Origin of the sequence: Pseudomonas sp. ICMP22404, from assembly GCF_006227205.1 — a bacterium.
Lineage (GTDB): Bacteria > Pseudomonadota > Gammaproteobacteria > Pseudomonadales > Pseudomonadaceae > Aquipseudomonas.
In genome coordinates this window covers 57,672-99,296 of record NZ_VCNG01000022.1, presented here as the reverse complement: position 1 = coordinate 99,296, position 41,625 = coordinate 57,672, and the positions used below count along the sequence as shown (strand labels likewise).

The window sequence follows — 41,625 nt, the reverse complement described above, 5'->3', positions numbered from 1 at the left end:
CAGCTTTGAGCTTGAACTCACTGGAATAAGATTTACGCATAGCCAAACACCTCAGATTTGGGCGCCATCATAGCGCCCGATTGAAGTGTCCAAAATCATTAGGCCAGTTCAAGCCCGCTCCCACAGGGTTTTGTGGCGTATGCAATGGCTGCGTACACTCAGGTCCGATGTGGGAGCGAGCCTGCTCGCGATAGCGGTGGGTCAGGTTGCCGGGATGTTGGCTGTGCTGATGCCATCGCGAGCAGGGCTCGCTCCCACAGGGGGTTGTGGCGTATGCAGTTCCCCCCATCCGGAAATCGCTACTGCAACGGCACATAAATATCCGTCTCCCACTGATCCTTCGGTGTCTCTGGATACACGCTCAGGTAGTGGAAGAACAGCGGCTGGTCGCGAAGCTCTTCTCCGCTGTTCGGAAGCCAGTCGCGGTAGATCGGGTAGATGCTTTCGCTGATCAGGTCCGTCGAGCCCAGGTGTCGCACCACGGCGTAACGGCCTCCGGGGATGAGGGTTTCGCGTATGCCGAAGGTGTTCGGCGCGACGGCCTGGTGTATCTCACCGCAAATGGCAAAGCGAAATGCTTCCGGCGGCGTGGTATCGGGGTTGGTGAAGGGAATACCGAAGGTACGACTCGATGCCACTGGCGATTGTCCGCTCTGCATGCGCCACTGGATGAAGTGGCGCACGCTTTCATCGAGAAGCTGTGTCGGACCGCGATGCTCGAGTGCGGCGACCCTGACTTCGGAAAAGTCCACGATGTGTAATTGCATGATGACGCTCCTGGAAAAGTGGGGGACTTCAAACGCCGCATTCCAGACTTGCCAGCTCGGTTGCCGCCTGAATGTACTCGGCGCTACACCGAACGCCCGCCTGAAGGCTCTGCTGAATGCCTCGGGGCTTTCGAAACCGGCATCGAAGGCTGCCTCCAGCACCGCATAATCTGCACGCGATGCCAGGCGATTGGCCGCCCGCCGCAGACGCATCAGTTGCACGTACCGTGCGACAGGCAAACCCATGTAGGCGGTGAACTGTCGATGGAAGTGAAACGCCGAGAAGTTTGCCACTTGGCTCAGCGTATTCACCGACAGCTCACCCTCGAGGTTGGCGTCGATGTAGGCGAGTACTGTGTTGAATCGCTTTAGGTAGGTAGCGTTGGTCGATTTGGCGTGCACCGGGCAAAGGCTCCTGGAAGGACGTTGGGCACAGGATCGGTCATGCCGACAGGTGTTCGCCTAGCCGCATTTGCTCAGGTAGCGAGCACGGGTGGTGATTACCCATGATATTTTCGGATGGTCAGTTTCGCCACTAACCCAGGATTTCCGTGGGAGCGAGCCTGCTCGCGATGACGGCGGCATATTCAACCTCAATGCAGGCTGTCCCACCGCAATCGCGAGCAGGCTCGCTCCCACAAGGCTTTAGCGTTCTTCGCGCATGATCCGCGCCACTTCACCTGACGCCTCGAGCTGCTCGAAAGCGCGCTGCGCTCGGGCGACGATCTCATCCGGCGTGCTCAGGCTGAAGGCCATGTAGACGCGGGCGGGACGCTCATCGAAAGAGTAGACCTCTTCCAGGTCGGCGAAGGCTACATGCTCTTCGTCGCAGATGATCCGTGCCGCGTTTTCCGGCATCGGCAAGAGCTGGACCTGACGGTTGAGCAGTTTCTGGAAGTTATCACGACGATCCGCTGATACCACCAACCGGGTAAACCCCTGCTGTTGCAAGAGCAACTGCTTGGAGTCGTTACGCACCACGCCCGTGGTATAGAGCTTGGCATCCTCGAGGTTGGCCAGGGTAATGTCGTGGCGTTCGCGCAGCTTGTAGAGCTTGATGGTCACCCGTTCCAGCTCACCCACCCATTTGAACAGCGGCTCGCGCAGCACCGTGCGATCCATGGGATAGATGAGTACATTGGGCTCGTGCAGGGCCTTGTCGTAAGCCCGGGCCCAGGGGTACAGCAGGATATGGTGGTCGGTCAGCCCGGCTTTAGTCAGTGTCTCTTCTACGACGCGGGTGCCCGGCCCGACGAGCTTGCCATCACGCAGGTAGGCGTACAGCGAGTCTTCGGTGACGACTTCGATCCCCTCGGCGTGACTGTGCAGGCTGGTCAAGGCCGCGAACAAACATAAGCAGAGCGTCAGGCGATAGTGCATACAGGCCTCACTGGTTTAGAAGGCAACGCAATTACGTCCTTGATGTTTGGCCCGATACAACGCCTGGTCGGCACGTTGTAGTAACAGGTCGAAATGATCCATGGTCTGCGGGTCCAGCTCGGCGACGCCGATGCTGAGGGTGACAAAGGGTGAAACCGACGAGCCGCTATGGGGCAGTTCGCGCTTGGCCAGGCTGGCACGAACCCGTTGGGCGGCGTCATAGGCCTGCTTTGCGTCGACATTAGGCAGCATCACGACGAACTCCTCGCCACCCACCCGGGCGGTCAGCTCACCGGAGCGCTCGAAGACGCCGCGAAGGGTTTCGGCGATTTGCTGCAGGCATTGGTCGCCCTGGATATGGCCGTAGGTGTCGTTGTAGAGCTTGAAAAAGTCGACGTCGCACATGAGCACCGACAATGGGGTCTTATAGCGAAGCGCACGACGAAACTCGACTTCCTTGAGCTCGTCGAAATAGCGACGGTTGGGCAGCCCGGTCAGCGCATCGTGCCGCGACAGGGCTTCGAGGGCCTGGTTGGCTGCCTTGAGTTCCGCGGTACGTGCCTCGACCAACTCGGCCAACTGATCGCGGCTGGCCTCCATGGCCAGTTCATCCAGGCGCTGGCGCTCCAGGTGAGTGTGGAGGTTGTCCTGGAGTTCGTTGAGCTGCGATTCAAGCAGGCTCAGTTCGTCCTGGCGACGCACCGAACGCTGCAGCTTGAAGTGCTGCCTGAGGGTCTGTGGCGTGAGTTGACCCAGGTGCCGGGCGATGTGGATGACGTGTACGGTCACCAGGCGATTGAACACGGTCATGACCAACCCGGCCAGTAACAGCGACTGGATCACCTGGGTGATGACGATGCTGCGCGCCTCGCTCCAGAGGCGTTCCCACAGCAGATTGTTATCGCCTTCGATGGTCAGCTCACCAACCTTTTCGTTGGCGCCTTCGTAGGGTTGCGCGACGAGTTCACGCTGCAGCGTGGGCGCCGGGCCGGACATGACGACGGCGTATCGATTGAGTTCGATGATCTCGGGCGATTGTCCGGGTCGCAGGATCTTGAGCACCACGCGGCCCACCGGCGCCGCCTTGGCGACGCTGGAGAGTTGTTTGCCCAGGGATTCACGGTCCAGTTCCCAGATGGCGTGGGACAAGGTGTTCTGGAACACCTGGTCGATCAGGACCAGTTCCGAATTCATTTCCGCCAGATTGTTTTCCCAGGCGAGCCAGGTACGCAGCGTGACCATGGCCAGGGTAAAAAGCAGGCAGAACAACAGTGTCGCGAGTACCAGGCGACGCCCTAGCGAGCTGAACGCCTTGACCTGTGGTTGGATTGAAGGAGTCTCGGAGTGACGCGCCATCTCACAGCCATTTGTGCAGGATGGCATCGTAGACGCCATTGCGACGGATGGTCTCCAGGCCGGCGCGGAATTTCTCCACGGTCTCGACCGGCGTCTTGCGGCTGAACGCCATGCTCAGGCCTTCCTCGCGGCTCAAGGCGGGAATCGGCAATGTGCGGATCAACACCTTGGCTGGGTCTTCGCCGTTCTGGCGAACCAGGTATTGGGCGTTGAGTTCGTTGGAAATCCACATCTCCACATGGTCGACCTTGAGCTTGCGGTAGTTGTGCTCGTACTTGGTGCTCGACTGCAATTCCTCGCCGATACGGAAACCCTTCGAGACCAGGTATTGCTCGCCCACGTCCTGGTTGACGGTGGCGATCTGGTGACCACGGGCCTCGTCTAGCGAGTTGAGTTTCACGGGCCGGTCAGCCAGCGAATACAGGTACCAGCGGGTCGGTGCGATGGCGCCGACCCATTGGAAAAGCGATTCGCGTTCAGGAGTGCGGGCGATGGAGTAGATCAGCACGTTGCTGTCATCGAGCGCTAACTGATAGGCGCGCGCCCAAGGCATGGACTGGATCGGGGCCTGCATGCCGATTTCCTTGAGCACGGCCTGGACCACCTCGGTGCTCATGCCGGTCATCCGCCCGTCCTGCGTCATGTTATAGGGTGGCAGTTCCTCCGTAACGATGCGCAGCGCAGGCTCTGCCGTGGCATTCGGCGAGAATCCGCTTGCAGCCATGAGCATCAGCACACCAAGCACCAGCAAACGGTCAAGCGACAGGACCATCGAAAATTACCCTAAGAAACCGGCAGGACACGGTGGGGCCAAAGAGCCCTCTCCTCGATAGTTATCGGCTGGGTTGACTCAGGCTTGAGTCGCACCTGTCGTCGTTCGTCACCTGGGGAAGATGGACGGCTCGTCCGGCGGATTGGCGTGTAATTCGCCCTGGAAACTTCAGCCTTGGGCGGTCGGGCCGATATTGCTCATATGCGCGTTGGCGTTGGCGTTGGCGTTGGCGAGATGTTGGATCGGAGAGCAAGAGATGTCGCAAGAAGACCCAGGGCTGAGCTCCGGCAAACACTCACTCACAACCCGTGCGCTGCGTCTGGCGGTCCTGCGGATCGGCCTGGTTTCGTTGTGTGCCGGTGCGATTTCCTATTATGTGAACCTGTCCTCGCTGGAAAAAGCGATTACCACGCAATTGTTGCTCTCCACCGAGCAGACTTTGCAGCGCGAATCCCTGCCGTTCAACGAAATAAAGGACCTGCAGCGCAATTTCCTGAACGAGTTCAGGAGCCGCCTCGACAACCCGGGAAGCCGAGTTGCACTGGTGCAGGACTTCGACCGGATCTTCTACCGGCACGAGGATGGCTCCTACACCCAGCGACCGATGCTGTTCGAAGGTGAACCGCTGCCGGACGGCCGTCGCTTCGCCGGAATGTCAGCCACCTACGCGCCCGATATTCCACCCAACGATGACATCAAGGCCCGGTTTGCCTTGTCGTATATCCTCTCGTACAAATATGGCTCCAGCGTCCAGGGGCGCCTGTTCAATTTTTATGGCGTAGTGCCTGAGAAAGGCTTTCCCATCTACCAGCAGGCCGATATCGCCAAGGTCTTTACCTATTCCGGGCCGGATGCGCTGAAGTTGGAAACCTATGAGTTCTATGCGCGCGGCTTTGCGAGCCCAGCTAGCGAAACGTTGTTCACCCGGATGTATTGGGATGCCTCCAACAACGCCTGGATGACCACCGTGGCCACGCCCGACGTGGCCGACGCCTCCGGCAAGCACCAGATCCTGGCCTGTGTCGATGTACTGCTCGATGAACTCATGAAACGCACGGCCAGACCCTTCGTGGATGGCGCGTACAGCACTATGTTCATCGCCGATGGCGACGGCACGCTGATCTACTATCCAGGCAAGATGGACCAGGTCAAGACCAGCGAAGGCAAGGCCTCCATCCGTTCGCTCGGGCTGGACGGCGACTATCCGCTTCTAGAGACCGTGCCCAAGCTGGCGCCCGGTCAGGCCATCGTGGTGCAGACACGCGACGACATTGTCGCGATGGGCCTCGTTCCGGGTACGCCCTGGGCACTCGCGGTGCACTTTCCCCGGGCGCAGATGGTGCCGGCGATTCTCAACAACCTGCTGATCGTGGTTGCCCTTGGACTGCTGACACTGCTGGTGGAGATCTTCATCCTGCGCTCCATTCTGCAGAAGCAGGTAGCCATCCCGCTGTTTCGCCTGATGCAGGCAACACGCTCGCTGGGTTTGTCCCGGGAACGCCTGAACCGCGACAGACTACCGATCCGCTCCGCCGATGAAATTGGCGAACTGGCACGGGACTTTGCGTCGATGGCGGATCGAATCCAGGATGCCCATGAACAATTGGAGCTCAAGGTCAAGGACCGGACCGCGGCGCTTGAGGAAGCCAATCGGCAGCTCGTTGTGCTGAGCACCACTGACGGCTTGACGGGAATCGCCAACCGTCGGCACTTCGATGAAACCCTGGTCAACGAATGGCGGCGTTCGGTGCGCGCGGGAACACTGTTGTCGCTGATGCTGATCGATGTCGACCTGTTCAAGAGCTATAACGACCATTACGGACACCAGGCTGGCGATGATTGTCTGCGAAGCATCGCCAATGCGCTGAAAGCCCATACCCAAAGGGCCGGTGACCTGGTGGCGCGCTATGGGGGCGAGGAGTTTGTATTCATCTCCACGACACCCAACGTCGACAGTGCGCTGCAGCATGCCAAGGCCCTGGGCGAAGCCGTGGAGGCCCTGGCGCTGCCCCATGCCAGGTCGCCGTTCGGCTTCGTGACGGTGAGCATTGGCCTGGCAGTCATGGTGCTCATGGAGGAGGTGACGGCACAAGACCTGCTCAAGCAAGCCGACCAGGCGCTCTATATGGCCAAGGCACGGGGCCGCAATCAGACCAGGCTGGCGAATGCTTCGTGATCCTGGGCCTGACGTCACCGGACAAAGGCCAAACTCCATCGATCCGGCGATTTAAATGAACCCAGTGTCACTCCCTCATGTCACTCGTTTGTCCAGGAACGACAACAGGGAGTCCACTGATGCGACCTTTGCATTTCACCAGCCTGTCCTTCGCCGTCGTGCTTTGCGCGGCCTGTTCCAGTCAACCGCCGGCAACATGGAGCTACGCCGATGCCCAGGGACGGGCCAACTCGCCACCTGACCAGGCCTACCCGGAGCTGTTTGAAGCGGTGCAACGCGGCCAGGTGTTTACCGACCAGAAACACTTCGTGGACGCACTGCCGAACCGCGACCCGGCGCAGATCCGTGCCGATTACCTGGCCCGCCGTGAAAGCCCCGGCTTCGATCTCAAGGCTTTCGTGAAGGCCAATTTCACCGAGTCCGGTCAAGCCGAAAGCCCGGCACCCAAGCCCGGCGCGCCGATTCGGGAGCACATCGACAATCTCTGGCCGGTGCTGAGCCGAACCTACAGGGAAGTGCCTCAGTACAGCAGCCTGTCGCCCTTGCCCCAACCCTATGTGGTTCCGGGCGGGCGTTTTCGCGAGATGTATTACTGGGATTCCTACTTCACCATGCTCGGTCTGGAGCAAAGTGGCGACAAGGCCCGGGTGCGGCAGATGGTCGACAACTTCGCCTACATGATCGATACCTACGGCCATATCCCCAATGGCAATCGCACGTACTACCTGAGCCGCTCCCAGCCGCCGTTCTTTGCCTACATGGTGGAGTTGCAGGCGCACATCGAGGGGGACCAGGCCTACAGTCGATACCTGCCACAACTGCAAAAGGAGTATGCCTACTGGATGGCTGGCGCGCAGACGCTCAAGCCCGGCGCGGCAGCCCAACACGTGGTCAAACTGGCTGATGGCAGCGTGCTCAATCGCTACTGGGATGCCAGCCCGACGCCACGGCAGGAGTCGTGGTTGCAGGACGTCAAGACCGCCGAACAGACGCCGGACAGGCCGAAACAGGAGGTCTGGCGAGACCTGCGTGCCGGCGCCGAAAGTGGCTGGGACTTCAGCTCCCGCTGGCTGGGCGACGGCAAGAACCTGACGACGATACGGACCACCGCCATCGTGCCGGTGGACCTGAATAGCCTGATGTATCACCTGGAGCGCACCATCGCCAAGGCCTGCGGGACTGTCCAGAACGTGCCCTGCGTCCAGACCTATGGCCAGCGCGCCGACCTGCGCCAACGGGCCATCGAGCAGCATCTGTGGAAGGCCGATGGCGGCTATTACGTGGACTACGATTGGCAACTGAAGCAGCAACGCCCCAACTTGACCGCTGCGACGCTGTTTCCGCTATACACCGGTCTGGCCTCGGCCGAGCGCGCAGGTCGTACTGCCGATGCGGTACGTTCAGGCTTGCTGCGTCCGGGTGGCATCGCGACCACCCAGGTCAGCAACGGCCAGCAGTGGGACGAGCCCAATGGCTGGGCACCGCTGCAATGGGTGGCGGTGGATGGTTTGAATCGTTACCAGCAGACCGCGCTGGCGGAGCAGATTGGTACGCGCTTCCTGGCACAGGTGCAGAATCTCTATCGCGACGAAGACAAGCTGGTGGAGAAATACGACGTATCCGGCGCGGGGCAGGGCGGTGGCGGGGGCGAATATGAGTTGCAGGATGGCTTCGGCTGGACCAATGGTGTCACGCTGAAGTTGTTGGAGAAATATGGCGTAAGCGCCGACTCCGGCAGCCATTGACCGTGCTGTTTCGAGGGTCTTCGTCATGAACAATGTTTACACGATAGGTCATTCGACCAGGACCCTCGAACAGTTCGTGGAAACCATCGGGAGCTTTGGGATCGACACCGTGGTCGATGTGCGAACGGTTCCGCGATCCCGGACGAATCCCCAATACAACTTGGATACCTTGCCTGGGCAGTTGGCCCGGCTTGGAATCAACCATGAGCAGATCGTGGAGCTGGGAGGGCTGCGAAAGAAGTCAAGCACCGTCCCTGAAGAGACCAACGCGTTCTGGACCAATCGAAGTTTTCACAATTACGCCGACTATGCGCTCTCGGAGGCGTTCGAGGGCGGTCTGAACCGGCTGCTGGCGCTCGGTGAAACCCACCGGTGCGTCATCATGTGCGCGGAAGCGGTCTGGTGGCGCTGCCATCGAAGGATCGTCGCCGACTATCTGTTGCTTCGCGACGTCGAGGTCATCCACATCATGGACAAGGATAAATCGAGCAGGGCGATATTGAATCCTGCCGCAAAGGCGCACGGGCTCAAGCTGACGTACCCCGCATCGGCGTAGCGGGGTGGTGGACAACGCTCCACCACCCTTTGGTTTCAGCGAGTCGACAACGGCGGCGTGCGCGGCGGTACCCGCCGTTTCGAGCCGGTTGACTCGAATGCCGAGGCCAGGCGCAGCAGGTTCGAGTCGTCATAGGCACGACCGGCAAACGTCAAGCCGACAGGCATGCCGATGTCTGCCATGACGCCCATCGGCACGGTGACGGTAGGTACGCCCAGATGGCGGATGGCGAGGTTGCCGTTGGCGACCCAGACGCCGTTGCTCCAGGCGATATCCGCAGAGACCGGGTTGACGTCGGCGTCTGCCGGCCCGACATCGGCGACGGTGGGGAAAATCACCGCATCGAGTCCAAGCTGCTGCATCCAATCTTCCAGGTCGATCTGCCGGGTCTTTTCCAGCCCCCTCAGACCGTCCGGCAGCGTGGGAATCTGGTCCCAGGGCGTGATGCCGCGTTCGGCCATTTTCACGTATTCGTCCATGCCGGCGGCCAGATCGTCCTCGCGGTTGGGCAGGGTGCCCGGGTCGTGGGGGAAGATCAGCGGGCCGTTCACGTCGGCCAGGCGATTGAGTTTCGGATCACCGTTGGCCCGCAGGAAATCATCGAACGCCCAGGCCGACAGGTCCCACAGTTCGTGGTGGAGGAACGCCTTGGAAACAAGGCCACGGGTAAACACCGTCGGTGCGCCGGGGCGGTCACCCTCGCAATTGGATACCAGCGGGAAATCCACTTCGATCACCTCGGCGCCGCAGGCTTCCAGGGCCTTGCGTGCTTCTTCCCAGAGGGCGATCACTGAAGCCCGGGTGATGATGCGTTGCCCGGTCGGACCGCCGATGCCCGGGGCTTCGGCCGTGCCGGCGTCGGGATCGGCATTAATGTACATGCGGGGAACGCCGAAGCGGATACCTGCCAGCGCCTCGGGAGCGGCGGCGAGCGCGGGGTAGGACGCGGGCCGCACGGCATCGACGCTCGGAATGGGCACCCAGGGTTGCAGGCGCCATAGGTCGCCCCGGGTATCCGGGTCCTGTGCGACCACCACATCCAGCACTTCCAGCAGATCGGCCATGGTCCGTGCGTAAGGCACGACCACGTCCATCGTTGGCGTCAGCGGCCAGTTGCCGCGCACCGAGATCACACCACGCGAAGGCGTGTAGGCACACAAGCCATTGTTCGAGGCCGGGCCGCGTCCGCTGGACCAGGTTTCTTCGGCCAGGCCGAATGCGGCGAAACTGGCCGCCGTTGCCGTTCCGGCGCCGTTGGATGAACCTGATGCAAAGGGTGCGGTGAGGTAGTCGCCGTTGTACGGGCTCTCGGCGCGGCCGTAGACGCCACGCTGCATGCCGCCGTTGGCCATGGGCGGCATATTGGTCTTGCCCAGACATATCGCCCCTGCACCACGCAACCGCTCGATGGTGAAGGCATCGCGATAGGCAATCAGGTCCTTGAAGGCGGGGCTTCCGGAGGCGGCTGTGAGGCCTTTCACCAGGTAGCTGTCCTTGGCGGTGTAGGGAATGCCATCGAGCGGTCCCAGCGTCTTGCCCTGGGCCCGACGGACATCGGATGCCTGTGCCTCGTTCAACGCCTCGGGGTTTCGCACCACGACCGCGTTCAGGGCGGTTGGCGTGTCCGGCCCGTCGTAGGCCTCGATCCTGGCGAGGTAGGCTTGGACCAGCTCTACCGCTGTCGTCTGTCCAGATTCGAGCGCGGCGCGCAACTGGGCAATGGAAACTTCAGTGATTTCGATCATGCTGTTATCGCTGCGGATGACGAGAGATGGGGGTTGTACACCCTGGGTCTCTCAAAGTGGATTCTCATTCGATTGCCGTGCACTTTACCACCGTCATCGCGAGCAGGCTCGCTCCCACATTGGAGCTGCGGTGCATTCATTGCTTATGTACGACACAGGCCCCTGTGGGAGCCGGGCTTGCCCGCGAAGGCGGTGGTACATTCGACATGGATGCAAGCCGAGCCACCGTCATCGCGAGCAGGCTCGCTCCCACATTGGAGCTGCGGTGCATGCATTGCTTATGTACGACACAGGCCCCTGTGGGAGCCGGGCTTGCCCGCGAAGGCGGCGGCACATCCAACATTGAACGACCTGATCCACCGCTCTTCCAATTTGCCCCCGTAATACCGGTACGGGGGGCTTCCCATTACATACGGGAAAACATATATTCGATTTTTCGCATATGGATTCGAACAACATGACGATCAAAGTGGGAATCAATGGTTTTGGCCGGATTGGTCGTCTCGCACTGCGGGCCGCCTGGCATTGGCCCGAGTTCGATTTTGTGCAGGTCAACGACCCGGCCGGTGACGCGGCCACCCATGCGCACCTGTTGAACTTCGACTCCGTGCACGGCCGCTGGAACCACCAGGCCGATGCAGACGGCGATGACATCGTCATCGAGGGCAAGCGGATCAAGGTGACGGCCCACAAGACCATTGCCGACACCGACTGGTCAGGCTGCGATCTGGTGATCGAGGCCAGTGGCAAGATGAAGACCGTCGCGGTGCTTCAGGCCTACCTCGATCAAGGCGTGAAGCGGGTGGTGGTCAGCGCGCCGGTGAAGGAAAAGGGCGCGCTGAACATCGTCATGGGGGTCAATCACCACCTGTTCAAACCCGCTGAACATCCCATCGTCACCGCCGCCTCCTGCACCACCAACTGCCTGGCCCCGGTGGTCAAGGTCATCCATGAAAAGCTCGGCATCCGCCACGGCTCGATCACCACCATCCATGACCTGACGAACACCCAGAGCCTGCTCGATCAACCCCACAAGGACCTGCGCCGTGCCCGTGCCTCGGGCCTTAGCCTGATCCCGACCAGCACTGGCTCGGCCACCGCCATCGCGGAAATCTTCCCCGAGTTGCGCGGGCGCCTGAACGGTCACGCCGTGCGGGTGCCACTGGCAAATGCTTCGCTGACCGATTGCGTCTTCGAGGTCGAGCGAGCCACTACGGTCGAAGAGGTGAATCAATGGCTCAAGGACGCCGCCGAGAACGAGTTGAAAGGCATCCTCGGTTTCGAAGAGCGGCCGCTGGTGTCCATCGACTACCGGACCGACCCGCGCTCATCCATCATCGATGCGCTGTCGACCCTGGTCATCAACGGTACCCAGGTCAAACTCTACGCCTGGTACGACAATGAGTGGGGCTATGCCAACCGCACCGTCGAGCTGGCGCGGATGGCTGGTCTGGCCGGGCATTCATGAAGTCACTGGCGACCCTCGCTCCGGAAGTGCGGCAATACCTGCTCGTCACGGGTAACTACTGGGCGTTCACCCTCACTGACGGTGCCTTGCGCATGTTGGTGGTGCTGCACTTTCACGCGTTGGGCTACAGCCCGCTGCAAATCGCTGCGTTGTTCCTGTTCTATGAACTCTTCGGCGTCATCACCAACCTGGTGGGCGGCTATCTCGGTGCCCGGCTGGGTTTGAACCGCACCATGAACATCGGCCTGGGCATGCAGGTCTTGGCATTGCTCATGTTGACGGTGCCGGCAGTGTGGCTGACCGTTCCCTGGGTCATGGCAGCCCAGGCTTTGTCCGGGATCGCCAAGGACCTGAACAAGATGAGTGCCAAAAGCACCCTCAAGCTTCTGGTCCCCAACGAGCAACAGGGCACGCTCTACCGGTGGGTGGCGATGCTCACCGGTTCGAAAAATGCCCTCAAGGGCGTTGGTTTTTTCCTCGGCGGGGCCTTGCTGGCGTCGATGGGGTTCAGGGGCGCGCTGCTGGCGATGGCCAGTGCATTGGCGCTGATCTGGATCGGTAGCCTGATTCTGCTGAAAAGGGACCTGGGCAAGGCAAAAGCCAAGCCCAAGTTCCGCGACCTGCTGTCCAAGAGCCGCGCGATCAATATCCTGTCGGCGGCGCGGCTGTTCTTGTTCGGTGCCCGCGACGTCTGGTTCGTGGTGGCCTTGCCGGTCTACCTGAGCAGCGTCTTTGCCTGGGACTTCTGGAAGGTCGGCGGTTTCCTCGCCGCCTGGGTGATCGGCTACGGCCTCGTGCAATCGTTGGCGCCCTACATCACTGGCAAAAAACGGGGGCATGTACCGGACGGCCGTGGCGCGTTCCTCTGGGCGCTGGCACTGGCTGGCCTGCCGATGACTATTGCGCTGGGCCTGGGCACCGGGCTGTCGCAACCGATGGTGCTGCTCGGCGGACTGGCAGTGTTTGGTGCATTGTTCGCGGTGAATTCCTCCCTGCACAGCTATCTGATCGTGTCCTATGCCAAGGAGGACGGCGTATCACTGGACGTGGGCTTTTATTACATGTCCAACGCCATGGGCCGATTGATCGGCACGCTGCTTTCCGGTTGGGTCTATCAAATCCACGGACTGGAAGCATGTCTGTGGATTTCCAGCGGCTTTGTCCTCCTCGCCGCCCTCATTTCCATGGCATTGCCTCGTCACGCGGGATATTGATCAAGGACGCAGTCGGCCTTCCAGCACAGAAAACACGGCCACGCCCGGCAGCATGGCCAAGGTGTGAAGTTCAGTCAGTCGCCGCTCATCAAGCTTCTCCGATCAGTATCCGGGCCACTCGAAGCACGCCATTCGTCAGCCATATACCAAGGCCATTCTTGACAACCTCGCTGCCTGGGCAAATACTCGGCGCATATTCATATATATGACTAGATAACAAGGTGAATAAAGTCGATGAAAGCCCTCTCCAGTGATGTCCGCCTGCCGCTTTATCAACGCCTGCGAGACCAGTTGGCTGAACAGATTGCCAATAATCGCTGGCGTCCGGGAGAAGCGATTCCCACCGAGGCAGCCCTTTCGGCGGAGTATCAGTTGTCTACCGGTACCGTGCGCAAGGCGATCGATGCGTTGGTCAGCGAGGGCGTTCTGGAGCGTCAGCAGGGGCGCGGTACCTTTATTCGCCGTCCTCAGTTCCAGTCTTCGTTGTTCCGCTTCTTCCGGTTTCAAAGCGCGTCGGGCGAACGTCGGGTCCCGGAGAGCCGCATCTTGTCCATCGAGCCGGTGGCTGCGCCGTCGGCGGTGGCGCAGGCGTTGGGATTGCCCGTCGACGCACCGGTGATCCGCATCGTTCGTGTACGGCTGCTGGAGGTCGAGCCGGTGCTCGCCGAAGAAATCTGGTTGCCGCGTAGTCGCTTTCAACCGCTGCTCGACATCGACCTTAGCCAGAAAGGGCCGCTGCTTTATCCCATCTACGAAGAAACCTGCGGTCAGGTTGTCGCCTATGCCGAAGAAACCCTCACCGCCGAATCGGTGAATGACGTTCATGCCCGGTTGCTGCAAGTACCGGTCAACAGCCCGGTCGTGGTGATCGAGCGTCTGGCGCGGGACTACGCCGGCAACCCGCTGGAGTGGCGACGCTCCCGCGGGCATGCCGAGCATTTCCGCTACAGCGTGGAAATTCGTTGACCGTGGCGGATTAACGGTCACCCGGCGGCGAGTCGTTCGCCGCGGCTTTTACTGTTGTGTTTGCCATCACTGGCCCTGTAGCGGCGCGGTTCGCTCTCGGCTGCCTTTCGTTCTGCTTATAAGGATAAAAATCATGTTCAGTTGGTATCGCCAAGTCACTGCGCGGGAGCGCAAAACGTTTTGGGCCTGTTTCGGCGGATGGTCGCTCGACGCGCTGGAAGTACAGATGTTTGGCCTGGCGATACCGGCGCTGATCGCGGCATTTGCCTTGTCCAAGGGCGATGCGGGGCTGATCAGTGGGGTGACCCTGGTGACCTCGGCTCTCGGCGGCTGGGTCGGCGGCACGTTGTCGGACCGCTACGGCCGGGTGCGCACGCTGCAATGGATGATTCTGTGGTTCTCATTCTTCACCTTTCTGTCCGCGTTCGTCACCGGCTTTCACCAGTTGCTGATCGTCAAGGCGCTGCAGGGATTCGGAATTGGTGGCGAGTGGGCCGCCGGTGCGGTGCTGATGGCCGAAACCATCAATCCCAAGTACCGCGGGAAGGTCATGGGCACGGTACAAAGCGCCTGGGCGGTGGGTTGGGGCCTGGCGGTCGGTGTCTTCACGTTGATCTACTCGTTCGTACCCCAGGACATGGCTTGGCGGGTAATGTTCATCGTCGGCCTGCTGCCGTCGTTCCTGATCATTTGGGTCCGGCGTAACGTCGAGGAGCCGGACAGTTTCCAGCGTCTGCAAAAAGAACAGGCCATCCCGCAGAGCTTCTTCAAATCCCTGGCTGGCATCTTTCGTCCTGAACTGATCCGCGTGACGCTGTTTGGTGGGTTGCTGGGGCTGGGCGCACACGGTGGTTATCACGCGGTGATGACCTGGCTGCCGACCTTCCTCAAGACCGAACGTAACCTGTCGGTACTCAATTCCGGCGGTTACCTGGCCGTCATCATCTTTGCCTTCTGGTGTGGCTGCGTGGTCAGCGGCTTGTTGATTGATCGCATCGGCCGTCGCAAGAACATCGTGCTGTTCGCGCTGTGCTGTGTCGTGACCGTGCAGTGCTATGTGTTCCTGCCGTTGAGCAACACCCAGATGCTGTTCCTGGGGTTCCCGCTCGGTTTCTTCGCCGCCGGCATTCCGGCGAGCCTCGGGGCGCTGTTCAACGAGTTGTACCCGGCGGATGTGCGTGGCGCTGGCGTGGGGTTCTGCTACAACTTCGGCCGGGTACTCTCGGCGGTCTTTCCCTTCCTGGTCGGCCACATGAGCGACTCCATGTCCCTGGGCTCAGCCATCGGCATCGACGCCGGGATAGCCTACGGCGTGGCGGTGCTCGCGGCGCTGTGTCTTCCGGAAACCCGCGGGCGCAACCTTCAAACCTCCACTGCATCGGCAAACGCCACGGTCGACGGTAACGAGAGCGCCCATGCCTGACACCTTTGCTACGCCAATCACCGGCATCGATTCCCATGCCCACGTGTTCAGTCGTGGGCTGGAGCTGACCGTCGAACGACGCTACACACCTGACTATGACGCGACGCTTGACCAATACCTGCAGCACTTGCAAGCCCATGGCCTGAGCCATGGCGTCCTGGTGCAACCCAGCTTTCTTGGCACCGATAACCGCTATCTGCTGGCCGCGCTCCAGCAGGCTCCGCAGCAGTTGCGCGGGGTTGTGGTGCTGGAGCCAGGTATCAGCCGTGCCGTGATGGATGACATGGCCCGACTGGGTGTGGTCGGTGTTCGCTTGAATCTGATGGGCAAGGACCTGCCTGATTTTCGTGACGCAGCCTGGCAGGATTTTTTCGGCCATCTGGCTGCGCTGGACTGGCATGTCGAGTTACACCGCAACCTGGCGGACTTACCGGGGCTGACCCGCCAACTGATGCCGTTTGGCATCAGGCTGGTGGTGGATCACTTCGGTCGGCCGGATTCGCGCCTGGGTATCGACCAACCGGGTTTTACCGAATTGCTGGAGCTGGGCTTGAGCGGACAAGTCTGGATGAAGGTATCCGGTATTTACCGATTGGCGGGGACGGATCAACAGAACCTCGAATTTTCCCGAGCCTCGTTGGCCTTGCTCGAGCGCAGCTTCGGCCCGCAACGGCTGGTATGGGGCAGTGACTGGCCGCATACGCAACATGAACACAGCGTTGGGTTCGAGACGGTGATGGCGCAGTTGCGGGCATTGGACTGTTCGGCATCGCTGATGCAAGCGCTGATGCTGCAAACGCCTCAAGAGCTGTTCGGTTTTTGACCTCCCGGGACGGGGGTATCCAGTCAATCTGAACTCGTACGACGAATAGGGATCTAGACTCCATTGTCGCTGTATGCAAGATCCCCCCACCTGACTTCAGAGTGCGTTATTCGAGCCGGCACCGCCGACACGGGCATACGCATGGGGCGATGGACAGCAAGGGCGCTTAGCCAGGTGGATTGAGGATCACTGATGTCAAACGTTGAAGAACTTCCCAGGGAAGCGCTGGTGCCGAGCGAGTACGAAAGCCTGGTCTCGATGGGGGTAAACGCGCTCGAGGCCATTCCCGGTGCGGTGTACCTGTGCGACCGCGAGGGTTGGCTCGTCAGGTACAACAGTGAGGCGGCTGAACTGTGGGGGCGCAAGCCGGAGCTCGGCGTGAACGGTGATCGCTTCTGCGGTTCCCATCGGTTGTTCTTGAGCGACGGTACGCCGCTGGCGTTTGAGGACTGCCCGACGGCCTCGGCGCTCAGTACCGGTGAGGTGACGCGCAACCAGGAAATCGTCATCCAGCGCCCGGACGGGTCGCGGTTTGTGGCACTCATGAACATCCGGGCCCTGAGAGACCGGCGTGGCGTCATCCAAGGGGCGATCAATTGCTTCCAGGACATCTCTGCACAGCACGCCCTGGCTGAGGAGCTTCGGCGCAAGAGCGCCGACCTTGAAGATTTCTTCGACAACAGCGCCGTGGGCCTGCATATCGTCAGTGGCGAGGGCATCATCCTGCGCGCCAACAAGGCCGAACTGGCTCTGCTGGGTTACTCGGAAGAGGAATACATCGGCCGCCCTATCACCGAGTTTCATGTCGATGAGCCGGTCATTGGCGACATTCTCAATAAACTGAGCAGCGGTGATTGCCTGGAGAGCTATCCGGCGCGCTTGCGGGCCAAGGATGGCTCCATCAAGCATGTTTCGATTACTTCCAATGGGCGGTTCGAGGAGGGGAAACTCTTCAACACCCGCTGTTTCACCATCGACATGACGTGTGTTCATGCCGCCGAGGCGGCGCGCCAGGAGAGCGATGACAGGCTTTCGGCCACCTACGAGGCGGCGACCATCGGGATTGCCGAGGCCGACGAGGACGGTCGGCTGTTGCGGGTAAACGATGCCCTCTGCCGTATGCTGGGCCGCACTCGCGAACAACTGCTGGCGATGACATTCCTGGACTATACCCACCCGGACAGTGTCGGGCAGGACGCCGCCCTGTACGCTCGCCAGGTTGCCGGTGAACTGGACAATTACGTGCTGCGCAAGCGCGCGTTCAAGCTCGATGGCGAGATTGTCTACCTCGACATACACAGTTCGTCGGTACGCGATGTGGGCGGCGAGTTCCGCTATGGCGTGCGGGTGTTGCAGGACGTCACCCTCGCGCAGCGCATGGAAAACCAGGTTCGCGAGAGCGAGCGGCAGCTGCGCAATGTGCTCGAAGCACTGCCCGCAGCGGTCTATACCACCGACGCCGAAGGCCGTATCACGTTCTACAATCGCGCGGCTGTGGAGTTGTCCGGGCGTACGCCCGAGTTGGGTGACATGTGGTGCGTGACCTGGAAACTGTTCAATACCGACGGAAGTCCGCTTCCCCACGACCAATGCCCCATGGCCGTGGCGTTGAAGGAGAACCGTGCGATTCGCGGGGCCGAGGCCATCGCCCAGCGGCCGGATGGCACCCGTGTGCCGTTCAATCCCTATCCCACGCCCCTGCATGATGCCGATGGCAACCTCGTGGGCGCGATTAATATGCTGGTGGACATTACCGAGCGAAAGCAGGCAGAGAACCGGCAGAAGACGTTGATCGACGAGCTCAATCACCGGGTCAAGAACACCCTGGCCACGGTGCAATCCCTGGCCGCCCAGACCGCGCGCAACGCGGAGGATGCAAAAGACGGCTACCGTCGCTTCGAAGCACGGCTGCTGGCGCTGTCGCGGGCCCATGACCTGTTGACGAAGCGGCACTGGGAAAATACGCCCTTGGACGCCCTGGCCAAGGAAGTGCTGATGCCGGTCTTCGGGCTCGAGCCCGATCGCATCACGATCGAGGGTGCGACTATCGACGTCGGCACACGGGTGGCGCTCAACTTCACGATGACCCTCAATGAACTGGCGATCAACGCGCTGAAATATGGCTCGATGTCCGTCGAGACAGGCTCGCTTTCGGTGACCTGGGACCTGCAACCCCAACCAAACGGCACCTTGTTGACCCTGGATTGGCGGGAGCAGGGCGGACCGCCCGTGGCCCGGCCGGAGCGGGAAGGGCTGGGCTCGCGGTTGATGAAGCGCTGCATCGAGCGCGATTTGGGCGGCCAGTTCGACCTGACCTTCGCCCCGGAGGGCGTTTACTGCCGCTTCTCCTTTCTGATCGGAGCCTAGGCATGCCTCCGTTCGCTGGAGTCAGGGTGCTCGTGGTCGAGGACGAAGGCGCGATTGCCATGTTGATTGAGGAAATGCTGGAGGACCTGGGCTGCGAAATCGTGGCCTCGGTCGCCCGGCTCGCGACGGCGCGGGACGAGGCCAGCGCGGCGCACATCGATCTGGCCATTCTGGACGTCAACCTGGCCGGCGAACGGGTTTTTCCGGTGGCCGAAATCCTGCGCGATCGCGGCATCCCGTTCTTGTTCAGCACCGGATACGGCGCCAGCGGAGTGCCAGGCGAATTCGCCGGGTACCCGGTTTTGCATAAGCCGTTTTCGGAAAGCGAATTGCTGCAGCGGATGACCCAGGCGTTGAGGCATCGGGCGTCGACGTGATACTCCTGCGCAATGACCCAGCGCCATTGCGAGCAGGCTCGCTCCCACGTTATTCGAGGTTTCCAGGAAAATCGGACTCATCACAAAACCTGCGGGAGCGAGCCTGCTCGCGATGACGGTGGCACATTTAATACCCATGCAAACTGACCCAGCGCCTCCCGGGCAGCTTCCCTCAACGCAGAATGCGTCGCCCGCTGAGCGCATTTGGACAACGCCGCTATTTTCTTCTGATTGATCTGCTGGGAGTCGACTCCGGTGCTAGCCTTGTTCAACGCATCCAAGGAGGTGAGCGCCGTGTCCAATTGCAAGAAGTGCCACTACCCGGTCAGCGACCTGTTCATGTACTGCCCTTATTGCAATACGTTACTGGACGACGCTTCAGCCTCTCTACCAAGCGCCTCTCCACCGAGCAGCGCAACGATCAAACATGTCGCACGCGTCACGCCGAAAATTGCCATCGGTAAGGTTCGAATCGAAGGGCTGGGCGAGATGGATCCGCCGGAAGGGGTGACCCCGCCGTTCAATTTCAATCCAACCCCCGGCGGAACCGGTGCACTCGGCCGGCTTGTTGATTCAAAGGGGCGTGGTTGGTATTTGATGAGAAATCGACCTCACTCCAGCCTTTACCATTGGCGCAAGATCTTCAGGGCCAAGCGCAAAGGGGGCGGCTTCCACATGACGATGCGGCTTGAGCGCGAGCAGCCTTCGATGCACCAGATCGCCGCCGACTGGAACCATCGCCAATGGGCGGTTGATGAGTCGGGCTACAGTAATATGTCGCTGGAACAAGCGCTGGTGGGCACCGGCCGCAATGCCGATAAGCGCAAGTCCCAAGGCAGCGTCATGGCGAAGTTTTTTATTGCCGTCGCTAACGGTACGGCGTTCGGCCTGCTGCCCCCCTTGAGCAGCGTCACTGTTGAAGACGCAAGGAGGGCAGTGAATTGATCGAAAGTGGGTCGCTGTCGGCATCGCGCTATGCCGTCCGCGACGATCAGGAATGGCTTCATCTGCGCGGCCATGGTCTCGGTGGCAGGGAAGAGCCCAGTAATCTGGTCGCGGGCAGTCACGGAGCCAACAGTGAAATGGCAGCCATCGAAATGGTGCTCCAGCAATTCGATGGCAAGCGGCCCCTGACCTACAGCGTCAAGGCAGACTGCATCCCCGGAACACTGATCAGCACCCTGATTACCATGGAAGTGCTGCTGAACGGCACGCGAATCTTCTCGCAGGTGATCAACGCAGCTCGCCTGCGACTTTCTTTATCTGAGTATGCTCATATCCAGGATGAACTGGTGAATCGTATCGTGACCGATGGCCGCAAAGGGCGTGAAACGGTGTTTGTACCGGCGTCGACGAGTTGAATAATAGTCTCCTGTGGGTAATGCGGGGCTAATCAATCCTGCTGTCGATGCGCTAATATCCGCGCTCACCTCCCGTATCCCGGACTTTCTCCTCCATGAAATTGCACCTGCTGACTGCCAGTCTGTTCCTCGCCTGTACCCTGACTCACGCCGCCGAGCCGAAGTCCCTTCCAAAGCCTTTGGAGGAACAGGTCGGGCATCTGGTGGCACTCCTCAAGGACAGCTACGCCACCGGCTACCCTGAAGCGACGCTGGTGCAGACGCTGGATACTGGGGAGGACAGCGAAGTAACGCTTGCGGTGTTCACCATTGAAGGTTTTGGCATGGGCAACAATTACAGCCAATACCTGGCGGTTTTCAACCCTGAAGAGAACGAAGAGGGCAAGCAACGCTACAACTTGCTCGACGTAATGCGCATTGGTGGTGACAGCTGGCGTTCGATCGACAAGCTGGATGCCAAACTGGTCAGTGATCCGACAGGTGAGCAGACGTTGATCGATATTCCGGTTATGGAGAATACCGACGACGATGCGCCGAATTTTCCTAGCCGGGCGGCCACCATTCACCTGTCGCTGGACGGGTCGCAGGCGCTCCGGTTGGTGGAGTTGAAGTAGGGGCAGTGTCAGGCCTGGCCCTGAAAATTCAGTTCCTGACGTCAGCGCCGCGTCGGTCAGGTTGCGCGCATTTCTTGAGCCGGCCTGCCAGGAATAAAGTTCGAATGAAAGCACCTCATGCCCAGGGTTAAGTTGGTTGTGCTATACAACTAACTGCATATTTCTGCTGAGGTGTGTGCCATGGGCCATTTCCCGCATGACCTGATCCACCACATCCGTTCGGCGTCGCGCCTCATGGTGCGAGAACTGGGATTCATGAATGCCACGCTGGCGGCTACGGCGTATCCGCCCTCATCCGTGCACGCCATCGTCGAGATCGGGAGCCGGAAGGTGCTGACGGCTGCCGAGCTGGTCGAGCTCCTTGGGCTGGAAAAGTCCAGTGTGAGCCGCATGGTTCGCAAGCTCATCGAGGCGGGTGAGCTCGAAGAGGTTCCCAATGGGGCTGACGCGCGTTCCAAGCACCTGCGACTCACTGCGCAGGGCGCCAAAACCCTGCGCTCCATCGATCGCTTCGCCACGCAGCAGGTAGAAGCGGCCATGTCTCACTTGAGCGAGGAACAACGCCGGACAGTCCGTGAAGGCATCGCTCACTATGCTGTCGCACTTCGCGCGCATCGACTCGGTGCTGAAGTGTCATCCCCGGTGCCATTGGACATTGCCCGCGGGTACCGCCCCGGCATCATCGGCCGCATTGTCCAGATGCATGCGGATTATTACGCCCGGCATTCGGATTTCGGCCAGCCCTTCGAAAGCCTGGTGGCCTCGGACATGGCCGAACTGATGGGGCGTTTGCACAACCCACGCAATGAGGTCTGGGTGGCCCTGGAGGGTGAGCGCATTGTCGGCTCGATTGCCATTGACGGTGAAGGCGAAGGGGGTGAAGCGATCCTGCGCTGTTTCATTCTCGACGACTGCGCCCGGGGCAAGGGGGCAGGCAGGCGCCTGTTGGCCGAAGCGATGAAGTTCTGCGACCAGTGGCAGTTTCCTGCTACCCGGCTCTGGACATTCCAGGGGCTCGATGCAGCCCGCAGGTTATATGAAGATTTCGGTTTCAGATTGGAACATGAGCAGGAAGGGCAGCAGTGGGGGCGGCGGGTCATGGAACAGTGTTTTGTGCGCCCCTTATTGTAAGGTTGCCGACTATCTGGAAATCCCGCAGGGCTGTGCGGGATTCAATTGCCCTGATTATCCGGCTTTATCTCCAGTTTCCGGTTTGGGTTGAGTGATGAGTCTCGTGTTGCGTTCGATGATGATCGAGTCATTGGGGATTTCCAGCCGGATAGCCGTATCTGCGGTACGCATTTCAATCAGTGTCGAGTTGCCAACCCCGCGGAACACCACGGTCGCATTTTCAAAGGTTTTATAGTCTTGCAAGGGTGAGTCCTGGGGAGCAGGCAGTAAGTTGGCATAAGGCGGCTTTACCAGAATCGTCGCTCGTTCGATGCGTATCTTTGCCAGGCTCATGGCGGTTTGCAGTAAGTCCGAGGTGACGCCGCCCATGAGAATGGGGGTAAGGATGAGGAGTCCGGCGATCATCGCCCTGAGTCTTTTCATGGGTTTCACATCGACCCGGGCGTCTGTCTCGGAAGACTCGGTATCGGCTATTTTCGGGGGCGGTCCGTAAGCGGCTTTGATCTTGTTGTTCTGCTGTAGGAAGGCCGAATAAACGACGTATTGAAAGATTGGCAACAGAACGAGAGGGATATGTTCCAGGGGATTCTTGCGCGCAAGAAAATAAATGGTCACCACACCACAGATGCCAAAAAACACCGTCAGGAACGTTATTTTTTGTAGTTTCAGTTCCGCTTTGGACTTTTCAGCACGGAATATCGTTGTCACCCAGATGAGAAATCTCAGCACCGGTACGAACATTGGTGCAAGCAACACGCCCGCAGCCGTGACGGACACCGAAAAGTAAAGACAGATGACCCCGAAACAAAACGCCGCGACCAAAAACAGCAGGCTGTCTCCGATGGAAACGCCTTGCGGGTAATGGCCATTGCCGAGCAGGTAGCTGACGATGCACGTCCCGCCAGTCAGTAAGCCAACTTTCGCCGCCAGGGAAAGCAGCTTCGTTGCCAGATCAATTTGCTTTTCCAGTTCACTCGTTGCTTCCCGCATCCTGCGTTTCTCATGAGCTATATGAATGAGTGGGTTTAGAGCTGTTTTCGCCAATGTGCAAGTCGCCGGCAATGGGTTATAAAACAAGTTCCCGTGGAACGCGGGCGACTTTCACCTCGAGTCGCTTTCAGAACGCGTTTTGTCGTCCATGTGCAATTGCCAGTTCCCGGGAGTGGCAAGCTGTAACGATGCCCCGGATCAGGCGCACCAAGATGCCTGACCGGAGAGCGAGGAGGGCGACCGGACAACCACGCTTCCGTGACGTGGCCGGACGCCGCAGCCAAGACTCCGGACGACTGCCTTCAGCAGTTTCGTTCGAGATGCCGAGGTAAGTTTATGCCCGATGAGACGCTTCACCTGCCTCTGATTCAACGTGTATTGGAGCGCGAAAAGGACACCCCCGGTGCCTTGCTGCCGATTCTTCATGCCATCCAGGAGGGCTGCGGGTACGTTCCCGACGCGGCCGTCCCGGAGATCGCCCATGCCCTCAACCTCAGTCTGGCTGAAGTGCGCGGCGTTATCAGTTTCTATCACGATTTCCGTACCGCGCCGCCCGCACGCCATACCTTGCGTCTTTGCCGGGCGGAGTCGTGCCAAAGCATGGGGGCCGAACAGTTGGCTGCCCAATTGCGCGAACAACTGTCTCTGGACGATCACGGCACCAGCGCCGATGGCAGCATCAGTTTGCGGCCGGTCTATTGCCTGGGGGCCTGTGTCTGCTCGCCGGCCCTGGAGCTGGATGGCCAGTTGCACGCACGGCTGACGCCTGAGCGCCTGCGCGAGCTGGTCAATGGCTGCCAGGAGGAAGGCACATGCTGAAGCTCTACATTCCCCGCGATTCGGTAGCCCGCGCCGTCGGCGCGGACACGGTGGCCGTCGCGCTGATGCGCGAGGCCGAGCGGCGGCAGTTGCCGCTGGAGGTGCAGCGCACCAGTTCCCGTGGCCTCTATTGGCTGGAACCGCTGCTGGAGCTGGAAACCACCAGCGGCCGGCTGGGCTTCGGCCCCGTCACACCGGCGGACGTGCCTGGGCTGCTCGACGCCCTGGCAGGCGACCCCGGCATCCATCCATTGGCCCTGGGGCCGGTGGAGGACATCCCTTATCTCAAGAGCCAACAGCGCCTGCTGTTCGCTCGCGCCGGTATCACCCGGCCGCTGTCGCTGGATGACTATCGCGCCCATGGCGGCTTCCAGGGCCTGGCTCGCGCAATCCAGCAGGATGGCGCGCAAGTGGTGGCCAGCGTGCTCGACTCGGGCCTGCGCGGCCGGGGCGGCGCGGCGTTCCCGGCGGGCATCAAGTGGCGCACCGTGCGCGATGCGCCGGGTACGCAGAAATATGTGGTGTGCAACGCCGACGAAGGCGACTCCGGCACATTCGCCGACCGCATGCTGATGGAAGGCGATCCGTTCCTGCTGATCGAAGGCATGATCATTGCGGGTATCGCGGTAGGCGCCACCATGGGCTACATCTATGTGCGTTCGGAATATCCGGACGCTGTCGCGACGTTGAACGATGCCCTGGGCATCGCCCGCGAGGCCGGCTACCTGGGCGCCAACGTGGCGGGCAGTGGCCGTGCTTTCGAACTGGAAGTCCGGGTGGGCGCCGGTGCCTACATCTGCGGCGAAGAAACCGCCCTGCTGGAGTCCCTCGAAGGCAAGCGGGGCACGGTTCGCGCCAAGCCGCCGTTGCCTGCGCTGCAAGGCCTGTTCGGGCTGCCAACCCTGGTTCACAACGTGCTGACCCTGACTTCGGTCCCGGTGATCCTGGAGAAGGGCGCCCAGTTCTACCGCGACTTCGGCATGGGCCGTTCCCTGGGAACGATGCCGTTCCAACTGGCCGGCAACATCCGCCATGGCGGCCTGGTGGAGCGCGCCTTCGGCCTGACGCTGCGCGAGCTGGTGGAAGAATATGGCGGTGGTACCGCCAGCGGCCGGCCATTGAAGGCCGCCCAGGTGGGTGGCCCGCTGGGTGCCTGGGTGCCACCTTCGCAGTTCGATACACCGCTGGATTACGAGGCGTTTGCCGCTATGGGCGCGATGCTTGGCCACGGCGGCGTGGTGGTGGCCGATGACAGCCTGGACATGGCGCATATGGCCCGTTTCGCCCTGCAGTTCTGCGCCGAAGAATCCTGCGGCAAATGCACGCCGTGCCGGATCGGCTCCACCCGTGGGGTGGAAGTGGTGGACCGGCTGCTCGCCAGCACCGATGCCGGTGCCCGCCAGGAACAGGTCCTGTTGCTCCAGGACCTCTGCGACACCCTGCAATACGGTTCGCTCTGTGCCTTGGGTGGGATGACCTCCTATCCTGTCGCCAGCGCCCTCAAGCATTTCCCTGCCGACTTCGGTCTGGCGACCACGGAGGCCGACCAATGATCAATATCTTCGATCCCGCCAGCGATATCGACCTGGGCACCCCCGAACGCGAAAGCGAGGTGCAAGTCAGCCTGAGCATCGACGGCCGCGAAATCATCGTTCCCTCCGGTACTTCGGTGATGCGCGCCGCGGCATTGCTCGGCACCACCATCCCCAAACTCTGCGCCACCGACAGCCTGGAACCGTTCGGCTCCTGCCGCATGTGCCTGGTGGAGATCGACGGCATGCGCGGCTATCCGGCCTCGTGCACCACACCGGTCACCGAAGGCATGGTGGTGCGCACCCAGACCTCCCGACTCGCCGGCTTGCGGCGTAACGTGATGGAGCTGTACATCTCCGACCACCCACTGGACTGCCTGACGTGCTCGGCCAACGGCAACTGCGAATTGCAGACAGTGGCGGGGCAGGTCGGCCTGCGTGAAGTGCGCTATGGCTATGAAGGTGACAACCACCTGGCCGAAACGAAAGACGTTTCCAACCCTTATTTTGACTACGACCCGAGCAAATGCATCGTCTGCAACCGCTGCGTGCGGGCCTGCGAGGAAACCCAAGGCACTTTCGCACTGACCATCACCGGACGCGGCTTCGATTCGCGTGTGGCGGCCGCTGGCGGTGACAACTTCCTCGACTCCGAATGCGTGTCCTGCGGCGCCTGTGTGCAGGCCTGCCCGACGGCCACGCTGATGGAAAAAAGCGTGGTGGAAATCGGCCAGCCGGAGCGCAGCGTCATCACCACGTGTGCCTACTGTGGTGTCGGGTGCTCCTTCCGCGCCGAAATGAAAGGCGACCAACTGGTGCGCATGGTTCCGGACAAAAACGGCCAGGCCAACCACGGCCATTCCTGCGTCAAGGGTCGTTTCGCCTGGGGCTACGCCACTCACCCGGATCGCATCACCAAGCCGATGATCCGCAAGCACATCAACGATCCGTGGCAGGAAGTCAGCTGGGACGAAGCCGTCAACTACGCGGCCAGTGAATTCCGTCGCATTCAGTTGAAATACGGCCGCGACTCCATCGGCGGCATCACCTCCAGCCGCTGCACCAACGAAGAAACCTACCTGGTGCAGAAGCTGGTGCGTACCGCCTTCGGCAACAACAACGTCGACACCTGCGCCCGGGTCTGCCATTCGCCGACCGGTTATGGCCTCAAGCAGACACTTGGCGAGTCCGCCGGTACCCAGACCTTCGATTCGGTGATGCTGGCCGACGTGATCCTGGTGATGGGCGCCAACCCGACCGATGCCCACCCGGTGTTCGGTTCCCAGCTCAAGCGTCGCCTGCGCCAGGGTGCGCGGCTGATCGTCATCGATCCACGGCGCATCGACCTGGTGGATTCGCCCCATGCCCGCGCCGACCTGCACCTTCAACTTCGCCCGGGCACCAACGTGGCGATGCTCAATGCGCTGGCCCATGTGATTGTCACCGAAGGGCTGGTCAACCAGCCTTTCGTTGACGAGCGCTGCGAGGCCGCGGACTTTGCCCGCTGGCGTGACTTCGTCAGCCTGCCGGAGAACGCGCCCGAGGTCCTGGGCCCGGTGTGCGGCGTGCCTGCCGAGCAGATCCGCGCCGCCGCACGGCTCTACGCCACTGGCGGCAACGCGGCCATCTACTACGGCCTCGGCGTTACCGAGCATAGCCAGGGCAGTACGTCGGTGATGGGCATCGCCAACCTTGCCATGGTCACCGGTAACATCGGTCGCGAAGGCGTCGGCGTGAACCCGTTGCGCGGGCAGAACAACGTGCAGGGCTCCTGCGACATGGGCTCGTTCCCCCACGAGCTGCCCGGTTATCGCCACGTCTCCAACGATGTGGTACGCGCCCAGTTCGAGCAGGCCTGGAACGTGACTCTGCAACCCGATCCGGGGCTGCGCATTCCGAACATGTTCGAGGCGGCGCTGGATGGCTCCTTCAAGGCACTTTATTGCCAAGGCGAGGACATCGCCCAGAGCGACCCGAACACCCAGCACGTGACCGCGGCCCTGAGCGCCCTGGAATGCGTGGTGGTGCAGGACATCTTCCTTAACGAGACGGCGAAGTTCGCCCACGTATTCCTGCCGGGCAGCTCGTTCCTTGAGAAGGACGGTACCTTCACCAACGCCGAGCGCCGTATCTCGCGGGTACGCAAGGTGATGGAGCCCCTGGCAGGCAAGGCTGACTGGGAGGCCACCATGGCCCTGTCCGAAGCCCTGGGCTACAAGATGAACTACAAGCATCCTTCCGAGATCATGGATGAAATCGCCCGCCTGACGCCGACGTTCACCCGGGTCAGCTACGCCGAACTGGATCGCCATGGCAGCCTGCAATGGCCGTGCAACGATGACGCGCCGGACGGTACGCCGATCATGCACATCGACGAGTTCGTCCGTGGCAAAGGGCGCTTCATGCTCACTGGCTACGTGCCGACCGACGAGAAGGTCAACAGTCGCTATCCGTTGCTGCTGACCACCGGACGTATCCTCAGCCAGTACAACGTAGGTGCCCAGACTCGTCGCACCGAAAACGTCGCCTGGCACGAGGAAGACCGGTTGGAAATCCATCCGAGCGACGCCGAGAGCCGCGGTATCGTCGAGGGCGACTGGGTCGGCATCGGCAGCCGCGCCGGGCAAACCGTGCTGCGGGCCAAGGTCTCCGAGCGAGTGGCGCCAGGGGTGGTCTACACCACCTTCCACTTCCCGGAATCGGGTGCCAACGTGATCACCACCGACAACTCCGACTGGGCCACCAACTGCCCGGAATACAAGGTGACGGCGGTGGAAATCGTGCGGGTCAGCCAACCTTCGGAATGGCAGAAACGCTACCAGGCCTTCAGCGATGAACAGGGGCGTCTGCTGCGCGAACGTCGTCATGCCGAGAAAGCCGAGGTGCGTCGATGAGTACCGAAAGCCTGATCAAGATGGCCAACCAGATCGGCCAGTACTTCTCCAGCGAGCCGGACAGGACACTGGCGGTGAATGGCGTGCGTCAGCATATCCAGAATTTCTGGACGCCGGTTATGCGCAATCAGCTGATGAAGTGGCAGGTGGAAAACCCCGGCGATGGGCTGCACCCGCTGGTGCAGGCGGCGTTGACGGAATCCTAGCGCAAAGGTTCGGTGCGCAGCCCTGGTCGGCTGCGCACCGTTCCCCGGGCACAGAGGGCTGCTGTGTTCAGAATTTGTAACCCAGCCCAACCATGTACACGAAAGGGTCCACCTCGACATTCACTTTGGACCTGACCCCAAGCGTTGTATTGCTTACATAGGCATCGGTCTCGATGTCGATATAGCGCATCTGTGCGTTGAGCATCAGGCGATCGGTGAGCATGTAGTCTGCGCCCGCCTGGGCTGCCCATCCCCAAGAATTGCTGGCGTGAAACGAGTCGAAGCCTGCTGCGCTGGCGCGGCTGCCGACGCTTTCATCGTAGACCCAGGTGTAATTGATACCAATGCCCAGGTAGGGCTGGAAGGCTGCCTTGTTGTTGAGCGGGTAGTAGATCAGGCTCACGGTTGGCGGCAGATGCTTGAGGGATCCCAACTTGCCATCGGCAATGCCACCGGAGGTGCCGGAGATATTCACGTCGTGTTCGAATGGCGTCGCCGCCAGCAGCTCGACGCCTAGGTGGTCGGTGATCATGTAGGCGAAATTCAGGCCCAACTGGGTGTCGCTGTTCAGGCTCGCCTTGCCGCCCAGGTCGGTACCGGCGAGGCTACCGCGATCGACGCGCACGCTGGAGCTGCTTTCCCGAGGGTCGACGGTCACGGCTCCCGCGCGGATCAGAACATCGCCCGCTTCGAAAGCCTGGGCGGTGGTGGCCGACATCACCCCGATCAACAGGGCGGTGTTCAGAAGATTCGATTTACGCATGCATCACTCCACAATTCGAACGAAGGCCATCCAGCTCGAACCGCGGACGGTTCCAGGTGGTGCCGGAGATTCGAGTATCGAAAACCCCTGGCGGATGAACATCGGCCGATTGGCATAGTGCGGTGGGGTGATGTGTTTCAGTCCTTGTCAGCCTGCGAGAAGATCTCAGAGGACAAAGTCCTTCATTCCCCGCCAATCCCCTGTGGGAGCGAGCAGGCTCGCTCCCACAGGTTTGCGTCCCTCGTCACGGTGGTGATTGCCTACAAGATTGTTCGAACAATCAGTTCCGTCACTAACACCCGGATCTCCGTGGGAGCGAGCCTGCTCGCGATGGCGCCGGGTCAGCTTGCATCGAGGTTGAATGTGTCGCCGTCATCGCGAGCAGGCTCGCTCCCACAGATGCATCATCGCTAGCGCAACGCCCGAAAGAACGCCCTGATATCCGCCGCCAGCAACGCCGGCTGCTCCAGCGCCGCAAAGTGGCCGCCGCGGGGCATCGTGGTCCAGCGCTCCACTGTACAGCACCGCTCCACCCAGCTTCTTGGCGGCATGGGCAGTTCCTTGGGAAACAACGCGACCCCAACCGCTGGCTTCACCCGCTCGCCGCTGTTGAACTGCAAGGGACGCTTGCTGCCTTCCACGTACTGACGAAACGACGAGCCAATGCAGTTCGTCAGCCAGTAGAGCGTCACATTGGTCAGCAACCAGTCACGGTCGATGGCCGGGTCGGCATCGCACCAGGCCAACAGCTTTTCCCCCATCCAGGCCAACAGTCCGGCCGGTGAATCGTTCAAGCCCACGGCCAGGCTCTGGGGTTTGGTTCGCTGCAGGTGGGCGTATGCGCCTTCGGCATCGCCAAATGCGGCGGCGCGCTGGAGGAAAAGCGTTTCTTGCGCTGTTTGCGGCGGCTCGGTTTCGCCCAGGGGAGGGCGGTAGGAGCCCGGAATGTAATTGAGGTGAATCCCTGTCACCTGCTCGGGAAACCGCACACCCAGCCAGGTCGAGACACCCGCGCCAATGTCCCCGCCTTGGGCGCCAAAACGCTCATAACCCAGCCCGCCCATCAGCTTCTGCCACAGCCCGGCAATTTCATAGGGTCCCATGCCCGCTTGCATGAACGGCGCGGAAAAGGTGTAGCCGGGCAGCGACGGCACCACCACATGGAACGCATCCGCCGAGTCGCCACCATGACTGGCCGGGTCCGTCAGCAGCGGGATGATGCGCTGCATCTCGATGAACGAACCGGGCCAGCCGTGGGTCAGGACGAGCGGCATCGGGTCCGGCCCGACGCCACGTTGATGAACAAAGTGAACCCGCTGCCCGCCGATGTCGGCGACAAACTGCGGCAAGCGATTGAGCTCAGCCTCCCGCGCGCGCCAGTCGAACCCGGTCGACCAATACGCGAGCAAATCGCGCAACACGCCCATGTCCATGCCCTCGCTCCAGCCTTGATCGAGCAAGGGCTCGGGCAGCCGCGTATTGCGCAGGCGATGGCGCAAGTCTTCCAGGGCGGGCTCGGGGATGTCGATGGAGAAGGGTTCGATGAGCATGGTCTTGGCCTTGGCCTGGCTACTTTGTATGGGCAATGTGGGAGCGAGCCTGCTCGCGATAGCAATCTACCTGTGGCGATGAGCTGACTGGTTCATCGCTATCGCGAGCAGGCTCGCACACAGGGGCACTCTGTTTCGACGAATCCGCGCAATACAAAACTTCCCTGACTTCACATGCGCGCTTTTCCGCAACCTTGAGCGTATTGATCCGAACGAGAAGGATGGAACTGCCGGCGGTTTCTATAAACAGGTCATAGGCTTCCAGGTAGAGGTACACGTTAGCTGATTTCCATGCGTTATCCGAGTGGTGAGCGTTGCCAGTTGGTCAAGATTGAGCGGCTCGGCGCACACGGCGTCAGCGAATCGGGTGCGTTATTCTGGATTCAATGCATTCTCAAGCGGTTGAGCAGACGTCGACGATAAGTGCTGGCTACTTAGGCGATAAACCTGGCGGTTACTGGCTTCGCGGGTAAAGCAACTGACTTCCATGTGCTCGAACTCCCGGTTGTAAGGCGTGCCGTCATTGCCATCGAGGCGCAAGCGTCTGTAGTGGTAGATGGCTGACAGATTGCCGAGCATTGAAGGTAGCGACGCGGCGCCTTCAGTCTTGTGTATATGGAGCGTGGACATCCCTGTATCTGGATGGTGATGATGGGCGCCACGAAAGACCCTGAGCCATCTTGGCACGCGCTATTTTTGGCTGCGAAGCCTAAGGAATTTTGTTGTGCTTGGCTGGCAAGATCAGAAGTCGGCAGCACTACGGTCCAGATCATCGGTACTTCACAATAGACATTTGGAAATTGCCATAAAGGAGAAGGTTTGAATGGATGGAAAAGAGCCCGTATTGCAGTTACCCGAGGTGATACGCGATTTATGGAAGGCACAACAAGCACTGGTTAATCACTATTCGAGTACGAGACTGAAGTTCACTCTCGACGGGCGTCTGGTGGGCGACATCGCAGAAGCTTTGGCACTGGAGTACTTCGACCTCGTGCTGCCACCTAAACGTACAGGTGGTGTGGATGCGTTGACTCGAAATGGAAGGACCGTACAAGTGAAGGCAACGGGTAGGATCAATTCGGGACCCGCTTTTACACCGGGAGTGGGCTTTGCCGACCACCTGCTCTTTTTCAGAATCGACTTCACGTCGAACACTGCATCAGTGGCCTATAACGGGCCAGAGGCTCCTGTCCGGAGTTTGTTGCCTAAAGAAGACTGGAAAGGGACGAAGGTAATCGCCCTTAGGGACGTCCAGAAACTGGCTGCACAGGTAATCCGTGAGGACTTTCTTCCATTCAGATCCTCCATGGACGAGAGGGTACTGTAAAGGTGAGATTTTCGACGGGCAAGGCCTGCTGCTTATGACCATAGCTCAGCCACAAACGCGATACCTGATCTCCCGATCAAACGAGTCGTCAGGGTTCTCATAAGCTTCAAGCGTTTTCAGAAACCCCATCTGCTCAAGACCCGCCAGGTCTTCGAGCGACCATCCAAACGGAAAGTCGCCGGAAACGTCTTCGCCCTGGCATTCGACCCAGTGGTAGACCCCGAATGGGATGTAGCCGAGCCACTCCGACTGATAGACGATTTCGTCGGACTTGCGGGCTTTCATCACTGCTGCGATCAAGTCTCTGATGATTGCTTGACGGTCATTCATGGCGGCTTCTCATCTGGTTTATTGACCTGGCGGTGGGCCAGGAGCGGTTATAGGTGCGCAGGCCGGTGTTGTCAAAGTCACGACCCTGATCACATAAATTTGAAATGCACCGTGTAGCCCGACAGAATCGCAGCCCGATCCGGCCAACGCTGTCGGACGCTTGTGGTGTTAAGGGGGGCGGTTGAACGAACAGACATTGTCCATGCGCCTGGAGCGGGTGGCGGCGCAGGTGCCGGTGGGGACGCGCTTGGCCGATATTGGCTCGGATCACGGTTATCTGCCGGTGGCATTGATGCGCCGTGGCGTCATTGTCGCGGCGGTGGCCGGGGAGGTGGCGGTGACGCCGTTTCACGCGGCTGGACGGACGGTGCGTGAGAATGGCCTCGAACCATGGATCACCGTGCGCCTGGCTGACGGCTTGGCGGCAATCGAGCCGGAGGACGGGATCACGGCGATCAGCTTCTGTGGCATGGGCGGCGAGACGATCCGCGACATCCTGGAGCGCGACAGGTCGCGATTGAGCGGCCAGGAGCGTCTGATCCTGCAACCCAACGGCGGTGAGCAACCGCTGCGCCGGTGGTTGATGGAAAACGGCTACCGCATTCTCGATGAGGAAGTGTTGCGGGAGAACCGCTTCGACTATGAAATCATCGTCGCCGAGCGCACCGGGCCGGTGATGTACAGCGCCGAAGAACTGTACTTCGGCCCGTTGCTGATGGAGGCACGCACCCCTGCTTTCCTCGGTAAGTGGCAGCGCAGGTTGCGCCAGAAGCACAAGACCCTGCAGGGCTTCGCCCGGGCGCGACGGGCCGTGCCCGAGGAAGTGGTACAGGATCTCGTCCGACAGATCGACTGGATCAGCGACTTGCTGCATTGACCTCGCGCTGCACTCCGCCGCCAATCTGCCAGACATACGGCGGCTCCGTACCATTGATCGCCCAATCGCCAATGATGCGTTCCTTGTAGATCAGCGGGTTGTGCGAGGCCGCGGTGCGCGCATTGCGCCAATGGCGGTCGAGGGCCTTTGCGGTGCTGGTGGCCGACGCGCCGAGGGCGTTGAACAGATCGCTGGTGGCGCGCAATACCAGCTCGGCGATGGCGACCTGAGCCTGGGCCGATTCCAGCTCGGCGGCGATGTTGGCCTGGTGTTCGATATCGGCATTGTGGCCGAAGCGGCTTTCATAGGCACGTTGCGAGGCCTGCGCAGCGCGTAGGGCGGTGGCTTCGGCCGCGTAGACTTGGGCCGAGGCCTTGCCCACCACTTGCTGCACCTGCACGTCCTGGCTGACCTGACTGGCATTGCCGGTGCTGAAGATCCGCGTGCGTTTCTGCACCTGTTCGGTGATGTCGCGGACCGCTGCGCGGCCAGAGCCGGTCAACACGGCCAGCAGGACCAACTGATAGAACGCGGTCTGGTATTTGAAACGCGTGGAAAAGTCGATGAGGTTTTCTGCCTCGACCACGGCATTCTCGAACACCGACGTGCCACTGCCGGTGGTGCGTTGGCCGAAGCCGTCCCAATCATCGATTTGCCGCACGCCCGGTTGCTGGACGCGGACTGCCGCGATCACATCGGCGCCGTTGTCGTCGCGCTGGGCATACAGGTCGATCCAGTCGGCAAAGATGCTGCCGGTGCTGTAGTACTTGGTGCCGTTGACCACCCATTGATCGCCTTGGCGAGAAACCCGGGTACCGACCTGGCCGATTTTCACGTCGCCGATTTCGGTCCAGGCGTTGCCCACCAGTTCACCGTCCACGAAGCGTTTGAACCATGTGTCCTGGGCACTGCCAGCATGGGCATTGAGACGGTCTTCGACAAAGGCGAAATGGCCGCGCAAGGCCTGGGGCAGGTTGGAGTCGGCTTCGGCGAGCTCGATCAGCAGTTGCAACAACTGCGGCAGCGAAGCACCGGCGCCGCCATGTTCAACGGGCACGCGCACGGCACCGAAGCCTGCTTCCTTCAGCCATTTGACCTGCTCATAGGGCAGGCTGCGGGACTGTTCACGCTCCAGCGCGCCGGCCTGGATACGCGCGAAGATCGGCCGGAAGCGCTCGGCCAAGGCCTCGTAGTCGGTGCCGGTGGAAAGGCGATGGGGCAGATGTTGTTGCTGTGCGGTCATGGCGAAGTTCCTTCTGATGACGAGAGGGGCGGGCAGGAAGAACCTGCCGCTGCAGCACCGGTATTGCACGCTCCATGCCCAACACCGAAAGCCCGTGGAGCCGGGGGATTGAGGCCGCTATTCGAGTGAAGGCGCTGTCGTCCTGCGGGCAATGTGTTGCCTGGCTGTGTGCCTGCCAACAGTTGCACTCGTAAGCCGTGACGCCCTTGGTGTTGGCCTGGCAACAGCGGATCAATAACCTGTCTGCCGGGTGACAGTGAAGGGGTTGCGGTTTTTCTGATAATGCATTGATTATAAAAGAAAAAAATCGTTGGCACGGTTGCTGCTCAATGCCTTGTGCAGATTCATTTCAACAAGCCGTGGAGTACATACAATGAGCCAGGACACGATCAAGTTTGCCTACTGGGTACCTAACGTCAGCGGCGGGCTGGTGGTCAGCAAGGTCGCGCAGCGTACCGACTGGGGGATCGACTACAACCGCAAGCTGGCCCAGATCGCCGAGGCGGCGGGATTCGACTATGCGTTGACGCAGGTGCGTTTTACCGCCGGCTATGGCGCCGAGTACCAGCACGAATCGGTGGCCTTCAGCCACGCCTTGCTGGCCGCCACCACGCGCCTGAAAGTCATCGCGGCGGTGTTGCCGGGGCCATGGACGCCTTCGGTGCTGGCCAAGCAGATCGCGACCATCGATCAACTGACCGGCGGCCGCGTCGCGATCAACGTGGTGTCCGGCTGGTTCAAGGGCGAGTTCACCGCCATTGGCGAGCCATGGCTCGAGCACGATGAGCGCTATCGTCGTTCCGAAGAGTTCATCACGACGCTCAAGGGCATCTGGACCACCGACAACTTCACGTTTCGCGGTGACTTCTACCGCTTCCATGACTACACCCTCAAGCCGAAACCCTTGCAGCAGCACCCGGAAATCTTCCAGGGCGGCAGCTCCCGTGCGGCGCGGGACATGGCGGCGCGGGTGTCCGACTGGTACTTCACCAATGGCAACACCGTGGAGGGCGTCAAAGCCCAGATCGATGACATTCAGGCCAAAGCCGCCGCCAACAACCACAAGGTCAAGGTCGGGATAAACGCCTTCGTCATTGCGCGCGACACCGAAGAAGAGGCGCGTGCGGTGCTCGCGCAAATCATCGATCAGGCCGATCCGGAGGCGGTGAATTCCTTTGGTGACGCGGCAAGACAGGCCGGCAAATCCAGCCCGGAAGGTGAAGGTAACTGGGCCAAGTCCAGTTTCGAAGACTTGGTGCAGTACAACGATGGCTTCAAGACCAACCTGATCGGCACGCCGCGGCAGATCGCCGAGCGCATCGTCGCGCTCAAGGCTGTGGGTGTCGACCTGGTGCTGGCGGGCTTCCTGCACTTTCAGGAAGAGGTCGAGTATTTCGGTCGTAGGGTCCTGCCGCTGGTGCGCGAGTTGGAACAGCGCAGGGTTGCGAGAACAGCGGCGGTTGCGTAGACGCGGCGACATGGCGCGCGAGGGCTCTATCCTCAAGGGCTGATGCAGGATCAGGTTGAAAGATTGACCACTTGGCCGTTCAGCGTGCTCAACGTTGGACGGCGCTTGTTGACCACCAATTCGCCGATCCTGATCAGCGCCGTGCGTGTGACATTGCGACTCAGGCCGAGCAGGGCGGCGGTGTGGACCTGATTGCAATGGGCGTATCGGTAGGCGGCGCGCAGCAGGGCCGTTTCGACCTTCTCATGTAAATTGCCGTGCTCTTGCTCAAGCAGCTTTTCAAAGGCTTTCTGCAAGAGCGTCTCGGCATTTTGAGGGGGGCTATCCGCGGGTGTGCTCTGGCGGTCGATGCGGAAGTTGGACAGGTGCAGGTCCTGGACGCCAATCAGCGATCTGCGGCAAATCAGCAGCGTGTGATGGATGACATTTTCCAGCTCGCGGATGTTGCCCGGCCAGGAGTAATCGAGCAGTTTGCGCTCTGCCTGCGCATCCAGCGCGACCTCGCCGTAACCCAGCTTGCGACTGTATTCGGCGATGAAGTGGTGTATCAACGGCAGGATGTCACCGGGGCGCTCGCGCAGCGGTTTGAGAACAAGGCTGACCACATTGAGGCGGTAGTAGAGGTCCTCGCGAAAGTGGCCGGCGTTGATGGCTTTTTCCAGTTGTACGTTGGTGGCCGCCAGTACGCGCACATTGATCTTGATACTCTTGCGTGACCCCAGGCGGACCACTTCACGCTCCTGCAATACCCTGAGCAGCTTGACCTGGATCGGCAGAGGCAGGTCGCCGATTTCATCCAGGAACAAGGTGCCGCCGTCCGCTTCTTCGAACCAGCCGGCCTTTGCGGTCAACGCGCCGGTGAAGGCGCCTTTTTCGTGCCCGAACAGCTCGGCTTCCACCAGCGTCTCGGAGAACGCCCCACAGTTGACCGCAACGAACGCCTTGTCCCGGCGGGCGCTGAGATTATGTATGTGCCGGGCGACCAACTCCTTGCCCGTGCCGGTCTGGCCGATGATCAGCACACTGGCATCGCTGGGGGCCACTTGTTGCAAATGAGCCAGCAGGGCCTGGGAGCTCGGGTCTTCAAAGACCTGGGCCGTGGCACGAATCGATGTGGCCAGGGCTGGGGAAGGCGGAAGCGTGAGAAGTTGCATGGACGGTGACTCGTTAATGAGATCGCAGATCGGAGTGCCGGGACTCACACACCATGTTGGTCAAAGACTTAGGGGGAATCTAAATGATCTAAAAAATGTTAAATAAATAATTTTTTGTTATTTGCTTAAGGCTTAGCCTTCATTGAACCCGATGCAGGCTGACCCGACGCCATCGCGAGCAGGCTCGCTCCCACAGTGGGTTTTCGGTGGATGCAGGATTTGTGTACCACCCCGGACCCAGTGGGAGCCTGGCTTGCCCGCGATAGCGGTGGCCCAATCAACATGGAAGCAGGCAGGTCCGACGTCTTCGCGAGCAAGCCCGCTCCCACAGTGGGTTTTCGGTGGATGCAGGATTTGTGTACCACCCCGGACCCTGTGGGAGCGAGCCTGCTCGCGATAGCGGTGGCCCAATCAACATGGAAGCAGGCAGGTCCGACGCCCTCGCGAGCAAGCCCGCTCCCACAGTGGGTTTTCGGTGGATGCAGGATTTGTGTACCACCCCGGACCCTGTGGGAGCCTGGCTTGCCCGCGATAGCGGTGGCCCATTCAACCTGGATGCAGGCTGACCCGCCGCCTTCGCGAGCAAGCCCGCTCCCACAGTGGATGTGTGGTGTATGCGGGGTATGTGCCCGACACCGGACCCTGTGGGAGTGGGCTTGCCCACGAAAGCGGTGGCAGATTCAACATGGAAGTAGGCTGACCCGACGCTATCGCGAGCAGGCTCGCTCCCACAGTGGATCGGCGGTGTTTGTGGGGGTTGTGTGCGACGTCACGTCGATGTGGTCATCCATGGATACGAATGTGCGGCGTAACGGACATCCCCACCCGCAGTTTCGCCGTCGCCGGTTGGTCGGGTTCGATGCGGATGCGCACGGGCAAGCGTTGGACGATCTTCGTGAAGTTGCCCGTGGCGTTATGGGGGGCGATGGCGGAGTAGCTGACGCCGCTGGCAGGTCCCAGGCTTTGTACGGTTCCTGTCAGCGTTTCGCCGGGCAGGGCATCCACTTCGATGTCCACGGCTTGGCCGGTTTGCACACGGGCCAGTTGCGTCTCCCGGAAGTTGGCGGTGATGTAGACGGCATCGAGCGGGACAATCGCGAGCAAGGGTTTACCGGCATTGACGAATGCGCCGATACGCACGGATTTTTCCCCGACCGTGCCATTGATCGGCGCGGTGATGCGGGTATAGGACAACTTCAGTTCGGCGATGGCTTGCGCGGCTTGGGCGTGGGCGAGGGTGGCCCTGGCTTGTTCCAGGTCGGCCTTGAGGACGTCCACCTGCTGCCGGGCCGCCTGCAGACCCGCCTGGCTTTTCTCCAGTCCCGCCTGTTGTACGCTCAATTGCGCTTCTGCTTGCTGCTGGGCCTGCACGGTGCCCGAACCGTCGGCCGCCAGGTTGCGATAGCGAGCGTGGTTGACCTTGGCCAGCTTGAGCGCGGCGTCGTCCGCGGCGACTGCGGCCTGGGCCTGGCGTATGACGGTTTGCTGCTGGATCAGGCGTGCTTCCAGGTTGGCGATACCAGCTTGGGCGCTGGCGACCTGGGCCTTTGCCACGATCACGGAGGCGACGAAATCCCGGTCGTCGATGACCGCCAACAGATCTCCTTTCTTGACCGGCTGGTTGTCTTCGACCAACACCCTTTCAACCGTCCCCGATACCTGCGGCGCCACCGTGGTGAAATCGGCGAGGACATAGGCATCGTCCGTCGATTGGGTCGAGGCGCTGGACTCGGAGCGATTGAGATAGAACACGCTGCCGATGGCCACGGTGAGCAGCAGCGCAGCACTGAGGATCCGGGCTTTCTTCGGTAAGGCCATGATGAGTTACCCGTGTGAGGGAGAATGAGGCGTCAAGACAGGCGCCGGGATGTAGGCCAGCCGCAGCACCAGGGGAATCATCAGCAGCGCCAGCAGGCCCAGCACGCGATAGGCATCGGCGATGGACAGCACCAGCGACTGCTGGCTGACGATGCCCATCAGCGATGACGGCTCTGGCACGACAAGGGCGTTGCCGGCCAGGGCCGCTTGATCCAGCAGCATGTCCCCATGGAAGCGACCACGCACGGTCATGAGCTGGCCGATGACCGCCGCGCCGAACAGTGAACCAAAGGCCCGCAACGTGTTGATGGTGCCGGACACATAAGGCCCTTCGGGGGGCTGCACCACGCTGGTGATCAGGAACAGCATCGACACCACCGCCATCGGTTGTCCGAAGGCCTGCAGCGTTTGCGCCAGGACGAACTGGTCGCGGTGCCAGTCGGCCGTCAGTTGTGCGCCGCACAGGCACGCCAGGGCGATCAGCAACAAACCCGAGGCAAACACGATGCGCGCATCGACCCACTTGCGGTACAGCAACAGCGCCACAATAGGCCCCAGTACCAGCTGCGGCAGCGCGACGATCAGCCCAATCGATGCCATTTGCAGTGGACGATAGTTTTGCAGCGGGCCGAGATAACTGGCCGGTAACAATGAGCTGGACATCAGCACCACCAGCAACGACAGAAACAGGATGCAGCCCAGGCCCAGGTTGCGGCGCCCGAGGATCTGCAACTTGATGAACGGCGAGGGGTGATACCATTCGGTCAACAAGTAGACCGCCATCAAGGTCAGGCCCATGAGCAGGGATGCGGTGATCAACGGCGACTGAAACCAGTCCAGTCGCACGCCCTGGTCCAGCGCGACGGTGATCAGGCCCAGCGCCGGTACGCCGCAGGCCATGCCGGACCAGTTGGCCTGGCGAAAACGCGAGGTCTGGACGGGTTCCCGAGGCAGTCCCCAGGCGATCAAACCAGCGGCGACGAGCGCCAGGGGAATGATCTGCCAATACACCCAGCGCCAGTCGTGCAATCCATCCGTCCAGCTTCCAGCCAGCCAGATGGACAGGTTGGGCGCGAAGGTCGCGGTCATCGCGTACAGTGCCAAACCGTACAGCCGTATGGCCGGTGGCAGGAACTTCAGGGCCGCCATCATCAGCAAGGGGATCGTCGTGCCGCTGGCGATGCCTTGGGCAAAACGCAGGGCCAGCAACAGCTCCAGGTTGTGAATGAACGGCAGGAGCAAGGCGAGCAGGGTGCAAGTGGCGAGCATCCACAGTTCGAAGCGTCGCAGCGACAAGGTCAGAGCGAACCAGGCCGAAAAGGGCATGGCGATCAGTTCTCCGGCGCTGTAGGCCGTGGTCAGCCAGGAGCCGTCGTCGAAGCCCAGGCCCAGCGCACCCCTGACATCCGCCAGCGCCAGGGCGCCGACCCGGGTGTTCAACCCGGCCATCATGGCCGCGAGGAAAATACCGACGAGCCCCACCAACGGCCGGATGGAGGATTGGACCCCGGGCGCTGCGCCAGCCGCTGCGGCGACCGGCGATATGGCGGCGACGTTCATTGATCACCTTCCGGATCCCAGCCACCGCCCAGGGATTTGTAGAGATTGACCACGGTGAGGGTGGCGTCGGTCGTGCTGGCGTTGAGGCGGGTCTGGCTGGCGAGCACGTTGAGTTGTGCGGTTAACACGCTCAGATAGTCGGCGGCGCCTTGCTGGTAGCCACGCTCAGCCGCATGCAGTGCCTGCCGGTTCTGCTCGAAGGACATCTGCAGTTCGTCGTGCTGGCGCTGTTGGGCGGCCCAGGCATCCAGGGCATTGTCCACTTCATGCCAGGCCCGCAGCACCGTTTTGCGGTAGGCGAGGGCAGCGCTTTTTTGCCGTGATTCATTCAGCGTCAGGCGCTGGGTCAGTCGACCACCCTGGAAGATCGGCAGGTAAACTGTCGGGCCGATGGAGAAGGTGCGTGAATCCCAACTGCTGAGGTCGCCGCTGTCGAAGGCTTCCACGCCGATGCGTCCCTTGAGGCCGATACGCGGGTAGAAATCAGCCTTGGCAACGCCGATGGCCGCGGTCGCGGCATGCAGCCGTGCTTCGGCGCGCAGAATGTCGGGGCGCCGGCGGGCCAGCTCGGAAGAAACGCCGACCGGTATGCGGGTGGGAAGCGAAGGCAAGGGCATCGCCGGGCCCAACTGGGCGTCGAGCGTGCGGGGTTGCTCGCCCAGCAGTAACGCCAGTGCATTCATCTGGGCGTTGCGACGTTGGCTCAGCTCGGGCAGCAGGGCCTTGATCGTCGCCAGTTGCGCGCGAGCGGTCGCGGTTTCGAAGTGGGTGGCGACGCCATTGCGTTCGCGACTTTCAGCCAGGCCCAGGGTCCGTTCGGCGACAGCGAGGTTTTGCCGAGCGATGTCCAACT

At 61.0% G+C, this 41,625-nt stretch carries 35 protein-coding genes (1 of these 35 cut by a window edge); 21 read left to right on the top strand and 14 right to left on the bottom strand.

The features are described from left to right. Nucleotides 1-299 precede the first annotated feature (299 nt). From FGE05_RS27810 to FGE05_RS27795, 4 genes are all read right to left on the bottom strand, one after another. Complete coding sequence (locus tag FGE05_RS27810; protein WP_139650026.1) at nt 300-1,169, bottom strand: GyrI-like domain-containing protein; 870 nt, start codon at nt 1,167-1,169, stop codon at nt 300-302. A gap of 243 nt (nt 1,170-1,412) precedes the next feature. After that, nucleotides 1,413-2,147: an ABC transporter substrate-binding protein gene (locus FGE05_RS27805; RefSeq protein ID WP_139650024.1), complete on the bottom strand. Its 735-nt coding sequence runs from the start codon at nt 2,145-2,147 to the stop codon at nt 1,413-1,415. 15 nt (nt 2,148-2,162) lie between these two features. After that, on the bottom strand, nt 2,163-3,503 hold the full coding sequence (locus FGE05_RS27800; protein ID WP_139650022.1) for a sensor domain-containing diguanylate cyclase: 1,341 nt from the start codon (nt 3,501-3,503) through the stop codon (nt 2,163-2,165). Nucleotide 3,504: 1 nt separating this feature from the next. Continuing rightward, complete coding sequence (locus tag FGE05_RS27795) at nt 3,505-4,275, bottom strand: ABC transporter substrate-binding protein (protein ID WP_139650021.1); 771 nt, start codon at nt 4,273-4,275, stop codon at nt 3,505-3,507. A gap of 256 nt (nt 4,276-4,531) precedes the next feature. On the opposite strand from FGE05_RS27795, the gene FGE05_RS27790 reads away from it, so the two are divergent. The 3 genes from FGE05_RS27790 (at nt 4,532) to FGE05_RS27780 (ending at nt 8,752) form a co-directional block, all read left to right on the top strand. Then, the gene (locus FGE05_RS27790) at nt 4,532-6,451 is read left to right on the top strand and encodes a diguanylate cyclase (RefSeq protein ID WP_139650019.1); all 1,920 of its coding nucleotides are present in this window, start codon (nt 4,532-4,534) and stop codon (nt 6,449-6,451) included. A gap of 119 nt (nt 6,452-6,570) precedes the next feature. Next, nucleotides 6,571-8,196, top strand: a complete 1,626-nt coding sequence (gene treA / locus FGE05_RS27785; RefSeq protein ID WP_139650017.1) for an alpha,alpha-trehalase TreA — start codon at nt 6,571-6,573, stop codon at nt 8,194-8,196. A gap of 25 nt (nt 8,197-8,221) precedes the next feature. Beyond that, a complete protein-coding gene (locus FGE05_RS27780; protein WP_139650015.1) occupies nt 8,222-8,752 on the top strand; it encodes a DUF488 family protein in 531 nt (176 codons plus the stop codon). A gap of 35 nt (nt 8,753-8,787) precedes the next feature. Here the strand turns inward: FGE05_RS27780 and FGE05_RS27775 are convergent, their stop codons facing one another. Next, nucleotides 8,788-10,497: an amidase gene (locus FGE05_RS27775; protein ID WP_139650014.1), complete on the bottom strand. Its 1,710-nt coding sequence runs from the start codon at nt 10,495-10,497 to the stop codon at nt 8,788-8,790. A 457-nt stretch (nt 10,498-10,954) separates the two neighbouring features. On the opposite strand from FGE05_RS27775, the gene FGE05_RS27770 reads away from it, so the two are divergent. The 11 genes from FGE05_RS27770 (at nt 10,955) to FGE05_RS27720 (ending at nt 22,241) form a co-directional block, all read left to right on the top strand. Then, nucleotides 10,955-11,965: an ArsJ-associated glyceraldehyde-3-phosphate dehydrogenase gene (locus FGE05_RS27770; protein ID WP_139650012.1), complete on the top strand. Its 1,011-nt coding sequence runs from the start codon at nt 10,955-10,957 to the stop codon at nt 11,963-11,965. Beyond that, nucleotides 11,962-13,179, top strand: coding sequence for an organoarsenical effux MFS transporter ArsJ (gene arsJ, locus FGE05_RS27765; RefSeq protein ID WP_139650009.1), 1,218 nt, complete (start codon nt 11,962-11,964; stop codon nt 13,177-13,179). Before FGE05_RS27770 ends, arsJ begins: the two co-directional genes overlap by 4 nt. 234 nt (nt 13,180-13,413) lie before the next feature. Beyond that, nucleotides 13,414-14,145: a GntR family transcriptional regulator gene (locus FGE05_RS27760; RefSeq protein ID WP_139650007.1), complete on the top strand. Its 732-nt coding sequence runs from the start codon at nt 13,414-13,416 to the stop codon at nt 14,143-14,145. Between the two features lie 133 nt (nt 14,146-14,278). Next, on the top strand, nt 14,279-15,568 hold the full coding sequence (locus FGE05_RS27755; protein ID WP_139650005.1) for an MFS transporter: 1,290 nt from the start codon (nt 14,279-14,281) through the stop codon (nt 15,566-15,568). Then, nucleotides 15,561-16,391: an amidohydrolase gene (locus FGE05_RS27750; RefSeq protein WP_139650004.1), complete on the top strand. Its 831-nt coding sequence runs from the start codon at nt 15,561-15,563 to the stop codon at nt 16,389-16,391. The genes FGE05_RS27755 and FGE05_RS27750 overlap by 8 nt, the downstream gene beginning before the upstream one ends. Before the next feature lie 192 nt (nt 16,392-16,583). After that, nucleotides 16,584-18,758, top strand: coding sequence for a PAS domain S-box protein (locus FGE05_RS27745; RefSeq protein WP_139650002.1), 2,175 nt, complete (start codon nt 16,584-16,586; stop codon nt 18,756-18,758). Nucleotides 18,759-18,760: 2 nt separating this feature from the next. Continuing rightward, nucleotides 18,761-19,135, top strand: coding sequence for a response regulator (locus FGE05_RS27740; protein WP_139650000.1), 375 nt, complete (start codon nt 18,761-18,763; stop codon nt 19,133-19,135). A 264-nt stretch (nt 19,136-19,399) separates the two neighbouring features. Next, nucleotides 19,400-20,080, top strand: coding sequence for a hypothetical protein (locus tag FGE05_RS27735; protein ID WP_139649998.1), 681 nt, complete (start codon nt 19,400-19,402; stop codon nt 20,078-20,080). Further along, a complete protein-coding gene (locus FGE05_RS27730; RefSeq protein ID WP_139649996.1) occupies nt 20,077-20,496 on the top strand; it encodes a hypothetical protein in 420 nt (139 codons plus the stop codon). The genes FGE05_RS27735 and FGE05_RS27730 overlap by 4 nt, the downstream gene beginning before the upstream one ends. A 95-nt stretch (nt 20,497-20,591) precedes the next feature. Beyond that, nucleotides 20,592-21,110: a hypothetical protein gene (locus FGE05_RS27725; RefSeq protein ID WP_139649994.1), complete on the top strand. Its 519-nt coding sequence runs from the start codon at nt 20,592-20,594 to the stop codon at nt 21,108-21,110. Between the two features lie 180 nt (nt 21,111-21,290). Further along, nucleotides 21,291-22,241, top strand: a complete 951-nt coding sequence (locus tag FGE05_RS27720) for a helix-turn-helix domain-containing GNAT family N-acetyltransferase (RefSeq protein WP_139649992.1) — start codon at nt 21,291-21,293, stop codon at nt 22,239-22,241. Nucleotides 22,242-22,295: 54 nt separating this feature from the next. On the opposite strand, the gene FGE05_RS27715 is transcribed toward FGE05_RS27720, so the two are convergent. Then, complete coding sequence (locus tag FGE05_RS27715; RefSeq protein WP_139649990.1) at nt 22,296-23,231, bottom strand: hypothetical protein; 936 nt, start codon at nt 23,229-23,231, stop codon at nt 22,296-22,298. A 336-nt stretch (nt 23,232-23,567) separates the two neighbouring features. On the opposite strand from FGE05_RS27715, the gene FGE05_RS27710 reads away from it, so the two are divergent. Genes FGE05_RS27710 through FGE05_RS27695 form a run of 4 tightly spaced genes read left to right on the top strand, consistent with a single transcriptional unit; the run spans nt 23,568 to nt 28,682 of the window. Continuing rightward, nucleotides 23,568-24,050, top strand: a complete 483-nt coding sequence (locus FGE05_RS27710; protein ID WP_139649988.1) for a formate dehydrogenase subunit gamma — start codon at nt 23,568-23,570, stop codon at nt 24,048-24,050. Next, a complete protein-coding gene (locus tag FGE05_RS27705) occupies nt 24,044-25,603 on the top strand; it encodes an NADH-quinone oxidoreductase subunit NuoF (protein ID WP_139649986.1) in 1,560 nt (519 codons plus the stop codon). Before FGE05_RS27710 ends, FGE05_RS27705 begins: the two co-directional genes overlap by 7 nt. Beyond that, nucleotides 25,600-28,476 carry a formate dehydrogenase subunit alpha gene (gene fdhF / locus FGE05_RS27700; protein ID WP_139649984.1) on the top strand — a complete coding sequence of 959 codons (2,877 nt, stop codon included), beginning with the start codon at nt 25,600-25,602 and terminating at the stop codon, nt 28,474-28,476. Before FGE05_RS27705 ends, fdhF begins: the two co-directional genes overlap by 4 nt. Further along, entirely contained in the window at nt 28,473-28,682 is a 210-nt protein-coding gene (locus tag FGE05_RS27695) for a formate dehydrogenase subunit delta (protein WP_139649983.1), read from the top strand. The genes fdhF and FGE05_RS27695 overlap by 4 nt, the downstream gene beginning before the upstream one ends. 67 nt (nt 28,683-28,749) lie before the next feature. On the opposite strand, the gene FGE05_RS27690 is transcribed toward FGE05_RS27695, so the two are convergent. Both FGE05_RS27690 and FGE05_RS27685 read right to left on the bottom strand, forming a co-directional pair. Continuing rightward, nucleotides 28,750-29,445 (bottom strand): OmpW family protein, encoded by a 696-nt coding sequence (locus FGE05_RS27690; RefSeq protein WP_139649981.1) that lies wholly within the window; start codon nt 29,443-29,445, stop codon nt 28,750-28,752. Between the two features lie 410 nt (nt 29,446-29,855). Then, complete coding sequence (locus tag FGE05_RS27685) at nt 29,856-30,995, bottom strand: epoxide hydrolase family protein (RefSeq protein ID WP_139649980.1); 1,140 nt, start codon at nt 30,993-30,995, stop codon at nt 29,856-29,858. An 823-nt stretch (nt 30,996-31,818) separates the two neighbouring features. Here FGE05_RS27685 and FGE05_RS27680 point away from each other — a divergent pair. Then, entirely contained in the window at nt 31,819-32,322 is a 504-nt protein-coding gene (locus FGE05_RS27680; protein ID WP_139649978.1) for a hypothetical protein, read from the top strand. Nucleotides 32,323-32,367: 45 nt separating this feature from the next. On the opposite strand, the gene FGE05_RS27675 is transcribed toward FGE05_RS27680, so the two are convergent. After that, nucleotides 32,368-32,652 (bottom strand): hypothetical protein, encoded by a 285-nt coding sequence (locus tag FGE05_RS27675; protein ID WP_139649976.1) that lies wholly within the window; start codon nt 32,650-32,652, stop codon nt 32,368-32,370. Nucleotides 32,653-32,833: 181 nt separating this feature from the next. Between FGE05_RS27675 and FGE05_RS27670 the strand changes: the two genes are divergently transcribed. Further along, nucleotides 32,834-33,529 (top strand): tRNA (adenine(22)-N(1))-methyltransferase TrmK, encoded by a 696-nt coding sequence (locus FGE05_RS27670; RefSeq protein WP_139649974.1) that lies wholly within the window; start codon nt 32,834-32,836, stop codon nt 33,527-33,529. On the opposite strand, the gene FGE05_RS27665 is transcribed toward FGE05_RS27670, so the two are convergent. Beyond that, complete coding sequence (locus FGE05_RS27665; RefSeq protein WP_139649972.1) at nt 33,510-34,772, bottom strand: acyl-CoA dehydrogenase family protein; 1,263 nt, start codon at nt 34,770-34,772, stop codon at nt 33,510-33,512. The genes FGE05_RS27670 and FGE05_RS27665 overlap by 20 nt on opposite strands. Before the next feature lie 373 nt (nt 34,773-35,145). Between FGE05_RS27665 and sfnG the strand changes: the two genes are divergently transcribed. Continuing rightward, on the top strand, nt 35,146-36,240 hold the full coding sequence (gene sfnG / locus FGE05_RS27660; RefSeq protein ID WP_139649970.1) for a dimethylsulfone monooxygenase SfnG: 1,095 nt from the start codon (nt 35,146-35,148) through the stop codon (nt 36,238-36,240). Nucleotides 36,241-36,290: 50 nt separating this feature from the next. On the opposite strand, the gene FGE05_RS27655 is transcribed toward sfnG, so the two are convergent. The 4 genes from FGE05_RS27655 to FGE05_RS27630 form a co-directional block, all read right to left on the bottom strand. Further along, nucleotides 36,291-37,394: a sigma-54-dependent Fis family transcriptional regulator gene (locus FGE05_RS27655; RefSeq protein WP_139649968.1), complete on the bottom strand. Its 1,104-nt coding sequence runs from the start codon at nt 37,392-37,394 to the stop codon at nt 36,291-36,293. A gap of 783 nt (nt 37,395-38,177) precedes the next feature. Then, complete coding sequence (locus FGE05_RS27640) at nt 38,178-39,212, bottom strand: HlyD family secretion protein (protein ID WP_139649962.1); 1,035 nt, start codon at nt 39,210-39,212, stop codon at nt 38,178-38,180. Nucleotides 39,213-39,218: 6 nt separating this feature from the next. Then, nucleotides 39,219-40,772: an MFS transporter gene (locus tag FGE05_RS27635; protein ID WP_139649961.1), complete on the bottom strand. Its 1,554-nt coding sequence runs from the start codon at nt 40,770-40,772 to the stop codon at nt 39,219-39,221. After that, nucleotides 40,769-41,625, bottom strand: the 3' portion of a protein-coding gene (locus FGE05_RS27630) for an efflux transporter outer membrane subunit (protein WP_139649958.1). 613 nt of this gene lie beyond the right edge of the window; 857 of the gene's 1,470 nt are visible here — the last part of the coding sequence; its start codon lies beyond the right edge, outside the window; its stop codon occupies nt 40,769-40,771. Before FGE05_RS27630 ends, FGE05_RS27635 begins: the two co-directional genes overlap by 4 nt.

Bases quoted from the DNA above. Each gene is read 5' to 3' on its own strand.
- FGE05_RS27805 (WP_139650024.1), bottom strand. From the start codon at position 2,147: ATGCACTATCGCCTGACGCTCTGCTTATGTTTGTTCGCGGCCTTGACC.
- FGE05_RS27800 (WP_139650022.1), bottom strand. From the start codon at position 3,503: ATGGCGCGTCACTCCGAGACTCCTTCAATCCAACCACAGGTCAAGGCG.
- FGE05_RS27795 (WP_139650021.1), bottom strand. From the start codon at position 4,275: ATGGTCCTGTCGCTTGACCGTTTGCTGGTGCTTGGTGTGCTGATGCTC.
- FGE05_RS27790 (WP_139650019.1), top strand. From the start codon at position 4,532: ATGTCGCAAGAAGACCCAGGGCTGAGCTCCGGCAAACACTCACTCACA.
- treA (WP_139650017.1), top strand. From the start codon at position 6,571: ATGCGACCTTTGCATTTCACCAGCCTGTCCTTCGCCGTCGTGCTTTGC.
- FGE05_RS27780 (WP_139650015.1), top strand. From the start codon at position 8,222: ATGAACAATGTTTACACGATAGGTCATTCGACCAGGACCCTCGAACAG.
- FGE05_RS27775 (WP_139650014.1), bottom strand. From the start codon at position 10,497: ATGATCGAAATCACTGAAGTTTCCATTGCCCAGTTGCGCGCCGCGCTC.
- FGE05_RS27770 (WP_139650012.1), top strand. From the start codon at position 10,955: ATGACGATCAAAGTGGGAATCAATGGTTTTGGCCGGATTGGTCGTCTC.
- arsJ (WP_139650009.1), top strand. From the start codon at position 11,962: ATGAAGTCACTGGCGACCCTCGCTCCGGAAGTGCGGCAATACCTGCTC.
- FGE05_RS27760 (WP_139650007.1), top strand. From the start codon at position 13,414: ATGAAAGCCCTCTCCAGTGATGTCCGCCTGCCGCTTTATCAACGCCTG.
- FGE05_RS27755 (WP_139650005.1), top strand. From the start codon at position 14,279: ATGTTCAGTTGGTATCGCCAAGTCACTGCGCGGGAGCGCAAAACGTTT.
- FGE05_RS27750 (WP_139650004.1), top strand. From the start codon at position 15,561: ATGCCTGACACCTTTGCTACGCCAATCACCGGCATCGATTCCCATGCC.
- FGE05_RS27745 (WP_139650002.1), top strand. From the start codon at position 16,584: ATGTCAAACGTTGAAGAACTTCCCAGGGAAGCGCTGGTGCCGAGCGAG.
- FGE05_RS27740 (WP_139650000.1), top strand. From the start codon at position 18,761: ATGCCTCCGTTCGCTGGAGTCAGGGTGCTCGTGGTCGAGGACGAAGGC.
- FGE05_RS27725 (WP_139649994.1), top strand. From the start codon at position 20,592: ATGAAATTGCACCTGCTGACTGCCAGTCTGTTCCTCGCCTGTACCCTG.
- FGE05_RS27720 (WP_139649992.1), top strand. From the start codon at position 21,291: ATGGGCCATTTCCCGCATGACCTGATCCACCACATCCGTTCGGCGTCG.
- FGE05_RS27715 (WP_139649990.1), bottom strand. From the start codon at position 23,231: ATGCGGGAAGCAACGAGTGAACTGGAAAAGCAAATTGATCTGGCAACG.
- FGE05_RS27710 (WP_139649988.1), top strand. From the start codon at position 23,568: ATGCCCGATGAGACGCTTCACCTGCCTCTGATTCAACGTGTATTGGAG.
- FGE05_RS27705 (WP_139649986.1), top strand. From the start codon at position 24,044: ATGCTGAAGCTCTACATTCCCCGCGATTCGGTAGCCCGCGCCGTCGGC.
- fdhF (WP_139649984.1), top strand. From the start codon at position 25,600: ATGATCAATATCTTCGATCCCGCCAGCGATATCGACCTGGGCACCCCC.
- FGE05_RS27695 (WP_139649983.1), top strand. From the start codon at position 28,473: ATGAGTACCGAAAGCCTGATCAAGATGGCCAACCAGATCGGCCAGTAC.
- FGE05_RS27690 (WP_139649981.1), bottom strand. From the start codon at position 29,445: ATGCGTAAATCGAATCTTCTGAACACCGCCCTGTTGATCGGGGTGATG.
- FGE05_RS27685 (WP_139649980.1), bottom strand. From the start codon at position 30,995: ATGCTCATCGAACCCTTCTCCATCGACATCCCCGAGCCCGCCCTGGAA.
- FGE05_RS27680 (WP_139649978.1), top strand. From the start codon at position 31,819: ATGGATGGAAAAGAGCCCGTATTGCAGTTACCCGAGGTGATACGCGAT.
- FGE05_RS27675 (WP_139649976.1), bottom strand. From the start codon at position 32,652: ATGAATGACCGTCAAGCAATCATCAGAGACTTGATCGCAGCAGTGATG.
- FGE05_RS27665 (WP_139649972.1), bottom strand. From the start codon at position 34,772: ATGACCGCACAGCAACAACATCTGCCCCATCGCCTTTCCACCGGCACC.
- sfnG (WP_139649970.1), top strand. From the start codon at position 35,146: ATGAGCCAGGACACGATCAAGTTTGCCTACTGGGTACCTAACGTCAGC.
- FGE05_RS27655 (WP_139649968.1), bottom strand. From the start codon at position 37,394: ATGCAACTTCTCACGCTTCCGCCTTCCCCAGCCCTGGCCACATCGATT.
- FGE05_RS27640 (WP_139649962.1), bottom strand. From the start codon at position 39,212: ATGGCCTTACCGAAGAAAGCCCGGATCCTCAGTGCTGCGCTGCTGCTC.
- FGE05_RS27635 (WP_139649961.1), bottom strand. From the start codon at position 40,772: ATGAACGTCGCCGCCATATCGCCGGTCGCCGCAGCGGCTGGCGCAGCG.